This window comes from Actinocrinis puniceicyclus, from assembly GCF_018283645.1.
Lineage (GTDB): Bacteria > Actinomycetota > Actinomycetes > Streptomycetales > Catenulisporaceae > Actinocrinis > Actinocrinis puniceicyclus.
In genome coordinates this window covers 1-57,671 of the sequence record NZ_JAGSXH010000019.1, presented here as the reverse complement: position 1 = coordinate 57,671, position 57,671 = coordinate 1, and the positions used below count along the sequence as shown (strand labels likewise).

The 57,671-nt window shown below is 72.2% G+C and carries 47 protein-coding genes and 1 pseudogene; 23 read left to right on the top strand and 25 right to left on the bottom strand.

All coding sequences use genetic code 11. The features are described 5' to 3' along the window. The first annotated feature begins 209 nt into the window (after positions 1–209). The 3 genes from KGA66_RS08265 to KGA66_RS08255 all read left to right on the top strand — a co-directional run bounded on the left by KGA66_RS08265 (position 210) and on the right by KGA66_RS08255 (position 2,678). Positions 210–662: a DoxX family protein gene (locus KGA66_RS08265; protein WP_211466344.1), complete on the top strand. Its 453-nt coding sequence runs from the start codon at positions 210–212 to the stop codon at positions 660–662. 100 nt (positions 663–762) lie between these two features. Continuing rightward, positions 763–1,629 carry a patatin-like phospholipase family protein gene (locus tag KGA66_RS08260; protein WP_211466342.1) on the top strand — a complete coding sequence of 289 codons (867 nt, stop codon included), beginning with the start codon at positions 763–765 and terminating at the stop codon, positions 1,627–1,629. Beyond that, positions 1,626–2,678: a 1-acyl-sn-glycerol-3-phosphate acyltransferase gene (locus KGA66_RS08255; protein WP_211466340.1), complete on the top strand. Its 1,053-nt coding sequence runs from the start codon at positions 1,626–1,628 to the stop codon at positions 2,676–2,678. The genes KGA66_RS08260 and KGA66_RS08255 overlap by 4 nt, the downstream gene beginning before the upstream one ends. Before the next feature lie 59 nt (positions 2,679–2,737). On the opposite strand, the gene KGA66_RS08250 is transcribed toward KGA66_RS08255, so the two are convergent. The 3 genes from KGA66_RS08250 to KGA66_RS08240 are packed head-to-tail and all read right to left on the bottom strand — an operon-like array spanning position 2,738 to position 5,610. Beyond that, positions 2,738–3,382, bottom strand: a complete 645-nt coding sequence (locus KGA66_RS08250) for a GNAT family N-acetyltransferase (RefSeq protein ID WP_211466338.1) — start codon at positions 3,380–3,382, stop codon at positions 2,738–2,740. Further along, a complete protein-coding gene (locus KGA66_RS08245) occupies positions 3,379–4,905 on the bottom strand; it encodes an APC family permease (protein ID WP_211466336.1) in 1,527 nt (508 codons plus the stop codon). The genes KGA66_RS08250 and KGA66_RS08245 overlap by 4 nt, the downstream gene beginning before the upstream one ends. A 33-nt stretch (positions 4,906–4,938) precedes the next feature. After that, positions 4,939–5,610 (bottom strand): GPP34 family phosphoprotein, encoded by a 672-nt coding sequence (locus KGA66_RS08240; protein ID WP_211466334.1) that lies wholly within the window; start codon positions 5,608–5,610, stop codon positions 4,939–4,941. A gap of 275 nt (positions 5,611–5,885) precedes the next feature. On the opposite strand from KGA66_RS08240, the gene KGA66_RS08235 reads away from it, so the two are divergent. After that, the gene (locus tag KGA66_RS08235; protein WP_211466331.1) at positions 5,886–6,746 is read left to right on the top strand and encodes an alpha/beta fold hydrolase; all 861 of its coding nucleotides are present in this window, start codon (positions 5,886–5,888) and stop codon (positions 6,744–6,746) included. Positions 6,747–7,133: 387 nt separating this feature from the next. Continuing rightward, the gene (locus KGA66_RS08230) at positions 7,134–7,682 is read left to right on the top strand and encodes a hypothetical protein (RefSeq protein WP_211466329.1); all 549 of its coding nucleotides are present in this window, start codon (positions 7,134–7,136) and stop codon (positions 7,680–7,682) included. A 140-nt stretch (positions 7,683–7,822) separates the two neighbouring features. Here the strand turns inward: KGA66_RS08230 and KGA66_RS08225 are convergent, their stop codons facing one another. Continuing rightward, a complete protein-coding gene (locus tag KGA66_RS08225; protein ID WP_211466327.1) occupies positions 7,823–9,322 on the bottom strand; it encodes an aldehyde dehydrogenase family protein in 1,500 nt (499 codons plus the stop codon). A gap of 331 nt (positions 9,323–9,653) precedes the next feature. Here KGA66_RS08225 and KGA66_RS08220 point away from each other — a divergent pair, with 331 nt between their 5' ends. Beyond that, positions 9,654–10,511, top strand: coding sequence for an IclR family transcriptional regulator (locus KGA66_RS08220; RefSeq protein WP_211466325.1), 858 nt, complete (start codon positions 9,654–9,656; stop codon positions 10,509–10,511). Here KGA66_RS08220 and KGA66_RS08215 read toward each other — a convergent pair. Both KGA66_RS08215 and KGA66_RS08210 read right to left on the bottom strand, forming a co-directional pair. Next, positions 10,483–10,908: a PPOX class F420-dependent oxidoreductase gene (locus tag KGA66_RS08215; RefSeq protein WP_211466323.1), complete on the bottom strand. Its 426-nt coding sequence runs from the start codon at positions 10,906–10,908 to the stop codon at positions 10,483–10,485. The genes KGA66_RS08220 and KGA66_RS08215 overlap by 29 nt on opposite strands. A gap of 134 nt (positions 10,909–11,042) precedes the next feature. Next, positions 11,043–11,738 (bottom strand): pyridoxamine 5'-phosphate oxidase family protein, encoded by a 696-nt coding sequence (locus KGA66_RS08210; protein WP_211466321.1) that lies wholly within the window; start codon positions 11,736–11,738, stop codon positions 11,043–11,045. Positions 11,739–11,797: 59 nt separating this feature from the next. On the opposite strand from KGA66_RS08210, the gene KGA66_RS08205 reads away from it, so the two are divergent. After that, positions 11,798–13,114: an aminotransferase class I/II-fold pyridoxal phosphate-dependent enzyme gene (locus KGA66_RS08205; protein WP_369015832.1), complete on the top strand. Its 1,317-nt coding sequence runs from the start codon at positions 11,798–11,800 to the stop codon at positions 13,112–13,114. A gap of 179 nt (positions 13,115–13,293) precedes the next feature. Here KGA66_RS08205 and KGA66_RS08200 read toward each other — a convergent pair whose 3' ends face one another. Further along, a complete protein-coding gene (locus tag KGA66_RS08200) occupies positions 13,294–13,974 on the bottom strand; it encodes a lysophospholipid acyltransferase family protein (protein ID WP_211466317.1) in 681 nt (226 codons plus the stop codon). A 36-nt stretch (positions 13,975–14,010) separates the two neighbouring features. Here KGA66_RS08200 and KGA66_RS08195 point away from each other — a divergent pair, with 36 nt between their 5' ends. Next, positions 14,011–15,147: a class I SAM-dependent methyltransferase gene (locus KGA66_RS08195; RefSeq protein ID WP_211466315.1), complete on the top strand. Its 1,137-nt coding sequence runs from the start codon at positions 14,011–14,013 to the stop codon at positions 15,145–15,147. Between the two features lie 53 nt (positions 15,148–15,200). On the opposite strand, the gene KGA66_RS08190 is transcribed toward KGA66_RS08195, so the two are convergent. The 8 genes from KGA66_RS08190 to clsA form a co-directional block, all read right to left on the bottom strand. Further along, entirely contained in the window at positions 15,201–15,929 is a 729-nt protein-coding gene (locus tag KGA66_RS08190) for a SanA/YdcF family protein (RefSeq protein ID WP_211466313.1), read from the bottom strand. 98 nt (positions 15,930–16,027) lie between these two features. Further along, positions 16,028–16,585: a MerR family transcriptional regulator gene (locus KGA66_RS08185; RefSeq protein WP_211466311.1), complete on the bottom strand. Its 558-nt coding sequence runs from the start codon at positions 16,583–16,585 to the stop codon at positions 16,028–16,030. A gap of 291 nt (positions 16,586–16,876) precedes the next feature. Continuing rightward, positions 16,877–17,341: a bifunctional nuclease family protein gene (locus KGA66_RS08180; protein ID WP_211466309.1), complete on the bottom strand. Its 465-nt coding sequence runs from the start codon at positions 17,339–17,341 to the stop codon at positions 16,877–16,879. A 137-nt stretch (positions 17,342–17,478) separates the two neighbouring features. Further along, entirely contained in the window at positions 17,479–18,549 is a 1,071-nt protein-coding gene (locus KGA66_RS08175) for a MerR family transcriptional regulator (RefSeq protein ID WP_211466307.1), read from the bottom strand. Positions 18,550–18,721: 172 nt separating this feature from the next. Continuing rightward, positions 18,722–19,252, bottom strand: a complete 531-nt coding sequence (locus KGA66_RS30875) for a double zinc ribbon and FHA domain-containing protein (protein ID WP_211466305.1) — start codon at positions 19,250–19,252, stop codon at positions 18,722–18,724. A 219-nt stretch (positions 19,253–19,471) separates the two neighbouring features. Then, positions 19,472–19,864 carry a glycine cleavage system protein GcvH gene (gcvH, locus tag KGA66_RS08165; protein ID WP_211466303.1) on the bottom strand — a complete coding sequence of 131 codons (393 nt, stop codon included), beginning with the start codon at positions 19,862–19,864 and terminating at the stop codon, positions 19,472–19,474. Between the two features lie 205 nt (positions 19,865–20,069). Then, positions 20,070–22,565: a mannose-1-phosphate guanyltransferase gene (locus tag KGA66_RS08160; protein ID WP_211466301.1), complete on the bottom strand. Its 2,496-nt coding sequence runs from the start codon at positions 22,563–22,565 to the stop codon at positions 20,070–20,072. A 91-nt stretch (positions 22,566–22,656) separates the two neighbouring features. Next, positions 22,657–23,247 (bottom strand): cardiolipin synthase ClsA, encoded by a 591-nt coding sequence (clsA, locus tag KGA66_RS08155; RefSeq protein ID WP_211466300.1) that lies wholly within the window; start codon positions 23,245–23,247, stop codon positions 22,657–22,659. A 339-nt stretch (positions 23,248–23,586) separates the two neighbouring features. Here clsA and KGA66_RS08150 point away from each other — a divergent pair, with 339 nt between their 5' ends. The 3 genes from KGA66_RS08150 (at position 23,587) to KGA66_RS08140 (ending at position 28,469) form a co-directional block, all read left to right on the top strand. Further along, positions 23,587–24,603: an aldose 1-epimerase family protein gene (locus KGA66_RS08150; RefSeq protein WP_211466298.1), complete on the top strand. Its 1,017-nt coding sequence runs from the start codon at positions 23,587–23,589 to the stop codon at positions 24,601–24,603. 309 nt (positions 24,604–24,912) lie between these two features. After that, positions 24,913–25,452 (top strand): MarR family winged helix-turn-helix transcriptional regulator, encoded by a 540-nt coding sequence (locus KGA66_RS08145; RefSeq protein WP_211466296.1) that lies wholly within the window; start codon positions 24,913–24,915, stop codon positions 25,450–25,452. A 341-nt stretch (positions 25,453–25,793) separates the two neighbouring features. After that, entirely contained in the window at positions 25,794–28,469 is a 2,676-nt protein-coding gene (locus KGA66_RS08140; protein WP_312886812.1) for a SpoIIE family protein phosphatase, read from the top strand. Here KGA66_RS08140 and KGA66_RS08135 read toward each other — a convergent pair. After that, the gene (locus tag KGA66_RS08135) at positions 28,405–29,895 is read right to left on the bottom strand and encodes an AbeC-like domain-containing protein (RefSeq protein WP_211466292.1); all 1,491 of its coding nucleotides are present in this window, start codon (positions 29,893–29,895) and stop codon (positions 28,405–28,407) included. The two genes, KGA66_RS08140 and KGA66_RS08135, sit on opposite strands and share 65 nt — an antisense overlap. A gap of 305 nt (positions 29,896–30,200) precedes the next feature. On the opposite strand from KGA66_RS08135, the pseudogene KGA66_RS08130 reads away from it, so the two are divergent. Then, positions 30,201–30,527, top strand: a pseudogene (locus KGA66_RS08130) (RNA polymerase-binding protein RbpA); the annotation flags it as partial. A 199-nt stretch (positions 30,528–30,726) separates the two neighbouring features. On the opposite strand, the gene KGA66_RS08125 reads toward KGA66_RS08130, so the two are convergent. The 4 genes from KGA66_RS08125 to KGA66_RS08110 form a co-directional block, all read right to left on the bottom strand. After that, positions 30,727–31,473, bottom strand: a complete 747-nt coding sequence (locus tag KGA66_RS08125; RefSeq protein ID WP_211466288.1) for a polyprenol monophosphomannose synthase — start codon at positions 31,471–31,473, stop codon at positions 30,727–30,729. A gap of 47 nt (positions 31,474–31,520) precedes the next feature. After that, the gene (lnt, locus tag KGA66_RS08120; protein ID WP_211466286.1) at positions 31,521–33,071 is read right to left on the bottom strand and encodes an apolipoprotein N-acyltransferase; all 1,551 of its coding nucleotides are present in this window, start codon (positions 33,069–33,071) and stop codon (positions 31,521–31,523) included. 188 nt (positions 33,072–33,259) lie between these two features. After that, positions 33,260–34,984 (bottom strand): amidohydrolase, encoded by a 1,725-nt coding sequence (locus tag KGA66_RS08115; RefSeq protein ID WP_211466284.1) that lies wholly within the window; start codon positions 34,982–34,984, stop codon positions 33,260–33,262. A gap of 9 nt (positions 34,985–34,993) precedes the next feature. Next, positions 34,994–36,055: an FUSC family protein gene (locus KGA66_RS08110; RefSeq protein WP_211466282.1), complete on the bottom strand. Its 1,062-nt coding sequence runs from the start codon at positions 36,053–36,055 to the stop codon at positions 34,994–34,996. A gap of 168 nt (positions 36,056–36,223) precedes the next feature. Between KGA66_RS08110 and KGA66_RS08105 the strand changes: the two genes are divergently transcribed. Further along, entirely contained in the window at positions 36,224–37,129 is a 906-nt protein-coding gene (locus KGA66_RS08105; RefSeq protein WP_211466280.1) for a LysR family transcriptional regulator, read from the top strand. Between the two features lie 6 nt (positions 37,130–37,135). Here the strand turns inward: KGA66_RS08105 and KGA66_RS08100 are convergent, their stop codons facing one another. Next, positions 37,136–37,588: an Lrp/AsnC family transcriptional regulator gene (locus tag KGA66_RS08100; RefSeq protein WP_211466278.1), complete on the bottom strand. Its 453-nt coding sequence runs from the start codon at positions 37,586–37,588 to the stop codon at positions 37,136–37,138. Between the two features lie 80 nt (positions 37,589–37,668). Here KGA66_RS08100 and KGA66_RS08095 point away from each other — a divergent pair, with 80 nt between their 5' ends. Next, on the top strand, positions 37,669–39,516 hold the full coding sequence (locus tag KGA66_RS08095; protein WP_246507208.1) for an HSP90 family protein: 1,848 nt from the start codon (positions 37,669–37,671) through the stop codon (positions 39,514–39,516). Between the two features lie 11 nt (positions 39,517–39,527). Next, the gene (locus KGA66_RS08090; RefSeq protein ID WP_211466274.1) at positions 39,528–42,287 is read left to right on the top strand and encodes a hypothetical protein; all 2,760 of its coding nucleotides are present in this window, start codon (positions 39,528–39,530) and stop codon (positions 42,285–42,287) included. A gap of 51 nt (positions 42,288–42,338) precedes the next feature. Here KGA66_RS08090 and KGA66_RS08085 read toward each other — a convergent pair whose 3' ends face one another. Beyond that, entirely contained in the window at positions 42,339–43,073 is a 735-nt protein-coding gene (locus KGA66_RS08085) for a hypothetical protein (protein ID WP_211466272.1), read from the bottom strand. 171 nt (positions 43,074–43,244) lie between these two features. Here KGA66_RS08085 and KGA66_RS08080 point away from each other — a divergent pair, with 171 nt between their 5' ends. Further along, complete coding sequence (locus KGA66_RS08080) at positions 43,245–44,225, top strand: site-specific integrase (protein ID WP_211466270.1); 981 nt, start codon at positions 43,245–43,247, stop codon at positions 44,223–44,225. A 91-nt stretch (positions 44,226–44,316) separates the two neighbouring features. On the opposite strand, the gene KGA66_RS08075 is transcribed toward KGA66_RS08080, so the two are convergent. The 3 genes from KGA66_RS08075 to KGA66_RS08065 form a co-directional block, all read right to left on the bottom strand. Continuing rightward, complete coding sequence (locus tag KGA66_RS08075) at positions 44,317–45,483, bottom strand: DUF475 domain-containing protein (protein ID WP_211466268.1); 1,167 nt, start codon at positions 45,481–45,483, stop codon at positions 44,317–44,319. Positions 45,484–45,790: 307 nt separating this feature from the next. Further along, positions 45,791–46,939, bottom strand: coding sequence for an acyl-CoA dehydrogenase family protein (locus KGA66_RS08070; RefSeq protein ID WP_211466266.1), 1,149 nt, complete (start codon positions 46,937–46,939; stop codon positions 45,791–45,793). A gap of 195 nt (positions 46,940–47,134) precedes the next feature. Continuing rightward, on the bottom strand, positions 47,135–48,181 hold the full coding sequence (locus KGA66_RS08065) for a trypsin-like peptidase domain-containing protein (protein ID WP_211466264.1): 1,047 nt from the start codon (positions 48,179–48,181) through the stop codon (positions 47,135–47,137). A gap of 330 nt (positions 48,182–48,511) precedes the next feature. Here KGA66_RS08065 and KGA66_RS08060 point away from each other — a divergent pair, with 330 nt between their 5' ends. The 7 genes from KGA66_RS08060 to ispH form a co-directional block, all read left to right on the top strand. Beyond that, positions 48,512–49,942 (top strand): aspartate aminotransferase family protein, encoded by a 1,431-nt coding sequence (locus KGA66_RS08060; protein ID WP_211466262.1) that lies wholly within the window; start codon positions 48,512–48,514, stop codon positions 49,940–49,942. Beyond that, on the top strand, positions 49,939–50,853 hold the full coding sequence (gene hpnC, locus KGA66_RS08055) for a squalene synthase HpnC (RefSeq protein WP_211466260.1): 915 nt from the start codon (positions 49,939–49,941) through the stop codon (positions 50,851–50,853). Before KGA66_RS08060 ends, hpnC begins: the two co-directional genes overlap by 4 nt. Positions 50,854–50,957: 104 nt before the next feature. After that, a complete protein-coding gene (hpnD, locus tag KGA66_RS08050; RefSeq protein ID WP_438822022.1) occupies positions 50,958–51,860 on the top strand; it encodes a presqualene diphosphate synthase HpnD in 903 nt (300 codons plus the stop codon). Next, on the top strand, positions 51,857–53,227 hold the full coding sequence (gene hpnE / locus KGA66_RS08045; RefSeq protein ID WP_211466258.1) for a hydroxysqualene dehydroxylase HpnE: 1,371 nt from the start codon (positions 51,857–51,859) through the stop codon (positions 53,225–53,227). Before hpnD ends, hpnE begins: the two co-directional genes overlap by 4 nt. A gap of 32 nt (positions 53,228–53,259) precedes the next feature. Continuing rightward, the gene (locus KGA66_RS08040; RefSeq protein WP_211466256.1) at positions 53,260–54,264 is read left to right on the top strand and encodes a polyprenyl synthetase family protein; all 1,005 of its coding nucleotides are present in this window, start codon (positions 53,260–53,262) and stop codon (positions 54,262–54,264) included. 25 nt (positions 54,265–54,289) lie between these two features. Then, on the top strand, positions 54,290–56,257 hold the full coding sequence (shc, locus tag KGA66_RS08035) for a squalene--hopene cyclase (protein ID WP_211466254.1): 1,968 nt from the start codon (positions 54,290–54,292) through the stop codon (positions 56,255–56,257). Then, on the top strand, positions 56,254–57,671 hold a 1,418-nt coding region (gene ispH, locus KGA66_RS31485; protein ID WP_211466252.1), incomplete at its 3' end, for a 4-hydroxy-3-methylbut-2-enyl diphosphate reductase. The genes shc and ispH, both read left to right, overlap by 4 nt.

Below are 57,671 nucleotides of genomic sequence, written 5' to 3'. Positions count from 1 at the left end.
CTTGACAGCCGCGCACCTGCGGTTTCGCAAGGCGCCGGAAACTTTCGCAGTGCTCTGAACTAACTGGGTGCCGCCGTACGTTTACCGCGTGATTCCGGCACACCGCCGGGATCACGTCCCGCGCGGGCGAGTTCGGCTGCCGCACTGCCGCGCGGGCCGGACGCCGTCCGCCTGCCGCACCGGCGGACATACCCGGAGACGGTGATCAGATGCGCACCCCCTCATCACTCACACAGCACCTCACCTCCATCTACCGCATCATCCTCGGCCTGCTGATCTCCTGCCACGGCGCCTCGACTCTGTTCGGCGTGTTCGGCGGGGCGGTAGGCACCGGCAAGACGGTCTCCCCGTTCACGTGGCCCGGCGGCGCTGCGGCGCTGATCCAGTTCGTGTGCGGGCTGGCGATCATGCTCGGGCTGGCCACCCGGCCTGCCGCGGTGCTGCTGTCCGGATCGATGGCCTACGCGTACTTCACGGTCCACCAGAAGCACGCGCTGCTGCCGATCCAGAACGGCGGCGAACCGGCCGCGCTGTTCGCCTGGGGCTTCCTGATGATCGCGTTCCTCGGTTCCGGACCGTGGTCGCTGGACGCCTTGGTGGCGCGGCTGCGGGACAGAGCGCCCGCCGCGAGTTCGGTGCAGGCGGCGACGAGCGAGGCGTGACACGACCGAACCACGCGCTCCGGCCGGCGGCCCACCGCCGGCCGGAGCGTTCACGTTCCGGCCCGCGCGTGCGTTCAAGCGATCGGGGCATACACGAGGCATGCCCGCGTCAAGCCGGTCAGCCCCGGCACCCGACTGCCAGACCACATTCGTCCTGGGCGGCGGCGGACATCTGGGCGCGTACGAGGTCGGCATGCTGCGCGCCCTGCTGGAGGCCGGGATCAAGCCGGACCTGGTACTGGGCACCTCGGTGGGCGCGATCAACGGGGCGGTGCTCGCGGCCGATCCGAGCGCCGCATCGGTCGCCCGGCTGGAACAACTGTGGACCGGTCTGAGCGGCGGCGGCGTCTTCGAGGCCAACCTCTTCACCAGGCTGGGCACCGCGGCGCGCACCCGCACGCACCTGTACTCGAACGCCGTGCTGCGCCGGATGCTCGAATCGGATCTGCCGGTGGCCCTGATCGAGGAACTGGCGGTGCCGTTCCAGTGCGTGGCCGCTTCGATCGAGCGCGCCGCGGAGCACTGGTTCACCGCGGGCCCGATCGCGGACGCCGTGCTCGCGTCGTGCGCGGTGCCTGGGCTGCTGCCCCCGGTCGAGGTCGGCGGCGAGCACTTCCTGGACGGTGGCCTGGTCGACAGCGTCCCGGTGGGACGGGCCGTGGCGCTCGGCGCGCGCACGATCTACGTGCTGCACGTGGGCAGGCTCGAACAGCCGCTTCGGCCGCCGCGCCGGGCCTGGGAGGTGGCGGCGGTCGCGTTCGAGATCGCTCGGCGCCACCGCTTCGCCCGCGACATCACCAACCTGCCCCAAGGCGTCACCGTGCACTTACTGCCGACGGGTGCCGACACGAGTCGCGGCGCGAACTGGTCGCAGTATGTGCGCTATCGGGCATTCGACGAGACACATGCTCGTATCGAACGCGCATACGCCGCGACCGACGCCTATCTGCGTCAGGTCCAGAAATGAGGGCGCTGCTTCTGCGGTATACGGTGCTGCGACGACTCCTGAGCATTCCCGTCCTGCTGCTCATTTTCGCGGTGACCGCCGTGCTCACCCCGGTGGTCGTGCTCTTCGGCGGGCTGTGGGCGCTGCGGCGCGGGGGCCGGGGTCGACCGGTGCGGATCGTGCTGTTCGCATTCTGCTATCTGTGCATGGAATTGGTCGGCCTGTCAGGCGCGGGGTGGCTGTGGTTGCGCGCGGGCTGTGGCTGTCGCATCGGCTCGCCGCGCTGGCAGGATGCGCATTATGCACTGCTGGCGCGGCTGCTGGGGCGGCTTTACCGCATCGGCGGCGCGTTGTTCGACCTGCATATCAACGCGCCGACCACGGTGACGGACGCCGGCTCCTCGCCGGCGCTGCCGCCGGCGTCCGGACGCCCGCTGCTGGTGTTCAGCCGGCACGCCGGGCCGGGCGACTCGTTCCTGCTCGTGCACGCGCTGTCGGCGCTCGCGCGGCGCCGCCCGCGCATCGTGCTGAAGGAGGCGCTGCGGTTCGACCCGATCATCGACGTGATCCTCAGCCGCCTGCCGCACTGTTTCGTCGGCCGCGGGCCGGACGCCGGTGATCGCACCGCCGCGCGGATCGCGCACATCACCGCGTCCATGGGCCCGGCGGACGCGCTGCTGGTCTTCCCGGAGGGCGGCAACTTCACCCCGCACCGCCGGCTGCGCGCGATCGCCAGCCTGCGCCGCAGGGGCCTGACGCACGCCAGCGCCGGCGCGCGCCGGCTGCGCAACGTGCTGCCGCCGCAGCCGGCCGGGGTGTTCGCGGCGATAGACGCGGCGCCGCACGCGGACCTGGTGTTCGTCGCGCACACCGGCCTGGACCACATGCAGTCGTCGCGCCAGGTGTGGCGCGGTATCCCGCTGGTGCGCCCGGTCGAGGTCACCTGGTGGACGATCCCGACCGAGCGCGTTCCCCTCGAGCACGACGCGCGGCTGCGCTGGCTGGACGGGAACTGGGCCGAGGTGGACGCGTGGATCGGGCGGGTGCGGCAGGCCGAACCGCTACCCTGACCGGTTGTGCGCACCCCGCGCACCCCGAGCGTCCGGCGCGTCCGGCGTCAGTGCGCGCGTCAGGGCTCGCCCATCGGCGGTCGCCACATGGGATACATCATCGCGGTCGCCGGGATGCCGTCCGGGAAGGGGATCGGATCGGGAAGGTCCCGGTAGCCGTGCCGGACGTAGAGACGCCGGCTGTCGATGCTCGCGGCTTCCAGATAGGCCGCGGCCGGCGCCGCCCGCCGGCCCAACTCGCGGTGATGCGCGTCGAGCAGCGCACTGCCGATACCGCGCCCTTGCAACTCGGGGCGCACGGCCAACACCGCCAGGTGGTCGTGCGGCTCGCCGCGGGGGTGATGGCGCTCCAGTTGCGCGTCGAACGCGCGGAACCGGTCCACCCGGCCGCCGGTGACGGCCGCGAGCCGGGCGTCGTATTCGGCGGCGTCCTGCTCGACTCCCGCGTGTCCGTGCTCGCCGTACGGGAACCACAGCGCGACCGCGGTGCGATCAGGGGTCGTATACACGGTCCCGGTGGCCAGCGCGAGGTCCACATAGAGGCGGAAGTAGCCGGGGAACAGCGCCTCCCGCGCGTCCTGCTGCCCGACCAGCCAGACCGAGGGCGGCAGGTCCCGAAACGCCGTCGCGACCAGGGCGCTCAGTTCGGCCGCGTCGCCCGGCTCGGCCCTGACCACACTCGCCACGGCGGGCCCGGCACTCATGCCCCCTCCCCGGCGAGCGAGGCCGCGGGCGCGGCCGCCGGCGTCGCGGTGCCGTGTCCGGTGGCCGCGTCGGGCCCCATGCCGATCACCTCGTACACCTGCGGCCGGCGGGAGCGCAGGTACAGCGCCCAGCCCACACCGACCACGGCGGCCAGCGCGAAGAGGGAGGGCAGCACTTTGCCGGGCATGGACGGCTTGGTGTAACCGAGCAGCAGCGAGTAGTTGCTGGTGCACAGGTACACGATGACCAGTAGCACGACCACCGAGATTCCCGGCGCGATCAGCCGCCGCCAGAGGTTCTCCCCGGCGCGCTCGAGCGCGAAGAACCTGACCACCGCGATCGAGGTGAGCGCGAGCAGGATCAGGATGCCGTAGCCGCCGGTGGTGCCCAGCCAGAAGAACAGGTCGTTCTGCGGGTTCCAGCCCCCGGCCGCGTAGGCGAGGATCACGGCCAGGCCGATCGCGCTCTGCACCGCCGAGGCCGTCTTCGGCACGCCGTTGACGCCGGTGCGGCCGAAGGATCCGGGCAGCACGTGCTCGCGGCCGAGCGCGAAGGAGTAGCGCCAGCAGGCGTTGTGGAAGGCGAGGGCGGCCGCGAACAGGGAGGTCATGAACAGCACCTGCCCGGCGTTGTTCAGCACGTTCGAGCCGAGCGCGAACAGCATCCCGGGACCCTGCTGGGCCGCGACCGCCGCGACCTGCGACACGCCGTAGTGCAGGGAGAGCACCCACGAGGCCGCCGCGTAGAGGACGCCGATCACGGCCAGCGAGAAGTACGTGGCGGCCGGGATGGTGCGGCGCGAGTCACGGGCCTCCTCGGCGTAGACCGGGGACTGCTCGAAGCCGGTGTATCCGAGCACTGCGATGGCGAGCACCGCGCCGATGCCGCCCTTGGTCAGTTCGCCGGGGTTCAGCGTGGAGAAGGTCACGTGCCCGCCGGCCGGGTGCATCGCGCCCTCGACGGTCAGCGCGGCGATGACGAGCACTTCGAGCGTCAGCAGCGCGCCGAGCACGCGCCCGCTGATGTCCACCCGGATCAGGCCCAGCACGGTCACCACGGCCCAGGCCGCCAGCGCCCAGATCCACCACTTGACGTCGACGCCGGCCTTCTGCTGCACGTAGCCCTCGACGGCCGGGCCGAGCATCCCGTAGAGGCCGACCTGCAGCAGGTTGTAGGCCAGCAGCGCGATCAGCGCGCCGGCCACGCCCGCCTCGCGTCCGAGGCCGCGGGTGATGAACGCGTAGAAGGCGCCTGCGTTGCTGATGTGCCGGGCCATCGCGACGTAGCCGACGCTGAAGAGGCTCAGCACCACGGCCACCACGATGAACGCGGCCGGCACGCTGGTCAGGCCGGTCACCGCGTAGGCGGTGGTGATCACCCCCGCGGTCACGGTGAGCGGGGCCACTCCGGCCAGCACGAAATAGACCACGGACGGTACGCCGAGCCGGTCGCGGGCCAGAGCCGCGGACACGCTGCCCGGCTGGGCGAGTGATCCTCTTGCCACGGTGGGTCCTCCTGTCATGCGGTAAGGGTGTGGACGTGCGGGGGCCGCCGATCAGAAGCGGCGGGTCGCGATGGCGTTGCCGACCGCGGCCTCGGTCTGGCCGGTCAGTTCGGCCAACGGCGGGCGCAGCAGCGCGAGCGCGCCGTCGATCCGGCGCAGCGCGTGCGGCTCGCTCTGGCGCACCTCCCAGAGCACCGGCTGGTCGAGTCCGGTGGCCCGCAGCAGGCCCAGCAGCAGCAGGGAGCGCTCGTCGAGCCGCTGGCCGCGGATGAGCGCCGTGCACAGCAGCGCGGTGGGCCGGGCGGCCACGCCCGCGGCGGCGGGCACCCAGCGGCCGGCCTGCCACGGTCGCCGGCGCGACGCGCGCACCAGCAGCCCGTCGCCGACCATGCGCAGGCCGACCTCCTCGTGTGCGCTGCCGCCGAAGAACGCCAGCCAGGTGCGCGTGGGATGCTGTTCCTGCTTGAGGAATTCGAGCATCCGGCCGGCCAGTTCGTCGCCGCAGGCGGCGGCGTCGAGCACGGCGACGGTTCCGTCCCTGGGCTCGACGCGGCCGCTCAGGGCCAGTTCTCCGAGCAGCGCGGCGGCAAGGCCCAGCCCGGCGATCCGCTCGGGTAACCGGGGTTTGCCGCTGGTCTCGTCGTGCGCCATGAGGAAGAAGTCGTCGGCCAGCCGTCCGGGGCGGCCGGGAGCCTGAGCCGGGCGCATCGTCACAGCCTCCATCGCTCGGACGGGCGCAGGGGCGTCATCAACACGGAACGCATCGCGCTGGAGACTATCCGCTATGGGTGCCGACATTCCAGAGCCCTGACAACATCACCTTCGAATTCTGTGATTCTGGTTTATGAGCGTTCTGTAACACGGGGCGCGCTCGGCCGGCGGCGGCACGGGATGTAATCGATCCCTGCGACACATGGCCCGCATCCCGCTCGCGCCGTCCGGGCCGGCGCGGCGCGGCGGGGACTCTCCCGGGACGCGACGGCCGTACGCTGTCCGTGATGGACGAGCAGACGCGCTGGACGATGCGCCGGGTCACGACCGCGGCCGACTTGATCCTCGACGTGGCCGAACAGGGTGATCCGGGCGGCCGCGCGGTGCTCCTGCTGCACGGCTTCCCGCAGACGCACCGCTGCTTCGACGCGCTCGCGCAGCGGCTCGCGCCGCACGGCCTGCGCCTGATCGCCCCGGATCAGCGCGGCTACAGCCCCGGCGCGCGACCGGCCGACATCCAGGCGTACGGGTTGGCGCACACGGTCGCGGACGCGCTACGCGTGCTCGACGCCTGCGGGGTCGAGCGCGCCGACGTGGTCGGTCACGACTGGGGTGCGATGGTCGCCTGGGCTCTGGCGGCCGGGCGGCCGGACCGGGTGCGTACGCTGACGGCAGTGTCGGTGCCGCATCCGCGGGCGATGGCAGCCGCTCTGGCGGACGAGCGCAGCGGGCAACGCGAGCGCTCGGCGTACATGCGGCTGTTCCGGCAGCCGGGGAAGGCCGAACAGGTCCTGCTGGAGGACGGCGCGGCCCGGCTGCGCGCGCTCTACCGGCCGCTGCCCGACCGCGCCGCCGAGCCGCATCTGCGTGCGCTGAGCGAGCCGGCGGCTCTGACGGCCTCGCTGAACTGGTATCGGGCCATGCGGCGCGAGGACTCCGCGCTGCCGCCGGTCGACGTGCCGACCACGTATGTCTGGTCGACCGAGGACGTCGCGATCGGGCGCGCGGCCGCCGAGTACTGCGCCGGGCAGGTCACCGGGCCGTTCCGCTTCGTCGAACTACCGGGCGTCAGCCACTGGATTCCGGATGAGGCTCCCGACGCACTCGCCGACGAGGTGCTCCGGCGCATCCGATCGACGGCGGCCTAGTGTCCCGCGCCGGAAATCCGTCGCATGACTCTGCTCGACCTGGCTGCGCACGTCCGGTCATCCGCGCCCGGCTGGCAAGGCGCCGGAACACCCTCGCGGTGCTCAATCAACGCAGTGGGTCGTCTGTGGGCGTTTCGGCAACGCGGCCAGGCGGGATGCGGGGGCCGATTTTCACGGCGGACTTCCGGCGCGGGACACCAGTACCAACGGCGTTCAGTGATGCGCCCTATCAGATCCTCGAACAGGGCGTGCCATCGTTCGGCGTCGATGCTGTGGCCTGCGGCTACCGCTTGATCCTTCGTTGTCTTCACAAACCTCGATGATCACCGGTGGCCGCGCCCGCTCACCCGGGAGGATTAAGAGAGCTGATCACGGGAGGGGTCCGCGATGCTGGAACTGCTCGGCTTCTACGACGAGTTCGCCAAAGACCCCGGCCGGCCGAACGGGTCCGTGCGCGACGCCGTCCGACCCGCCGGCGAGCCGGACGAAACGGACCTGGTGGCCTACCTGGACGCCGGCCACGTGCTGATCGACGTCATGGAATCCTGCCCGGACGCGATCACCGGAGCCGACCACCGCCACTCCCGGGGCTGCTCATCGCCGGTCACCGACGGAGTCTGGCTCTGGCGCCAGGACTTCCCGCACTACGTGGAAACCCATCACGTCCTGCTCCCCGCCGCGTTCCTCGATCATGTACGACGCCTGAACTACCGCATGCCCGCCCTCATCACCGCGCAGTTCGCCCCCCACTACAACGAGACCTTGCCCGTCATCGGATGGGACACGGCCGTCCCCTGGCGATCGACCACACCCGTGCTCGAACCCGAACCGCGCACGGTCGTGAGCAAGGCGCAGTTCGACGCGGCGACACCGGCCCGACAGCGCGACCGACCCGACGGCAAATGGACCAAGCCCCGCAAGCCGAGGAGAACATAAGGCCAGCCAGCACAATCACGATCTACGGCTGGACGCCTGGCCGTGGCCTGGGCGTGGCTGGTCCAGGCCGCGTTCGAGAAGTCGCCTCGGCCCCTGCGATTGTTCTCGAACACGGTCCGGGACCGGCCGCTGGTGTCCCGCTAGAACGGGTACGGGGCGATCTGCGCCCGGACGGTGATCCAGCGGGTCTCGGTGAACGCCTCCACGTTGGCCGCGGCCCCGCCGAAGCGGGCTCCGGTGCCCGACGCGGCCAAGCCGCCGAACGGCGCCACGGCCTCGTCGTTGACCGTCTGGTCGTTGATGTGGACCAGGCCGGTGGGGATCTTCTCGGCCAGCTCGAGGCCGCGCATCACGTCGCGGGTGAGGATGCCCAGCGAGAGCCCGTACTCGGTGTCCGAGGCGAGCTTCGCGGCCTGGTCGAGGGTCGAGAAACGGGTGACCGGCGCCACCGGGCCGAAGACCTCCTGCGCGTATGCCGGGGCGTCCGGGGTGACCTCGGCCAGCACGGTGGGCCGGTAGAAGAGTTCTTCGTACGTGCCGCCGGCCACGAGCCGCGCGCCCGCCTCGACACTCGCGGTGACCAGTGCGTGCACCTTGTCGCGCTGGCGCGCGTCGATCAGCGGGCCGAGGGCGACCGCGCCGCCGGCCGGATCCCCGACCGGCAGGTGCTCGGCCTTCGCGGCGAGCGCGGCGACATAGTCGTCGTATACGGCCTCGTGCACGAGGTGGCGGCCGGTGGTCATGCAGATCTGGCCCTGATGCAGGAAGGAGCCCCAGGCGCCGGCGGAGACCGCGCGCTCCAGATCGGCGTCGTCGAGCACGATCAGGGCACTGTTGCCGCCGAGTTCCAGGTGGGCGCGCTTGAGGTGCTGCGCGGCCAGGGTGCCGACCCGGCGGCCGGCCGCGGTGGAGCCGGTGAACGAGACCACCCGCAGGTTCGGGTCGGTGACCAGCGCCTCACCGGCCTGCGCGCCGCCGGGCAGCACGTGCAGCACTCCGTCGGGCAGCCCGGCCGCCTCGAAGAGGCGGGCCAGCGCGACGCCGCCGCAGACGGCGGTGCGCGGATCCGGTTTGAGCACGACCGCGTTGCCGAGGGCCAGCGCCGGCGCGAGCGAGCGGGCGGCGAGGATGAGCGGGAAGTTGAAGGGGGCGATGACCCCGACGACGCCGACCGGGACGCGACGGGCGAAGCTGAGCCGCGGCTCGCCGCTGGGGATCAGCTCGCCGTAGGGCCGCGAGGGCAGCGCGGCGGCCTCGTGCAACTCGCCGAGCACCAAGCCGATCTCGAACGCCGCGGCGCCCGGGACCTTTCCGCCCTCGCGCACCAGCCAGTGTTCGACCTCGGCCCGGTTCTCCTCCAGCAGAGCGGCGGCGCGGCGCAGCACGGCGGCGCGCTCGTGGTAGGGCGCGGCGGCCCAAGCAGGCTGAGCCGCGGCGGCCAGGGCGCAGGCGCGGGCCACGTCGGCGGGCGCGGCCGAGCCGACACGGGCCAGGTGCGCTCCAGTGGCCGGCTCGATGACCGGCGCGTCCCCGCCGGCCGCCTCGGTCCAACCGCCGAGGAAGACCCGTCCGCTCCAGCGGTCCGGGTCGAGCCACGCCTGGGATCGCGGGAAGGTGCTGGCCGAATCTTGATCTGCCACGGCGTTTCTCCTGCTTGCGCGCGGTTGGGCCGGATTGGCGCACGCACATGCTTGCGGTACGCATGTCGCACGCTCGTGCTGGCAGCGAACATAAGCCCGCACGACTGAGCCGTCAACGGTTTGGCGAGGTGTCGCCGCTTCGCCGCCGGTTTCCGTCCCGCCACCACGTTGACCGGGGGCTTACCCGGCCATACCGTTTCGGTTCACCGGCCGCTCGCGGCACGAAGCGCGGCTCCGGGGCGCGCCACGGGCGTGCCGCGAACCACGGTCCGCCCTGCGAACCCGGGTCCGTCGCGCGACCCGCCGCCGGTGCTCGAGAGAGGGGACGCCGATGCCCGAGCCGTTGTCCGCGCCGAGCCGTGACGGCGCCGGACCTTTCGTGCAGTCGCTGGAGCGCGGCCTGGCGGTCATTCGCGCGTTCGACGCGGAGCATCCGGAGCTGACCCTCTCCGAGGTGGCCCGCACGACCGGGCTCACTCGCGCCGCCGCCCGGCGTTTCCTGCTGACGCTGGTCGAACTGGGCTATGTGCGCACCGACGGCAGGTTGTTCGCGCTGCGGCCCAAGATCCTCGAACTGGGCTACGCGTACCTGTCCAGCCTGAGCCTGCCGGAGATCGCGCTGCCGCACCTGGAACAACTGGTCGAGCGCGTCCACGAGTCCACCTCGGTATCAGTGCTCGATGGCGACGAGGTGGTGTACGTCGCGCGCGTGCCCACCAAGCGGATCATGACGGTGGCGATCAGCGTCGGCACCCGGTTCCCGGCGTACGCCACATCGATGGGCCGGGTCCTGCTGGCGTGGCACTCGGCCGAGTGGCTGGACGGCTATCTGGCGTCGGCGAAGCTGCGCGCCCTGACGTCGCACACCCTGGCCGACTCGGAAGTACTGCGGCAGGAGCTCGCGGCGGTGCGGGAACGCGGCTGGGCGATGGCGGACCAGGAACTGGAGGAGGGGCTGCGTTCGGTCGCCGCACCGATCCGGGACCAGTCGGGGCAGGTGGTCGCCGCGATCAACGTGGCCACGAACGTCTCGCGGACCTCGGCGCAGGACCTGGTCGACCGCATCGTTCCGCACATGCTGGAGACGGCCGCGCTCATCGAGCAGGACTTGGCCCGCTCCACGGTGGCTCAGCGCTCCGGCCTGCGCGCGCAGCGGTCCGTCAGCCGACAACCGGCCCTGAGGCCCTGAGGATCTCGAAGCGCAGCAGCACCCGTCGGTCTCGCAACATCGCCGCGCGATACTCGCCCCAGTCCTCGTGTTCGCCGCTGAGAACGCGGTAGTAGTCGACCAGCGCGTCGATGCGGTCCGGGCCGTCGGCGAACCCGGCCCGCCCCTCGACCTGGACCCAGGGCCCGTAGAAACCCTCGCTGAAGGCGCACAGCGCGACGCGGGGATCGCGCCGGGCGTTCCTGGTCTTGGCCCGGTCCTCGGTGACGCTGATGATGATGCGGCCCGCCGCGTCGACGCCGGGCGTCACCGGAGACATCTGCGCCTGGCCGTCGCGGCGGTAGGTGGTCAGCACACCGCGCGGGTTCGCCGCCACGAACGCGCGTGCCCTCGCGATCCGATCCTGCTCGTCGCTCACCGCGTGTTCCCTCCTGTGCGCCGGCGGCGCGTCGGTTCCTGCGTCGGAGGGAGTCAACCCGATCCGCGCCGCGCCGATTCCCGCGCCGCGCCGGGCCGGATCCGATTTCCCCCGTCGGAGTCGCCTTACGCGGGCTAACCGCGCGTGTACCCGGCCAGATACCCAGGCAGCTGGACGCCGTCAGCCAGCTGCCCGTCCGGCACCGGGACGCCGGCGGTGAGTTCGAGCGGGATGAACCCGGCCCAGTGGGGCAGGTCCACGTCCTCTGGTTCCTCCACGAGGTGGGCGCCGCGGGCCTTGAGCGAGACCTCGGACAGCTCGACCGCGACGATCGCGGTCTTCGCCAGTTCCTTACGCGTCGCGGGCCGGGTGTCCTTCGAGCGGCCCTGAGCCACGTGGTCGATGAGCGCCGCCATCGCGGTGCGCTTCTCTTCCTCGGAGCGGACGACACGCGCGGTGCCGTGAACGACGACGCTGCGGTAGGACGCGGAATGATGCAGCCAGGAGCGGGCCAACACGATCCCGTCGATCAGCGAGATGGTCACGCCGACCGGTTCTGCGTCGAGCAGCGAGAATCGGCCCGCCGACGAGCCGTGGATGTAGAGCGTGTCGCCGATGCGCGCGTGGATGGTCGGCAGGACCACGGGTGCGCCGTCGCGGATGAACCCGACATGGCAGACGAGTGCTTCGTCGATCACGGCGTGCACCGACGCACGGTCGTAGCTCGCGCGCGAGGTGTGGCGGGTCGGCGTGCTGCGCTCGGTCGGTATGTACTCGACCTCAGATGTCTCAGATGTCTCAGATACGTCAGTCCGCACCGTCTCACCCACGCTTGCCTCCGATATTGTCTTAGTACATAATCTGTTTTGTGTTGGAACAAACTGCCTGGGTGGCAGAGTACGAGGTCAGCGGTGCCCGCGCAAGCGACATAGCGGCGAGCATCGAGGCGGCGATCACGCACGGGCGGCTCAGCCCGGGTACGGCGCTGCCTCCGGTACGCGAGCTGGCGGCGCAGTTGGGCGTCAACCCGAACACGGCCGCGAGCGCCTACCGTCTGCTGCGAGACCGCGGGACGGTCGAGACGCGCGGCCGGCACGGTACGCAAGTGCGCGAGCGGCCGGCCACCAGTCCGGCCAGCCGTTCGCTGAAACTGCCTGCGGGGACTGTCGATCTGTCCACCGGCAACCCTGACCCGGCGCTGCTGCCGCACCTGAGCCCCCGGCCGGTGACCCGGCCGCCCGTGTACGGCGACCCGGCGCTCGACCCGGCGCTGCGCCGCCGCGCCGAACGCGTGCTGAGCCGGGACGGCATCGACGCGGAGCACCTGGCCTGCACCTTCGGCACGCTCGACGGCATCGACCGGCTGCTGGCGGCGCGGCTGCGGCCGGGCGACACGGTCGCGGTCGAGGATCCGGCGTGGGCGCAACTGCTCGACCTGCTGGCCGCGGACCGGCTGACCCCGTACCCGGTGCCCGTCGACGACGCGGGACCCGACCCGCAGGGCTTGGCGGCGGCGCTGGCGGCCGGGGCGAAAGCGTTCATCGTGACGACGCGGGCTCAGAACCCTTATGGCGCCGCGGTCGGCGCGGACCGGGCCCGGCGGCTTCGGGCGGTACTGCGCGACCATCCCGACGTGCTGACCGTCGAGGACGATCACGGCGCGGACGTGACCACCGGACCACCGAACACGCTGGCCGAGGCCACCCGGCACTGGGCGTATCTGCGCAGCGCGTCCAAGGCGTACGGTCCGGACCTGCGAATAGCTCTCCTGTCCGCCGATCCGATCACGCACGACCTCGTCGCGGGCCGGCTTCGGCACACCGCGCGCCACGTGAGCCGGATCATCCAGTCCACGTGGTCTGACGCACTGGCCGACCACTCGACCCAGCGCCTCGTCGCGACCGCCGCCGACCTGTACGCCGAGCGCCGGGTCGCGATGATCAGCGCACTGCGGGAGCGGGGAGTGCAGGCGCACGGCAGCAGCGGCCTGAACGTGTGGGTGCCGGTGCCGGACGAGAGCGCCGCGCTCAGCGCGCTGCTGGCCGCCGGCTACGCGGCGGCGCCCGGCGCCTGGTTCCGCATCCGCAGCGGCCCCGGCCTGCGCATCACGACGGCGGCGCTGGACCCGCGCCGCTGCGGCCCCGTCGCGGACGCCCTTGCCGGGGCCGTGCACAGGACACCCGGAGCGGACACCGGCTGGAGTTAGGCGGCGTACGGGACGCCCGGTTCATGGCCGCTGCGCCGCTTCGCGATCACGCGCGCCGAACGCCGCGGCCCTGAGAAGTGAGCCGAGCCCACATCCCGAGCCCACATCCCGAGACGGCCGCCCGCAACCGGCGGCCGCGCAGGGTGGCCGCGCAGGGTACCCCGCAGCTCGGCGGGACGCTACAGCTCGGCGGGGCGCTCGTTGTACACGCCCGCGTACTCCTGCCCGGACAGCTTCTGGATCTGCTCGATCACCGTGTCGGCCACGATGCGCCGGGCGCGCGGGTTCTCCGCCACGGGCTCGCCCGGCAGTTCCAGCTTGGAGGGATCGATCGGCTCTCCGAAGCGGACCGTGACCGGGACCCTCTTCGGGATCTTCGCGCCGACCGGGAGCACGTGCTGCGTGCCCTGTACCGCCAGCGGCACGACCGGGGCCCCGGACTTGAGCGCGAGCCAGCCGACGCCGACCTTGGCCCGGTACAGCCTGCCGTCGAGCGAGCGGGTGCCCTCCGGGTAGATCACGAAGGCACCACCGCTGTTGATCACCGCGAGGGACTGGTCCAGCGAGTCCAACGCCGCCCGATGCTCGCCGCGGCGCACCGGGATCGCGCCGATCGCGGTGAAGAAGCCCTTCATCAGCCAGCCTTTGAGACCCTTGGTCTCGAAGTACTCGGCCTTGGCGATGAAGGCGACGCGGCGCGAGGCGACCATCGGGATGATGATGGAGTCGACGAAGGACAAGTGGTTCGAGGCGAGAATCACCGGCCCGCGAGTGGGCAGGTTCTCGCGGCCCTCCACCTTCGGCCGCCAGATCAGCAGCGTCAAGCGGGTCGTCAGGGCCTTCAGTACCACGTAGAACACGCCACGCCTCTCTCGTCCGCCACGGTGCCGTCGTCCGTGTCTGTAGCCAGCGGGCCGGAATCGAAGGATACGGCCTCGCCTCGTTCGGATGACACTCGACCGACACGGCCGCGGCGCCGGCCGCACACGCCCGCACGGCGCTTGACTGCACGGGTGCCACCATCCATTCCACCGCAGGCGAACAGGCCGATTCCCACTCCCTCCGGCATCGCGCCGCGTTCAGTGCGCCTCTCGTCAACTGTGATTGATACAGTGCCTGTCGTCGATGGCAAGCATTTGATCGACATCGGCGCGGCGCGCGTGCGCCGAACGCTGAGCGAAGCGATTCTCCCGGTCCGCTCGTGCGTTCCGCTCGATCCCGCAAACCCGCGGTTCGCCGGCGCGCTGCCCGAGCCCGCACATCCGTCGCGTCTGCCCCGCGACCGTGCGCCGCTCGGGGCGGACGGCGGTCCGGCGACCCGATGGAGTGATCCGCGTATCGCGACGTCCTACGCGGACCGGGACGATCAAGCGGAACGCGACGGCCTCTGGCCGCTGCTGGCCGAGGCGGTTCGCCCGGTGCGGCCCAGGCGCGTATCCGGGCGCCCGGACGGCACGGTGCTGGAACTGGGTTGCGGCCTCGGCGCGTTCGCGCAGTATCTGGCGGACCATTACTGGCTGCGGGTATACGCGTTCGACATTTCGCCGACGATGCACAGGCTCGGCGCGCAACGGTTCCGCGATGCCTGGATCGTGCGCACCCTGCCCGACGCACACGGCCGCATCCCGCTTCGCCGCGCGCAATGCACCGCCTGCGTCGCTCAGCGCCTGCTGCTTCATCTGGCGCATCCGTGCTACATCGTCGGGTTGTTGAGCGACGCGCGCCGGGTGCTGCGTCCAGGGGCCGTATTGGCGATCGTTGAACGGGACACGCGCGCGAATGCACAGGCGGGCGCCTGTGAAACGGACGACGGCGAGGCAGCCGAGGGAGCCCGAGCCGCCCGCCAGGCGGATGGAACCGCGTACGTCGAACGCTACCGGCTGCGGGACGGCGCAATACTGTCGACCACGGCATGGTGGTACTCCCCCGAGACGATCGCCGAGTGCGTGAAAAGCGCGGGGTTCGATCTGGAGGAGATCCGGGCGCTGCGCCGACCGGCCGGGCTGCTGCTGTACCGGGCACGAGCGCTCTGATCCACCGCACGACGAGGACGTCGCCGCGCCATGTCAGCCGTCCGCGCGCACGCTTATCCCGCGGCGCGCAACGCCTCGGCTATGCCGTTGTCACGCGGGCCGAGGAACGTCGGTGCCGGCGTGAACGTCGCCTGATACACGGCGCTCACGCCGGCCAGGACCTCACGGGCTTCGTCGTTCACGTATTCGTCGGGGCCCAGCGCCGAAGCGGCGGTGCCGTCGCCGACTCCGTACGTTTCGATGCCCGCCACCCTGCAAAGGTAGACCGCACGCGGCACGTGGAAGGACTGGCTCACCACGATCGCGTGGTCCACACCGAAAACGCGCTTGGCCCGGTCGCAGGTCTCCCAGGTGTCGAAGCCCGCGTAGTCGAGCACGATCAACTGCGTGGGAACGCCGTGCGCCACCAGGTAGTCGCGCATCGCCTTCGGCTCGTTGTACGACGGTGTCGAATTGTCCCCGGAGACGAGGAAGACCCTGAACCTGCCCGCGCGCCACAGGGAGAGCGCAGTATCGAGCCTGGAAGCAAGGTAAGGGCTCGGAGTATCCCCGGAGACCGCGGCGCCGAACACGATGCCGACAGGCTCGGCGGGAACGGTGGACACCGAGCGGACATAGGGATCGGCGCTCACGCGCACGAAAGAGACCGGCACGAAGAGCAGTACCGTCGCGACGCAGAGAACTTGGTAGGCCCGCCGCAGGCGGCGACGCCGGACGCCCAGCGCGGGCGCAGTTTCCGTGGAGTCCTGCGGCTGCGGCGTCTCCTGCCCGTCCTGCGTCATCCGTCTCGCCTCCGCCCATGGTCCACGGCCGAGCCACAAGCCCGTCGCCCCTTACCAGGGATGACTGCGCGCGGCGTGAAGCGGTTGCCCGCGGGCCGTCAGACCGCGCGGGAACGGCGGCGCACCGCGAGTTCGTCGACGACGCCGTGGCCGAGTAGAGCGGTGGGCGCGGGCACGGCGGCGCCGTCCACCGGCTCGCCGGGAAGCTGGGTGAGTACGGCCTCGACCTCACGCCACACCGCGCCGACCGAGATGCCGAAGACGCCCTGCCCGGCGTGGACCAGTTCGACGACCTCCTCCGCCGAAGTGCACTCGTACACGGTCGCGCCGTCGCTCATCAGCGTGATGCCTTCGAGTTCGGCACTGCCGCGCGCGTGCACGTGAGCCACGGCCGCACGGATGTTGTGCAACGAGACACCGGTGTCCAGCAGCCGCTTGACGATCTTGAGGATGACGATGTCACGGAAGTTGTAGAGCCGCCCGGCTCCGGAGCCGGGCACCGCGGTCAGCGAGGGGCGCACCAGGTCGGTACGGGCCCAGTAGTCCAGCTGCCGGTATGTGATCCCGGCCGCGGCGCAGGCCACTGTGCCGCGATAGCCGTAGGAGTCGATCGGGTCGGGGGCAGCGCCCCGCGCATCAGTGGCAACCGCGCTCAACGCCGACCTCCGTTCCGTACGCCGTGCTTACCGCGCTTACCGCTTCTCGCGCACCGCTTGCCTATTGCCGTCCACCACGCACCGTATGCCGCCCGGCCGGAAACCGCCCCGTCTTTTCTCTTCCATCGCCGGCCGGCCCGGCAAACCCTCCGATCCGGTGACCACGCCCCACCCGAAGCGCACACGGCTCTCAGCGTCCCGGACAGGCTCTGCCGACCGTACGCAGTCGTCCTCCCGGCGTCAACGACCACCGCGTCCGCCACGCCGGGCGACCGGACACGCGGGAACGGATCAGGCCTCGAAATCCTCCGGCGAGATCTGGTCCAGGAACTCCCGGAACCGCTCGACCTCGTCCTCCTGGTCGTCCGGCAGCAGGATGCCGGCCTCGGCCAGCACCTCCTCGGCCGCGAAGATCTTGGCCCCGCACCGCAGCGCCATCGCGATGCCGTCGGACGGGCGCGCCGAGACCGTGACGCCGCCGTCGAAGACCATCTCGGCGAAGAAAGTGCCGCCGCGCAGTGAGGTGATGCGCAGCGCCGTCAGACGCCGTCCCAGCGCCCTCAGGGTGTCTCGGAACAGGTCATGGGTCAGCGGCCGCGGCGGCGATGCGCCCTCAAGCGCCGCCGCGATCGCGCTCGCTTCGCCCTGGCCGATCCAGATCGGCAGGAACCGCTCCCCCGAGCTCTCCCGGAGCAGCACGATCGGCAGATTGGACGGCAGTTCGACGCGAACGCCGACAACGTCGAGTTCGTTCACGATAGACACCCTAGCGCGCGCCGGAGCGCACAACCGCTCCAGGCGGTTGATTCCAAAGCCCTGCCGGTCGAAAGCCCGATCGGGCGTCGTGGGAGCCCGCCGCGGCGCCGCACGAGCGGCCCAGAAAGCCACCGCGCTCAGCCACGGAGCAGTGCCGCCCGCACCAGCGCGGCGTGCAAACGCACCGCCGCGGCCGCCGCCTCGGCGCTGCGGCCCGAGGTGGTGGGCAGCGCACGCTCCCGGCGGCCGGCCTCACGGCCGGAGGCGGTCGCGGTCGCGATCAGTTCCGCCACCCGGCCCGCCGAGGCGGCCACCGCGCGCAGGTGCCGAGGCTCCACGCCGAACTGGGCCAGTTCCGCCGCGGCACGGGCCACCAGCAGGTCCGCGCCGCCGGCCGGACGGCCGCCCGACAGCAGGCCGTATTCGACCAGGCCGTCCACCCAGGCCCGGTCGGTGCGCGCGGCCGCCGCCAACTGGTCCAGGTCCAGCGCGACCTCGCCGAGATCCGGGGCGAAGAACTCGGCGTCGGGCCAGCGCCGGTCGGCTCGCCGCGAGGAGGACGCGGGACCGGGAGCGGACGCCGCGGCGTCCTCGGCAGGCGGTGCGCCGGCACCGGGTTGCCGCGCTGCCTCCCGGGCGGGCGCGTCCCGGCGGGCCGTGTGCGGGAAGGCGGCGGCACGCGGGCCGTGGCCGGTCACCGGGATGTCGAAGAGCGGGTCTATCGCCGCCGGCCGCAGGCCCTCCTCCGGCGCCGGGCGGGCCGCAGGGACCCGAGAGCCCGGGGCCCGGGCCGCGCGGCCCGCCACCCGCGCGGCGGCGTGGTGGTGTGTAGCGGCGCCGGCGAGTTCGTCCGCGGCCGCCGACTGTCCGGCCGCGGGATGCGCCAGCGCGGACTCGGCGCCGGACAGGTCGGCGGGATCGGCGGCGGCCGGTCGCGCCCCGGGCTGCTGCGAGAGCACGAGCCTGATCAGGTCGAGGTCCGCCTCGGAATATCGGCGGTAGCCCGTGGAACTGCGCGCCGGGGTGAACTTCCCCGCCGCCTCAAGCCGCCGCAGCACCGCGGCCGTTACGCCCGGATAGTCGGCCGACAGCCGCGCGGCCGCCTCGCCGATCGTCAGGGTGCGCCGTGGCGCCCGGCCGTGCGGTGCGCCGCGCCCGACCCGCGTACCGGCTGCGCTCCCGTTCGCCGACCCGCGCACGCCCGCCATGGTGTCTCCCGGTCTCGTGGTGCCAGGTTGGTTCTCGGTGCCTTCACCGTTCCCAGTATGTCGGCCGCCACCGACAGGCTCGGCCGCTGGACGCATCGCCCGTGCTCGCCGGGCGGCGAGGGCGCCTTTACGCCGCCCGCCACCGCCACCGCGGCCGCTTCAGCGGACCCGGCTACCGCGCGCCGACGAGGAAAACCAGCCTGTACTTGCCGATCTGCACCTCGTCGCCGTGGGCGAGCAGGACCTCTTCGATCCGCTCCCGGTTCACGTAGGTGCCGTTGAGCGAACCGACGTCGCGGACGAGGTAGCCCTGCGCGGCGCGAGTGAACTCGGCATGCCGGCGCGAGACGGTCACGTCGTCGAGGAAGATGTCGCTGTCGGGCGCGCGACCAGCCGAGGTCACCTCGGCGTCCAGCAGGAAGCGGCTGCCCGCGTTCGGGCCGCGCTCCACCATGAGCAGCGCGGTGCCCGCGGACAGGCCCTCGGCGACCCCGGCGCGCGGATCGGCGAGTTCGCCCGCGGCCGGCTCGCCGGTGTCGGTCAGGTTGACCGCACCCAGGGCGAGGGTGGAGGTCACCTCGGCGGGCCGCTCACCGCTGCCCCGGTCCGCCGGCATCATGCCGGGCACCAGCGGGTTGCCGCAGTTGGAGCAGAAACGGCTGCCTTCCGAGTTGGCGTGCCCGCAGCGGGCGCACAACGGCATCGATCCGACCTCCCGCCGCGGCTCGGGCGCGGCACCTCGTGACTGGCTGGGCGCGCCGCCGGTAGCGGGAGGCGGCGACGCATCGAAACCTAGGCGCCCGTCCGGGTCCGGGTCAACCGACCCGCCGGACGGCGCCAGGTCCGGGTTACCGCCCCGGCCGCGGCCGAACCGACCGAACAGCGCCACTGGACCTCCCGCAGCCTCTCCCCGTTCGATCGACTATTTCTCGGAGACAGCGCGGTAACCCGCGGCGTCCAGCAACGCGTCCAGCGCCTCCGGGCCCGAGGCCTCGACCTCGAACATCCAGCCCTCGCCGTAAGGGTCCGAGTTCACCAGTTCCGGGTTGGCGTCCAGCGCCCCGTTGACCGCGGTGACAGTGCCGCTGACCGGCGCGTAGACGTCGCTGACCGACTTGGTCGACTCCAGTTCGCCGCACGGCTCGCCGGCCTGGATCTCAGCGCCCGGCTGCGGCAGGGTGACGAAGACGATGTCGCCGAGAGCGTCCTGAGCGAAGTCGGTGATGCCGACCCGCAGCATGGTCTCGGTGTCCGCTCGCACCCATTCATGCTCGGCGGTGTAGTTCAGGTCCTCGGGGATGTCGGCCGTGGCCACTGCATTGCTCCGTTGCTGGATCTGGGCCGCCGGAGCGGTGCCCCGGCGGGTCTCGCCGGTGTGCCCCCTCGCCGTGCGTCCGTGGTTTGTACTGTCAGGTAGCTGGTTGTCGCGACCATACACGGTGGCCCGGCCGCCGACCACACTGACGTGGCCTCGTGCGGTCGGCCGACCCGGTTAACGACTTATGCGCATTGCGGATGCGTTAGGCACCCGCCTGTTCCACGACGGCCGCCCACAGGCCGAGCAGCTCATCCGCCGATTCAGGGTCCGGTCCCTCCGCCCACAGGTGCGTGACCGCCTCCGCAGGATCGGGCAGAACGAGAGTCCACCGGCCGTCGGACTCGACGATGCGTACGCCGTCCGTCGTGTCCAGCAGACGGTCCTGCGCGGCCTCCACGACCGTCCGCATGACCATTCCCTTCGCCGCCCACGGCGTCGGCACGTCCATCCGGCGCACGTAGGCTCTCGGGATGCGCGCATCCGCCTGAGACAGCGTCAGGTGCGTGCGCGCGAGCAGACCGAGCAGCCGCGTGAAGGCGGCGATGCCGTCCAGCGAGGGGTGGAACTCCGGGATGACGAAACCGCCGCGTCCATCACCGCCGAAGACCACGCCCGGCAGCGCGGCGACGCGGGTCAGTTCGTCCGGCGCGGTGGACACCCACTGGATCCCGACCTTGTGGAAGTCGGTGACCCGCTCGGCGACACGGGTAGTGGTCACGGGCAGCGCGATGGTCCCGGCGACCCGCTCCGCGGCGACCAGGTCCATCAGCACCAGCAGCGCGCGCTCGTCGTCAATGCGCGCCCCGGTCTCGTCCACGAGCCAGATCCGCTCGCCGACCGGGTCGAACCGGACGCCGACCGAGGCGCGCGACGAGGAGACCAGCTCGCCGAGCCGGCGCAGCGCGGCCGCCTGTTCAGCGGGCGACTCGGTCGGATGCGCCTCGTCCATGCCGAGGTTGACCGTGAACGCGTCGACGCCGATCCGGCCGAGCAGCGCGGGCAGCACGAGACCCGCCGAGCCGCCGCCGGAGTCGACCACGACCTTCATCCCGGACTCGGCGACGCCGGAGACGTCGACCCGGCTCAGCAGTTCCTGGACGTAACTTTCGAAGATCCGCGACGGGGTGGCCAGATCGCCGATCTCGCCGGGGAACGCGCGGCGGAACTCGGCGCGCGAGTACACGCGGTCGAGTTTGCGCTGAGCCGCCGGCGAGAGGTCCGCGCCGGTGGAGTCGAGGAACTGGATCTCGACCGAGTCCGGCACGCCCGGGGTGGTGCGGATGGCGACGCCGCCGACGGTGCCGCGCGCGGTCTGCAGCCGGGCCACGGGCATCGGGACGCACTCCAGGTCGCGCACATTCAGCGCGCTGGAGGTCAGCGCGGCGATCACGGCGCGCTTGAGCGCCCGCGCGGCACGCGAGCCGTCACGCGCGGCGGTGACCGTCGCACCCTTCTTCAGGGTGGTGGCGTAGGCGCTGGCGAGACGCACCGCGAGTTCGGGCGTGATCTCGACGTTGACCACGCCGGCGACGCCGCGCGGTCCGAACAGCGAGCGCTGGCTGCGCTGCTCCCAGATGACGTCGGTGTTGACCACCGCGCCGGCCTCGACCGTCTTGAACGGGTAGATCCGGACCCCGGCGGCCAGGATCGACTCCTCCTCGACCAGGCACTCGTCGCCGACGACGACGCCGTCCTCGATCCGCGCCGCGCGCATCACGTCGGTGTTCTTGCCGATGACGCACCCGCGCAGGTTGGCCTGCGGGCCGATGTAGACGTTGCCGTGGATGACGGCGCGGTGCAGGAACGCGCCGGCCTTGACCACGACGTTGGAGCCGATGACAGTGTGCTCGCGGATCTCGACCCCGGCCTCGATCTTGGAGTAGTCGCCGATGTAGCACGGGCCTTTGAGCACCGCGTTCGGGTCGACTTCGGCGCCCTCGCCCACCCAGACGCCCGGGGCGGTCTCGAAGCCGTCGATGTCCGCGTCGACTTTTCCGGTGAGCACGTCGGCCTGCGCCTTGATGTACGACTCGTGGGTGCCGACGTCCTCCCAGTAGCCCTCTGCGACGTAGCCGTAGACCGGCTTGCCCTCGGCCAGCAGCCGCGGGAACACGTCCCCGGACCAGTCCACCTGCTCGCCCGGCGCGATATAGCCGAGGACTTCCGGCTCCATCACGTAGATGCCGGTGTTGACGGTGTCGGAGAACACCTGTCCCCAGGTCGGCTTCTCCAGGAACCGCTCGACCCTGCCGTCCTCGGCCGTGATGGTGATGCCGAATTCCAACGGGTCGGGCACGCGGGTGAGGCACACCGTCACCAGCGCGCCCTTCTTGCGGTGATACTCGATCAGAGCACTGAGGTCGATGTCGGTGAGCGCGTCCCCCGAGATGACCAGGAAACTGTCCCCGGCCAGCTGCGCCTCCGCGTTCTTCACCGAGCCGGCGGTGCCCAGCGGGGTGTCCTCGTTCGCGTAGTACAGGTTCATCCCGAGTTCCTCGCCGTCGCCGAAATAGTTGCGCACCAGCGAGGCGAGGAACTGCACGGTGACGACCGTTTCGGTCAGTCCGTGCCGCTTGAGCAGCCGCAGCACGTGCTCCATGATCGGACGGTTCACGACGGGGAGCAGCGGCTTGGGCATCGAGGAGGTCATCGGTCGCAGCCGGGTGCCCTCTCCCCCGGCCATCACGACGGCTTTCATGATCCGCTGGATCCTCTTTCCCGAATTCAAGGCGTGCGCCAGCACGCCGGATCGCCCCCGTCTTGCGTATCCCTCCCCCGTTCGATCTCGGCTAATCAGGACGCGCTGTGAGCTGGCGCACCTGGACCACATACAGCCCGGCCGCGAGCCAGTACAGCGTGGTACCCCAGATGGCGAAGGCCCAGCCCACTTCGCCGGCCAGGTCGTGCAGCCATCCGGTGCCGTCACCGAGCAGGAGCAGCGGGAACGCGTAAAGCAGGTTGAAGGTGGCCGCCTTGCCGAGGAAGTGCACCGGCGGCGGGCCGAATCCGTGCCGCCTGAGCACGGCCAGCGGGACGGCCATCAGCAGGTCGCGCCCGACCAGGACCACCACGAGCCACACCGGGATGATCTGCCGGGCGGCCAGGCCGGCCAATGTGGCCAGGATGTAGAGCCGGTCGGCCGCCGGATCCAGCAGCTGGCCCACCCTGCTGACCTGCCCGAAGGCGCGGGCGATCTTCCCGTCGAGATAGTCGGTGGCGCCGCTGACCGCGAGCAGCAGAATCGCCCAGCCGTCGTAGTGCGGCCCGCCGAACACCGGCCGCAGGATCAGCCACAGGAACGCGGGAACGCCGAGCAGTCGCAGCACGCTGAGTGCGTTGGGAATGGTCCAGACCTGGTCGCTCGGCGTTGGCTCCGTCATGGAACGCAAGTCTAGGCGGCGTGGGGCTTGGCGCAGTTCGGGGGCGCGGTCGCGTCCGAAGCGCGCGCACGGTCCCCGGCCGCTGGTCCCCGGCCGAGCGAATGCCAAGGGCGGGCAAAGCTTGTGCCAAAGCCCGCGCTACAGCCTTCCGGCCCAGCAGCACGGGTCGTAGCGTGGACAGCGAACCGGCCGGCAGATGACACGTCCATCGGCGGTCGCGAGCACAGAGCACAGCCGCCCGCGCGTCCACGCTTCTCCCCCCTTGGCGTGGCCCGCGGGCGGCTGTCGTCCTTTCCGGCTGTCGGTACGCGGGCGCCCGGTATGGGAGAGTATTCGCTCATGGACTCAGCGAGGACGGCGCCCGGGACGCCCGGAGCGGATGCAATTGCGGGGAACGGGACCGGGGCGAATTTCGCCGGGTCCGGTGCGCAGCCGACGGGGCGGCAATTCGCGTTGGAAAGCGGCGGTTATCGCGCGGTGGTCACCGAGGTGGGCGCGGGGCTGCGGGAACTGGAGCACCTCGGCCCGCAGGGTCCTCGCCCACTGATCCACGGCTTCGCGGCCGACCAGGCCGCTCAGGGCGGTGCGGGGCAGTTGCTGGCGCCGTGGCCGAACCGGGTCGCGGGCGGGCGCTACCGTTTCGACGGGCAGGAGCGGCAGCTCGACATCACCGAACCGGCGCGCGGCAACGCCATCCACGGGCTGGTGCGCTGGGCCGGCTGGCGGGTCGAGGAGGAATCACCCGGCCGTGTGGTTCTCAGCCACCGGCTCTACCCGCATCCCGGTTATCCCCACATCCTCGACCTCACGGCCGCTTATTCGCTCTCTGACACAGGGCTCGAAGTCGAGGTGACGGCGCACAATATCGGCCGGGAAGCGGCACCGTACGGTTATGCGGCGCATCCCTACCTGCTTCCGGGCGTGCCGCCGCAGCCCGATGCGGCAGACCAGTGGACGCTGCACGTGCCCGCGCAGAACCGGGTCGAGGTCGACGAGCGGATGAACCCGATCGCCCTTGTCGACGTGGACGGCAGCGGGTACGACTTCCGCACCGCGCGCCAGCTCGGCGGATGCGTGCTCGACACCGCTTTCGGCGGCCTGCAAAGGGAACTCGACGGGATCGCCCGGGTGCGCCTGAGCGAGCCCGGCGGCAATTGCGTCACCCTGTGGATGGACCACGGTTTGGAATGGATTCAGGTGTTCACCGCGGACCCGCTGAGCGGGCCGCGGCACCGGGCCGCCGTGGCGGTCGAGCCGATGTCCTGCCCGCCGGACGCATTCAACAGCGGCACGGACCTGATCCGCCTGGAACCTGGTGTGACGGTTGGCCACCGGTGGGGAATTCACGCGGGTTGAGGTGCATCCGCATATGCACGGCGAGAGCACCTGACGGAGCGTCAGGGTAACAACCCGCAGGCCGTCTCGTCCAGTGCCTTGATCTCATGCTCGCTGATATCAGTGTTTTTTCTGACTATGGTTCCTGGCTGCTCCATTCGGGTTTATCATGACCTGGAGAGTGAGTGACGGCGCTGCCCGTGCTCTCCCCCGGACCGCACGGACGGGGCCTTGGAGCAGCTGGGCGCGCGGGGCGACGGCCGCCTGTCGTCAAAGCTCTGCGACAACGCCGTCCGGAGTAGCGCATCAGGATGCGAAGGGGTCAGTTTTATGAGTACAGCGACGAAGAGAGCCACCCTGTTACCGGCCTCGGGCGGTCGGTCGGCGCGGCGCGCCAAGGCGGTGGCTGAGGCGGAACAGGTCCGCGCCCAGGAGGCGGCCTACCGGCCGGCCAGCGGCTACCTGTCCTGGCTGCTGACGCGGGCGAACCGGGAGCTGGGCCGCCAGATCGACCGGGTGCTCGACGAGGTCGACCTGACCGAGGCCCAGTACGGGGTGTTGCAGGCCCTGATCCACCTCAAGAGCGCCTCCTCGGCGACGCTCGCCCGCTCGGTCCAGGTCACCCCGCAGGCCATGGTCGGGCTGGTCGCGGCGCTGGAGCGCAAGGGCTACATCGCCCGCACGTCGCACCCCGGGGCCGGGCGGGTCATCACCACCACGGTGACCGCGATGGGCCAAGAGGCGTTCGACACGGCCAAGCGCCGGATCCGCAGCCTGGAGCGCAACGTGCGCAGGACGCTGACCGACGAGGAGTACGACCTGGTCGTGCAGAAGCTGGAGAAGCTGAGCACGATCATCTCAGAGGTCTGATCCGCTCTCCGGCGCGGGCCCGCGAAACGACCGGCCGCGCCGCGCATCGTCCGTCCCCCAGTCGAGGCGATGCGCGGCGCGGCCGCCGCATTTGCGGGCAATTGCGGGCAATCGCGTTCACCTTTAAGAACGATCCGGCGAAAGGGCCGCTCGACGCGCGCCGCAGGGGCGATGATGATGGGAGCCGGACCGGCCCGGCGCCGGCCCGCACGGCGGCCCGCGGACGACCGGCCTGCGCAGTGCGCTGCGCGGCCGCACCGGTTGGACCGCCGCGGCCGCGGGAACACTGTCACCGCGTGCTTTACCGGAAAGGGCGGAGGCGAAGCGCTCACTTGGATCCCGTGGCTGGCGCGGTCGGGCTCGGTGTTCACCGCGGTGCGCTCTCGGCCGGTTCCCCCGAGGCCGTGTTCGCCCCCGAGCGGATCGCCGCCCTCACCGCCGCCATCGCCCGCTGCGGCGACCAGTCGGGCTCGATGGAAGGCGCGGCGCGGTGCGCGGTCGCCGCGCTGCGGGATGCCTTCCCGACCGCCGAAGGACAGTCGGCGCTCGTCCTCGTGCGCTTCTTCCAGACCGCGCGCTGGGAATTGCTCACCCCGCAACTGCGCTCGTACGCGCTGGCCCGCATGGCGCCCGGCGCCGGCGGCGAGGGCACCCGGTGCCTGGCGCTGCTGGCCACCCTCGGAGACCAGCCGGCCTGGTGCGACCGGCACGCCTCGCGCGACCACCAGGCGCTGCCGCTTGCCGGAGCGGAAGTCGTGCGCCGCATGCCGCTGGCGCTGACCGTACTCGACCACCTCGTCGGCGCGGACGCGCAGCGCGGCGGGCACCCTCCCCATACGCCGGCGTACGAGCCGCGGCCCACGCGGGTCGCCGTCCACCTCGTCTCCCAGGTGGCCGGCTCGCCGCTGGTGCCGGCGCAGTGGCTCGCCGACGGCTACGGCGTGGCCTCGGCGCTGGGCCTGGGCGGGATCCTGCCCAGCGGCGAGGTCTTCAGCGCGGTGATCTTCTCGCGGGTGCCGATCGACGCCCCGACGGCGCAGCGCTTCGGCGCGGTGACCGAGGCGCTGTGCGCGGCGCTCTCACCGTTCGCGCACCTGCCGCTGTTCGACCCGGCGCGGCCGGTCGGCCGGGTGGTCCCGCACGCCGACGGCGCCCCGGCCTACGACGAGCGGCACAACACCAGCCCGATACTGCCGCCGGCCTCGCTGGACTCCTCGGCGGGCTGGTCGGTGCAGCCGCGCCCGTCCGTCGAGGCCGCCCTGCGTGATCAGCGCGAGCGGCTGGCGCAGGAGTCGCGGATCGTCGAGACGCTCTACTCGGTCGGGCAGTCACTGGCCCGGCAGCTGGACCTGGGCAAACTCGTGCAGCAGGCGATCGAGGCGGCCACCAGCGTGGTCGGGGCCCGTTTCGGGGCGTTTCTCTACACGACCCGCGACGCGGAGCACACGGCGCGGCGGCGCTTCGCGCTGGCCGGCGCGCCGCCGGAAAGCTTCGCGCGGCTGGGGGAACCGCACGGCACCGCCCTGTTCGCGACGGATCCGCCGAACCGCGCCACGGTGCGCTGCGTCGATGTCACGCGCGACGCGCGGTATGGGGGCAGCGCGCCGCACCACGGCATGCCGGCCGGCCATCCGCCGGTGCGCTCGTACCTCTCCGTTCCGGTGGTCGCGGCCAACGGGGAGTTGCTCGGGTCGTTCTACTTCGGCCACCCGGAGCCCGGCGTCTTCACGGAGCGGGACGAGCAGTTGGCGCAGGGCATCGCGGCGCAGGCGGCCAGCGCCATGGAGAATTCGCGGCTCTACCGGCACGAGCGCGCCACCGCGATGCGTTTGCAGCGCTCACTGCTGCCGGCCGCGCCGTCGCGGGTGGGCGACCTGGACGTGGCGACGGCGTATCTCCCCGGGGAGCAGGGCGCACGCGTCGGAGGCGACTGGTTCGACGTGATCGCGCTGTCCGCGGACCGGGTGGCGCTGGTGATCGGCGACGTGATGGGGCGCGGGATAGGCGCGGCCGCGGTGATGGGGCAGCTGCGCGCGGCGATCCAGGCGTACGCCGTGATGGATCTGCCGCCGGCGCAGGTGCTCGACCAGCTCAACAACCTGGTGTGCCGGCTGCCGCGCGAGCAGATCGCCACCTGCGTGTACGCCGTATACGACCCCTGCGACGGAACGGTGCGCTGGGCGAACGCGGGGCATCTGCCGCCCGCGCTGGTCGGCCCGGACGGCACGGTCACCCTGCTGGAGGCCGATCTCGGCATGCCGCTCGGCGTGGACACGGCCGTCTTCGCGGACGCGTCCCGGCCGCTTCCGCAGGGCGCCAGGCTGCTGCTCTACACCGACGGGCTGGTCGAATGCCGCGATCAGCCGCTGCACGACCGCCTGGCCAAGCTGCGCGCGGCGCTCGGCGCGCTGTGCCGGCCCGAAGCGCCGGTCAACGTCCAGGAAGGCGCGGCGCGGCTGGCGGAAGCGATGCTGACCGGCACGGAGCACGACGACGTGGCAGTGCTCTACGTCGCCGCGCAGCCCGGAGCGACCCGGAAGGCGTCGGTGACGCTCTCCCCCACCCTCGAGGCCGCTCGGGCGGCGCGCCGCTTCGCCCGCAAGACCACCGCGGACTGGGGCCTGGACGAGCTGACCGACTCCGTCCTGCAGATCGTCAGCGAGCTGGTGACCAACGCGGTGGAGCACGCGGGCACGCCGATGGAGCTGCGGCTGCGCCAGCGCCACGGGGCGCTGCTCATCGAGGTCGCGGACGGCGACGGGCGCCCGGCCCGGCAGACGCCGACGGACCGCGGCGACGAGCGGCACCGCGGCCTGATGATCGTGCAGACCCTCTCGGAGCGCTGGGGCGTGCGCCAGACCGTCACCGGCAAGGTGGTGTGGGCGCAGCTGGCCGGCCCTGAGCGGGACGAGCCCGGCGCGCCCGGCCAGGCGGAGACGCCGACGCCGGCGATCAGAAGTCGGCCCGGCCGACGGGCAGCAGCGGTCGCAGTTCCTCACGCACCCGCCGCTCGATGACCGCCAGGTAGAGGTTGGCGTCCTCGTCGGCGAAACGGTCGGCACCCGGCTCGGCGGCCGCGGCCTCGCGCAGGTCGTAGCGCGCCCCGGCGGTCACGGTCAGTCCGCAGGCGGCCGCGCGGGCGAGCATCGCGCGGTTCCGGCGGCGGCACGCCGGTTCGGCCGCGGTGCTCAACAACCCGCGCGGCGCCTTGAACACAGTGGCCGGCAGTCTGCGCGCCGCGCGCTGCGCGCACGCCAGGGCGCTAACCGCGTCGAACGGCGCGGTACGGTCCGGAACGCGGTAACGCTGGGCGACAGGCCCGAGGACGTGGCCGTACAGCTCCACTTGGAGCAGCCCGGCACCGGCGGTCGCGTTGATATAGCCGGTCACGGTGAGGCCGGCCGGATCGTCGCCGATCCGGATCCTGCGGAACACGCGCGGCCCGGCTCCGCGCAGCGAGGCGTCGGGAACGTCCGGCAGCAGCCGTACCTCGTCGTCGCCGAGCCCGGTGGCCAGCGCGGGCACCGTGGAGACAGCGAAGTCGTCGACGACGACGGTCCCGCTCTTCTGTGCCGGATCGGCCGGATCGAGCGAGCCGAGTCCCTCGGTGAGCCGCTCGCAGACGCGGTCGAGCAGGTCGGCCACGTCGAAGGGGGCGCCGCGCGAGGCGGCAGGTCCCAGTTCGATCAGCCAGCGGCGGCGCAGCCGCTGCGCACCGGAGCCGAGGAAGGGATTGGCGGGATCGGCCACCGGGTGCTGTTCGAGCCGGCCGTCGGCCAGGCGCCGGCCGAGAACGCCCAGCGCGTGCTGCGCCCAGGCGGGTTCGGCGGACAGCCAGCGGCCGGGGGTGAAGCGGTCGCGCCGCAGCCGTTCGGCGACGGTGACGTAGGCGGCGATCTCCTCTGCGAGCACAGTCAGCCAGCAGCACAGCGCTGCCGCGGCGGGGGCGCCGAGGCGCAGGGCGATGTCTGTGTCGCTCGGCGGGTGCAGGTGCCAGGCGGTACGCAGCCCGAACGGGTCGCTGTCGGTGACGGTCAAGGTGAGCAGTACGGCCCCGGCGAAGGCCCACAGCAGGGCGGCCAGCAGCCCGAGGTTGCGGACGAGGGGTGCGGCCGGGCGGCGGCCGGCGCGCAGGATCAGCCAGAGTCCGGCGAGCGCCACGTACCAGGCGGCGAGGCTCCAGCCGGCGGTGACGGCCGCCAGCGCGAGGACGACGACGATCGCCGCGTCCCGGTAGAGCCTGCGGGAGCGCGCGGCGATGCAGTGGCGCAGCACCGTCGGCAGGTCAATCTCCGGTTGCGCGACTGGAAGGCGGTGCTCGGCGACGAGCAGTTCGCGCACCGCGTCGCGGGCGAACTCGGGATCGACGTGGGCCGCCGCGCACAGGTAGCGGGTCGCGTCCTGGTCCGCAGGCCGCCGCGGCTCCACGGAGGGGCCGCTCATCGGCTCGCCCTTCTACTCCTGGAAAGCTCCCCTATTGTCACCGGTGGGCACCCGGCCTGCGGCGTTTCTCGGCGCTTTTGACCAACAGTTTGCCACGCAGACGCCGTACCGTGTCCGCGGGCGACCGGGATTCGAATACTTATGTCCGGGTATGGCGTACCTGTCGATGGTTCGCTGCGCGTTGCGGCACCTGCGGGGGAACAAGACGGCGCGCCCCGACGTTTTGCATACACGTACACAGGGATGCGGAGAGCGCTGTGGGGCGCACCGCGGGCGGCAGCGCCGCAGTCAGGAGGAACACGACGATGAGCGAGCGAGCGCTCCGGGGCACGCGGCTCGGCGCGACCAGCTACGAGACCGACAGCGGAATAGATCTGGCACCCCGCCAGGACGTCGCGTACAGCTGTCCGAACGGCCACCTCTTCGAGATGCCGTTCTCGCTGGAGGCGGACGTCCCGGCGGCTTGGGAGTGCCGGGTATGCGGTGCTCAGGCGCTGCGCGTGGACGGTGAGGCGCCGCAGGAGAAGCCGGGCAAGCCGTCGCGTACGCACTGGGACATGCTGTTGGAGCGACGCAGCGTAGCCGACCTGGAGGAAGTGTTGGCCGAGCGCCTGGAGGTGCTTCGCACCGGTGGGACGATGTACGCCCCGCCGATTCCGCCGAGCGCGCCCAAGAGCACCGGCAGGGTGGCGCCCACGAAGAAGAGTGCGAGCGCGGCGCCGGCGTCGAAGGCCCCTGCCGCGAAGTCTCCGGCACGCCCGGCGAAGAAGGCCCCGGTCAAGAAGTAACCGGGGCCGCTGTGTGGCAGTGCGCGCCGCGGCGGCCGACCGGCTACCGCTTCGCGCCGCGGCGGGTCAGCTTCGCCGTGCGGTCCTGAAAGCCCCAGACGGTGCTTCGCCACAGCGCCTCGGTGACGATGTTCCCGGACATCTTCGAGACGCCGAACTCGCGCTCGACGAAGGTGATGGGGACCTCCACGACGTGGAACCCGGCGCGTAGCGCCCGGCGGGCCATGTCCACCTGGAAGCAGTACCCGGCCGATTCGACTCCGTCGAGCCCGAGCCCTTCGAGGGTGGTGCGGCGGAAGACGCGGAAGCCGCCGGTCGCGTCCCGCAGTCGCATCCCCGTGGCCAGGCGGACGTAGAGGTTGCCGCCGCGGGAGAGGAACTCGCGGGTCTTGGGCCAGTTCACCACGCGGCCGCCCTTGACCCAGCGCGAGCCGAGCACCAGGTCGGCCTGCCGCTCGTCCAGCGCGGCGAGGAGCCTGGGCAGGTCCTCGGGCCGGTGCGAGCCGTCGGCGTCCATCTCGACCAGCACCTGGTAACCGGCGTCGAGACCCCAGCGGAAGCCGGCCAGGTAGGCCGCGCCGAGGCCCTCCTTGCCCTTGCGGTGCAGCACCTGGATCCGGTCGTCCGCGGCGGCCAGTTTGTCCGCGATCTCCCCCGTGCCGTCGGGGCTGTTGTCGTCGGCTACCAGGACGTGCACGTCCGGGTTGTGCTCGTGCAGTCGGGCGACGATCCGCTCCAAATTCTCCGACTCGTTGTACGTCGGGATGATCACGAGCGTCGGGGCGGTCACGTGCAGACCTTGCCTTTCCAAGCGGGGCGGGTCACCAGGTGGACAGATTATCGGAGCTCTTTCTCACGCCGCAGCAGGGCCAGCGCCCAGGCGGCCAGCGCCGCCGCGGCCATCACCGCCTCCGGCCACGCCCCGACCTGGTCCGCCAGGGTCGAACCCGTGCGCGGGGTCACCTCGGCGGCGATGACAGCGGAGGTGAACTGCCTGGTCTCCTGGTGAACGTTGCCGTCCGGGGTGATGTACGCGGAGATACCGCTGGTGGCGGCGATCATCACCGGACGCCGGTGTTCCACGGCGCGCAACTGGGTGATGGCCAGTTGCTGCTCAGGCTGGCCGCTCCAGCCATAGGTGGCGTTGTTGGTCTGTACGACGAGCACCCCGGTGCCGGGCTCCACGGAGGAGCGCACGGTGCCGTCGTAGGCGATCTCGAAGCAGATCACGTCCGCGATATGCACTCCGCCCACGGTGAGCACGCCCGGCCTGTCGCCCGGTATGTCGTCACGCGGCACGCGGGAGAGTTCGGAGATGTACCGGGTCAACAGCGAGCGGTATGGGATGTACTCGCCGAACGGGACGAGGTGGCGCTTGACGTAGACTGCGCCGGGGCCGGTGACGGGATCCCAGACGATTGCCTCATTACGCGCCTGTCCGGGGCCGGCCGCCACGACGGTGCCGACGAGGATCTGAGTGTGCACGGACGCGGCAGCCCTTGTCAGTGCGGCGGACGCGACCGGGTTCTGGAACGGATCGACGTCGTCCGCGTCCTCGGGCCAGAAGACGGCGGCGGGCCGCGGCGCCAGGCCGGCGGTGACCTTCGCCGCGTACTGCTCGGTGACTGCGAGGTGGTTGCCCAGCACAGCCGAGGCCTGACCGTAAGCGTCGAGGCCGGTGCGCGGAACGTTGCCCTGGACCGCGACCAGTTGCACAGGCTTCGCGGCGACCGTCTGAAGCGGCGTCAGAATGCCGGCCGCCGGCACGGCGGCGGCGAGCAGCACCCATCCGGTGGCGGCGAGCGCACTGCGCGGCGAAGCGGAGGTTCGCGGCCGGGCGGCCCGATACACCGTCAGCAGCACGGCGGCGACCGCGCTGCCCGCCAACGCGGTCGCGAAGCTGACCAGCGGCGCACCGCCGAGCGCGGCCAGCGGGGTGAACGGCGTGTGGCTCTGGCTGAACGCCAGCCGGCCCCAGGAGAACCCCTGCAACGGCCAGCGATCGCGCAGCGCCTCTTCGGCGACCCACAGCAGCGCCTGCCACAGCGGCGCGCCGCGCAGCCGGCCGACGGCCGCGGTGGCCGCGCCGAGCGGCACGAAGTACACGGCCTCGACGATGCTGAGCACGATCCAGGCATCGGTGCCCACGGTCGTTACCCACTGGAAGGACAGGAAACAGAAGGCGAGGCCGAACCAGAGCCCGCACCAGGCCGCCGCGGCGTTGGGGCGGCGCAGGCCGCGGCGGGCGCGCAGCCCCGCGGCGCTCCGCGCGCACAGTGCGAATCCGGCGACGCACACGGGGGCCAGCCACCACCAGCCGACCGGCGGGAAAGCGGCGACGAGCAGGAACCCGAAGCCGATCGCGGCCGCCTGCGGCAACCAGTGCACACCGGGACGGGGACGACGCAGCCTGGGACGACGCAGCCTGGGGCGGTGTGGGCGAGGCAGGGAGAGGCGGCGGCGACTACGAGGGCGAGCCTGTTCGCTCGCGCTCACGTTCTCTGTCGAGGTTGGCACCGTGTCCACCTTGCCGAACTATACAGCCGCCTCCTGAGGCTCTTGCCGCGGCGGCGGGCTCAGGCTGCGAGCAGGTGGTCGTGGATCGGCCGACCGCGCACCGCGGTGCGCAGGCAGCGTGGCAGGTCCACGCCCGGAGCCAGGTCCGGCAGCGCGGGGGCCGCCGCGCGTTGGTCCCTGGACCGGCCGGTGGCGCGCTGGTCCGGGGCCTGGGCGACCAGGCCTCCGGTCTCCCAGACCGCATACGTAGCCGGGGCGCCGGGGGCGAGCACGCCTGTCTCGTCCCGGGGCACGCCAGCCGCCGCCGGATTGAGCGCACGCCAGCCGCCGCGGGTGTGCGCCTCGAAGGCGGCACGTGCGGTCAGCCGCGAGGCGGGCGTGTGGTGGAAGACGGCGGCGCGCACCGCCTCCCACGGTCCGAGCGGGATGACCGGCGAATCGGAGCCGAAGGCCAGGACGACACCGGCCGCGCTGAGCGCGGCGAACGGGTTCATGCCGAGGGCGCGGCCCGGACCGAGCCGCCGGACGTACATGCCGTCGGCGCCTCCCCAGGCGGCGTCGAAGCCGGGTTGCGCCGAGACCACCACGCCGTGGTGCGCGAACTTCTTGATGTGCTCGCTGTCCGGCATCTCGGCGTGTTCGGCGCGCACCCGAACCGCGCGCAGCCGCTTTTCCCCGACCAGGTCGTGCGCGAGATCGAGGCCGGCGACGAGCAGGTCGAGCCCGTAGTCGCCGATGACGTGGAAACCCGGCTGGACGCCGGCCTCCACGCACGAGACGAGGAAGCCGCCGATCTGTTCCGCCGTCAGGTACGCCGCGCCGGCGTAACCGGCACCGCTCGCCGCGCCGAGCCCGGTCTCGGCGGCGTCGGCGTACGGTTCGCGCAGGCAGGCGGTGTGCGAGCCGATGGCGCCGTCGATGAACACGTCTCCGCCCGCGCCGACTCCACCGAGTTCGAAGGCTTTGACCGGGTCGGTCAGTTCGCCCCAATACCCGAAGACGTAAGGCGCGGCGTTGGCCGGATCGGCGGCGAGCGCGATGAGCGCGGTGAAGTCCTCCTCGCCGGAGATCTGCGGGCCACCGCACTCGTGTACGGCCGCGATCCCGCACTCGGCGGCCCGGCGCAGCGCGGCGCGCTGTGCATCGGCACGTTGGGAGGCGGTGATGGACGCGAGAGCCGCGGCGCGGACCTCATGGTGCGCGGCGCGCGACAGGGGGCCGTCCTCCTGATAACCGGCGCACGCGCGGGCCTGCGGCGCAGCGTCGAGCAGGGAACTGGAGACGACGGCGCTGTGCACGTCTACGCGCGCGAGATAGGTGCGCCGCCCACCGGCCGCGCGGTCCAGTTCCGCCCTGGTCGGCGGCTGTCGCCCGTCCGGCGCGGTGCGATCCCAGGCGGTCTCGTCCCAGCCGGTGCCGAGCACGGCCGCGTCATCCGGCAACGCGGCGGCGTAGACGGCGATCCGATCCAGCGCCTCGGCGCGGGAAGCGCAACCCGACAGGTCCAGTCCGGTGAGCGCGAGGCCGGTGGACGTGGCGTGTACGTGTGCGTCGACGAAGGCGGGAGTCACCAGCGCGCCGCGCAGGTCGATGACCTCACGCACGGAGTCCGCATGGGCGTCGGCCGCGCCTTCGGACCCGACCCAGGCGACCATGCCGTCCTCGACGACCATCGCGGTGGCCAGCGGGTCGGCCGGATTGTGGATCGTGCCGTTGCGCAGCAGCGTGGTCGACCGCGCCTCGGCGGGTTCCTTCTGGTCCACTGCCCTCTGGTCAGCCGTCATGCCCTCAGCTTAAGAGCGGCGCACGTGGGAGGCGACCAGTGCGATGACACCGCCGAGCAGCGTGGCTGTCAGGCGCGGCAGCAGTGTCCCGCCTGCGCCGAAGCCGAGCAGGTCCAGCAACACGACGACGAATCCGGTCAGGAACACCGTGTACAGGAAATAGCTGGCCGGGAAGACGGCGTAGGCCAGCGTCATCGCCAGGGCGGCGCCGGGCAGCAGCGCGGCGGGGCCCAGGTGGGCGGGCGCGACGAGCAGCGGGCCGAGCAGGATGCCGACCGCGGTTCCGCCGATCCGGTCGAGGCTGCGCCGCACGGTGAGTACGTGGTCTGCCTTCAGCACCAGGACCGCGGTCAGCGCGGCCCAGTACGGGTGGGCCAGCCCCAGCAGAAGTGCGGCGCTCTGCGCCGCGGCGGCGGTGACGGCGAGACGCAGCGCGTGCCGGCCCTGGTTCGTCTTGATGCCGACGTGGATCCGGAAGGTGCCGGTCAGGTGCCGGGCGAACGCGCGCGAACCGCGGCGGTCGGACGTCGGCGCCGCGTCAGCCGGCTCGGCGTGCAACGCGACGGCGAGCGCGACCAGGGCGGCCTGTCCGAGTCCCCCGGCCAGGACCAGTCCGGCGTGCACGGCGGCTTGGCGCGCCGTCTGCGGGACCGATGTCGCGATCAGCAGGGCCGCTGGCCATTGCAGCGCGGCGATGGCGACGCGGTCGCCGAAAGCGCCCGCGATTCCGGCGAGGTATGCGAAGGCTGCGATGAAGAACACGAGCAGCGCCGCAGTTCCCGCGGCGAGTGCCCCGACGAAGGCTCCGGCGGCCATGCCTACTGCGGCGAGCGCGACTGCGGTCGGCTTCTTGCTGCGTGTTCCTGTCATCGCGGCGAACCCCGATGGTAGGGCGCCGAGCGCTGCGTATACGCCGTATGCGTACCGTCCGGTGCACACGCCGATCGTGAGCGGCACCATGACGCCCAACGCCAGGCGCACGCCGCGGCCGGGCACCAGTTCGGCGGTGGATGCGTAGGCGATGCGGCCCGGCGACCGCAGCTCTCTGACAGTCTCGCTGTAGGTGGACACGGCGGCTCCCCCCGACGCAACGGACAGGCGACGCGTCTTCGGGCCGTCCCCGCCGCGTCCAGGAGTGGACGCGGTCGAGGCGCTTCCATGGTTATCCAAGCAGTGGTGATGCGTCCAATAACCAGTGCACACCGAACCAATGCACCTCGGGCATGTAAGAATTCAGGTATGCAGATCGAGGAGTTGCACTGGTTCGCCGTCTTGTGCGAGACGGGCAACGTGGGACGAGCGGCGGCGGAACTCGGCCTGTCGCAGCCGGGTTTGTCGCGCGCACTGGCCAGACTGGAGCGGGAACTGGGCTCGCCGCTGTTCGACCGCAAGGGACGGGTGCTCGCGCTCAACCGTTACGGCGAGGCCTTCCTCGTCTACGCGCGGCGGGTGCTGCGCGAACTGGAGGCGGGGCGGCGGGCGGTGGCGGAACTGGCCAGTCCCGAGTCCGGGACCGTGGCGATGGCGTTCCTGCACACGGTCGGCCCATGGCTGGTGCCGCGGCTGTTGCTCTCCTTCCGCGCGCACTACCCCGGGGTGCGGTTCCAGCTGATCCAGGGTGGTTCCGCCTCGATCCTCGGCGCTCTGGAACGCGGAGAGGTGGACCTGGTGATCACCTCGCCGCGCCCGGACGGCGCCGCGCTGGCGTGGCGCCCGCTGCGCCGGGAGCGGCTGTACCTGGCGGTCCCGGGCGGCCACCGTTTCGCCGGGCGGCAGCGGGTGCGGCTGGCCGAGGCGGCGGCCGAGACCTTCGTGGCGAACAAGCCGGGCACCGGCCTGCGGGAATCGACCGAGGAACTGTGGCGCGAGGCCGGAATCGCGCCGGCGGTGGCGTTCGAGGGCGACGACGTGGCCACGCTGCGCGGGATGGTCGCGGTGGGTCTCGGCGTGGCGGTGCTGCCGCGGGCGCGCACCTACGACGGCGGGATCGACCAGGCCGGCGACCCTTGGCTGCGGTACATCCCGCTGGCGGGCACCGGCGGCTCACGTGTGCTCGGCCTGGTGTGGCGGGAGGAGCGCTGGGCGTCCCCGGCCGTCTCGGCCTTCCGCGACTCGGTGCTTTCGCTCGCCCCCGAGCTGCCCTGACGCTCGTCAGCCGGCCGCGGGCGGATCCGGCAGCCGGCCGTCGAAGGAGGTGGACAGCACGATCGTGGTGCGCGTCGAGACATTCGCGGCCGACCTGATGTGGGCGAGCAGCCCTTCCAGTGCGCCGGGCGTGGCTACGTGCACCTTGAGGATGTAGTTCTCGTCCCCGGCGACCGAGTGGCACGACTCGATCTCGCTGAGCCCGGCCAGCCGTTCCGGGACGTCGTCCGGCGCGGCCGGGTCGAAGGGCTTGACGGAGATGAACGCGGTCAGCGGCAGACCGACGGCCTCGGGGTCGATCACGGCCCGGTAGCCCTTGATCACGCCGCGCTGTTCCAGCCTGCGCACCCGCTGGTGTGCCGCGGACGTGGACAGGCCGGTGGCCTTGCCAAGGTCGGTGTAGCTCATCCGCCCGTCGGCCAGCAGCAACCGGACGATCTGCCGATCGATCTCCTCCATCCCCCAACGGTAACGGGTTCGCGCGGCGAGATTCGAAACAGGGCCGCACGATGTCCGAAGCCTCCCCTACGATCGGCGGCATGCCGCACTACCCTCAGCCCGACCGACCGCTGGCCGACGCGCACGCGTTCCAGGTCGACCTTCGTGGGCTGGTCGACCTGCTCTCGCACCATCTGTACTCCTCGCCGCGCGTTTACATCCGCGAACTGCTGCAGAACGCGGTGGACGCGGTCACGGCCAGGCTCGGCGCGGACCCGGCGGCGCCTACCGGCATCCGGCTGACCGCGGACGGGGAGACGGTCCTTATCGCGGACCCGGGGATCGGGCTGACCGAGGCGGACGTGCACCGCTTCCTGGCCACCATCGGCCGCTCCTCCAAGCGCGACGACCTGGCCGGGGCGCGCCGGGAGTTCCTGGGGCAGTTCGGCATCGGCCTGCTGGCCTGTTTCACCGTGGCCGACACCATCCGGGTGACCACCCGGTCCGCCGCGGACCCGGCGGCCGCGCCGGTGGAGTGGCTGGCCGGCTCGGACGGCCGCTACTCGATCCGGACGCTCGACCCGGCGCAGTTCCCCGAGCCGGGCACCCGGGTGCTGCTGACACCCCGGCCGGGCGCACAGCGATGGTTCGCGCCGGAGCGGGTCGCGCAGCTCGCCCGCGAATTCGGCGCGCTGCTGCCTTACGAGGTCGTCGTCGCGACGCCCGACGGTCTCGTGCGCACCACGGACAGCCCGCCGGTGTGGGACCGCGCGCACCCCTCCCCCGCGGCGCGGCGGCTGGCCCTGTTCGAGTACGGCGAGCGGACCCTGGGTTTCGCCGCGCTCGACGTGATCGAACTGGACGTTCCGCTGGCCGGTGTGCGCGGGGCGGCGTACGTGCTGCCTTCCGCCGCGAACCCCGCCGACGCGGGACGGCACCGCGTGCATCTCAAGGGCATGCTGTTGTCCGACGCGACGACCGGGCTGCTGCCGGACTGGGCGTTCTTCGTCCGCTGCGTCATCGACACGGACACGCTGCGGCCGACCGCTTCCCGGGAGGGGTTGTACGAGGACGAGACCCTGTCCGCGGTGCGCGAGGCGCTGGGGGTGCGGATACGCGACTGGCTCACCGATCTGGCCGCGCAGGATCCGGCGCGGCTGGCCGCGTTCCTCGCCGTGCACGCCCTCGGCGTCAAGGCCCTGGCACGGCATGATCGGGAGCTGATGCGGATCATGCTTCCGTTCCTCGAGTTCGAGACCACGGACGGACGGGTGCCGCTGACCGAGTTCGCACGCAACCACCCCACCGTGTACCTGGCCCGGACCGTGGACGAGTTCCGGCAGGTTGCCCCGATCGCGGCGGCCCAGGGTATCGGCGTGGTCAACGGCGGTTACACCTACGATGCGGACCTGGTCGAGCAGTTGCCGCAGGTCATACCCGGCACGGTGGTCGGCGAGCTGGGCGCGGACGTGGTCACCGCGCACCTGGACCTGGTGAACCCGGCCGAGGAGCTGGCGCTGGCGGGATTCCTCGCCGCCGCACGCGCCACCCTCGACCCGCTGGACTGCGACGTGGTGCTGCGCGCGTTCGCACCGGTTTCGGTTCCGGCGCTGCACCTGGACAACCGGGACGCGCGCCACGAGCGCGCCCGCGCCGAGACCATGGCGGCTGCGGACGAGCTGTGGGCGGAGATCCTCGGCGCGCTCAAGTCCTCGGCTCCGCGCGCGCAGCTGGTGCTCAACCATCACAGCCCCGTGGTACGGCGGCTGAGCGGTATCACCGACCGCGCGCTGCTGACCACGGCCGTGGAGGCGCTGTACGGGCAGGCGCTGCTGATGACGCACCGTCCGCTGCGCCCGGCCGACACCGCGCTGCTCAACCGGGCCTTCGGAGACTTGCTGGCGTGGGCCTCGCTGGCCGCGCGGGCCGGGGACGGGGACGGGGTCTGACGATGCCCGCGATGACGGTGGAGGAGGTCTGGTCGGCGCTTGCCGAGAACGCCCAAACGCCGAACGGTCCGGTGAAGGTGGCGCGGGCCGAGTATCTGACCGACGCGGCACAGGCGGCCGGTCATTCGCCGCTGTACGCTCAGGCGCTGCTGGACCTGATCAACGCGTACGAATACGGCGCGGAACAGTCGAAGCTGCTCGTGCCGTTCGCGCGGCTGCTGGGGCTGTGGGACGAGGACGCGGGGGCCTTCGACGCGCGGCGCAGACACAGCCTGTTCTGGTATTTCAAGTGGGCCACCGGCGGGATGCTGCGGGTGCCGGAGGTTCCGCTGGCGTCGGTCGAAAGCTGGCTCGAACAGATGCAGTCGCGTTATCGGCAGGCCGGCCACTCGCCGCGAGCGGTCCACATGGGCCGGCACCGGCTGGCGCGCGCCACCGGTGACACCGCGGCCGCCACCCGCGAATTCGAAGCCTGGCTTGACGCGCCGCGCGACGCGATGGCGGACTGCCACGCCTGCGAGGCCGGTGATCAGGGCTCGTGGCACGCGCACAGCGGGCGCGACGAGCAGGCGTTGACGCTGTGGGAGCCGGTGCTCGGCGGCCAGCTGGTGTGCGCCGAGGAACCGCACCGGGTGCTCTCGTACAGTCTGCTGCCGCTGTTGCGCGCGGGAAGCGTCGAGCAGGCGCGGGCCAATCATCTGCGCGGTTACCGGATGGCCAGGGGCGTGCCGAATCTGCGCTCGACGATCGGCAGGCACATCGAGTTCTGCGCGCTGACCGGCAACGAGGCGCGCGGCCTGGAGATACTGACCGAGCACGCGGGTCTGCTCGCGCAGGGCGCGGAGGACGCGACCTCCCGCCTGGAATTCCTCATCGGCGCGCTCGTGCTGCTGCGCCGGCTCGTCGCGCTCGACCTGTCCGCGCTGCCGCTCACCGCCGCGGATCCGGACCTCGCGACGGTCGGGCTCGCGGCGGTGACGCTGCGGCGGCAGGTCGACACGCTGTGCGCCCGTTTCGACGCGCGCAACGGAAGCTGCACGGTTTCCGGCAGCGCCGCCGCGCGCTTGGCCGCCGAGCCGCTGCTCGCGTCCCTGCCCCTCGGCGGCAGCGTCCGCTTTCCCGCCCGGGTCGCCGGGCCGGCTCCCGCCGCGGCCGGCAGCCCGCGGGGAACGGGCCCGTCGCTCGACGCCCTCGTCGATCACGCCCAGCGGCTGAGCGACGCACGCCATCCGCACGCCCGGCGCGCTTGGGAGCGCGTCGCGGCCAGCGGCCAGGAACTGCCGCCCGCGGTCTCGGCCCGGGTCGACCGCTCGCGCGCGCGGGACCTCATGGAACGCGACCCGGCGGCGGCGCGCGCCGCGTTCACCGCGATCGCGGAGCGTTTCGCGCAGTTGGACGAACAGGCTGAGGCGCGCGAGACCCGGGCGAGCGCCGCGTTCGCGGCCTTCCTCGCCGGCGATCGGGATACGGCGCAGGCCGAGGCGGTGGTGCTCGGAGCCGAAGCGGAGGCGGCGTACGCGGCGGGCGCGCTGACGCCGCGCCAGTATCTCAATGCCCGCGGTCTCGCGGTCTATCTCGCGTTCAACTCGCTGGTTGCGCGGCCCGACGGCCCGAACCCGCCGGATCCGGCCGGCGCGGGCTCGGGCACTGCGGGCTCGGGCACTGTGGGCTCAGGCACTGTGGGCTCAGGCACTGCGGACTCAGCCGCCGTGGCAGACCTGATCCGCGCCGAAATCACCATCACGCGAGAGCTCGGCGATCCGGGGCGCGCCGCCGTCTATCACCGCATGCTCGCGCAGCTGGCCTTCCCCACCGACCAGGCGGAGACCCGCGCGCGGCTCGAAGCGGCCCGCGACGGCTCGCTCGCCGCGGACCAGCCGTGGGACGCGGCCGAGCCGGAAGAACTCCTGGCGCAGCTCGCGCTGCGCGAAGGCGACCCTGCGGCCGCGCAGCACCACACGCAGCAGGCGCTCGCGTACGGCGGCGACCTACTCGACGGCAGGCAGCGCGCTCGGCTGTATTCGCTGCTGACGGAGGCGCTGTGGCAGCAGCCGGACCGCCGGCTCGACGTCGTGGACGTCGCGCTGCGCGCCGGTGAACTCTGGGACGGGCTGAGCGAACCGGACACCCTGCACAGCCGGTTCACCGCCGCCCGCGCTTACGCGGGGCTCAGGCGGTACGGCGAGGCCGCGGCGCTTTTCGACGAGCTGATGCCGCGCGTGCACGTGCCCTACGACGAGGCGGGCATCGCGATGACGCGCGAGCAGTACGCCGACTGCTTGACGCAGCTGGGCGAACACCGGCGCGCTGCCGAGCAGTACCTCGCCGCGGCGAAACTGGTCCAGGACGATCCGCGCAACCGGCTCCCGCATGCCCGGCTGGCCTGGTCCGCGGCGCAGGCGCTGCAAAGCGCCGGGCTGGCCTCCGATGCGCTGTCGGCTTACCGGCGCGCGGCACAGTTGTGGGGCGAGCTGGGCAACCTTCCGGCCCGGGTGCGCTGCCTGCGTTCCGCCGCGTGGCTGCTCGGCTGGGCCGAGGAGACCCGGGAAGCGGACGTGGACGCGCCGCAGCGCTGGCAGGCGGCGCTGACCGCGATGCAGGCGGTGCTCGACGAACTGCACGCGGTGCCCGCCGCGGAGCGCTCCGAACAGGTCAGCGCGGAGATCGGGCACACGACCGATCAACTGGACCAGGTCCGCGGCTGCCTGAGCGAGGCGCAGCAGCAGGCCGGCCGCGAGGATGGCCCCGGAGTCGAACCGGGTAAGCGCTGAAGACCCGTCACGGCCGCCGGCCGAAGACTGGATCGAAGACCCAGGAGCGGCTTACGGCCGCCGGGCGTCGAGGGCGGCGTCGACCTGATGCCGAGTGAGCCCGATCCGCCGCAGATCGCAGAGTTCGAGCAGACCGCGCTTGGCGTTGTAGAACTCGGTCGTGGGCGCTTGGTAGACGAACCGCGAACCCGCCGGGACGCGTGCCACGAGCCAGGTAGCCGACCGAGCGGTTTCCGTACGGATGTCCGTGACGTCGCGCCACGGCAGCGAGACACGCTTGCCCTTCACCGTGAAGACCAGGACACCTTCGCCGGAGACGATGACACCCGGGCGGGTCCGCGCCACCCACCATGCCATGAGCGACCAGAGCACCGCCAGGACCGTGACGACCGCGCCGTCCAGTGACCAGCGTTCCACGAGGGTCACCCGCGACGGCAGATGCCGGGTGACGACCAGGAGGTCCAGCAGGATCATCTCGATCGCCGTGAGATACAGCAGGGCGAGGCGTCCGATTTCCTTCTCCCAGCTGCGTCGAAGCACGATGCGGTCCGTGCCGCGGACGGGCACCGGGCCGGTCGGCCCGGACTGCTTGGCCCGCGGACCGCCGTGGCGGACGTCCCGCAGATAGTCCACCGACGCGGTGAGCAGGCACAGCAGGGCGAAAAGCCCGACCGGCGCGAGGTAGTACCGCTTCGAGATCGTGAACTGATTCGCGATGACGCTGATCGCGACTTCGCTGGCGATGCCTAACGCCGCGCTGAGCGCGTACCACCAGAGCCGACGCATCGACAAGTCCCCACCCGTCCGCCGCAGCCGCGTGCCCGCTTGTTCCGCACCCCTGCGAGCGTATTACCCGCCGAATGACGCGAGCGTACAAATTCTGATTCTGGTTGTCGGAGCCGCGGAGTATGTTGATCTCTTGTGACGGAGCGTCAACGCGAGGGTACCGAGCCGCAGATGACACGCGACGCGGTCGCGCAGGTCGAGGCCGCGGTCGAGCGGATGTGCTCGCGCCAGGATGTGAGCGCGGCGCGGGCGCGCCAGCTGCGCTGGGTCGCGAAGGAGCTGCGGCTGGTCGGCGCGCACCCCGAGTTCCGGCCCGGGACCGAGGTGCGCGCGGCGGCGGACCTGCTCGGCGCGCAAGCGCTGACCTCCTATCTGCGCCTCGCGCGGGACGGGCAGTTGCGGCAGCGGCCGACCAGCAGCGGGGACGGCACGTCCAGCACGTCCTCGATGCGTATCCGCGAGGACTGCCTGAGGCTGATCTGCCGCGAACTGTCGCTGCCCCTGGTGTTGTCCGAGCGGGCGCCGCTGCCCGAGCCGCGCGAGGTCGTCAACGGCCCGACCCGTTCGCAACTGCGCGCGTACCTCGCCGAGAAGGCCAAGAGCCCGCCGACCAGGCCCGGGCGGATCAGGCTGCTGGCGATCATCGGCACGGTGCTGGACACGGCCGCGCGCGTGGGCGAACTGTGCGCCCTGCGCGTCACCGACCTGGACCTTTCCGGAAGCGAACCGGTCCTGACCATCGTGCGCCACCCGCAGGCGCGTTCCGTGTCCGAGCCGGTCACCGAGCGGATCGTGCTGTCCCCCGGCACCGCCGTCGCGCTGCGGCACTGGCTGGCCACCCGGGAGCAGATCCTCGTGCCGCTGCAGATCGGGGTGAAATCGCTGTGGGTCTCGGTCGCCGGCAACCACGCCGGCCTGCCCGCGGCCGACGGCCACTCGATCAAGCGGCCCGCCGGGATGCCGCTGCGCCCCAGGGGCCTGCAACGCGCGTACACGCGGACCGTCGTGGAACTGAACACCGAACTCGCCGGGTCACCGGGCTGGCGGCCGCTGCCGTACCGTCTGGAGCAACTGCGCCGCGCCGTCGAGGTCACCCCCGATCGGCTGGTCGGCTCCGATCAGGATCCCTTGCCGGCGCGGGAGGGTGACTAGGCGGTGTTGGGGAATGCCTCAAGGGGCGAATCCGGCAAAGCGGCGGTCGAATCGTTGCCTTGATACATTCCCCAACACCGCCTAGTGCTGGTCAGGCGGCGGGGTGTTCTCCTTTGCGGGCGTGCTCGCGCTCCCGCTGCGGCCGGTGCCCGGGCCCGGCGTGGATCGCCGCGTCGGGCATGCCGCTACCGGCCTCCTTGCGCTCGGCGCGCTCCTGGCGCCTGCGCGCGGCCAGCGAGGAGGCCACCGCCGCGATGATCATCGCCGCGCCGACGCCCGCGGTCAGCACGTCCGGCACGTCGTGCCAGACCTCCACCATCAGCAGGACCGCGAGAATCCCTATCGCGTAATAGGCGCCGTGCTCCAGGTACCGGTACTCGTCCAGGGTGCCGCGGCGCACCACGTACACCGTCAGCGCCCTGATGTACGCGGCGCCGATCGCCAGGCCGATCGTGATCAGCGCGATGTCCAGAGTGACCGAGAAGGCGCCCATCACCGAGTCGAAGGAGAAGGTGGCGTCCAGCAACTCCAGGTAGCAGAACAGGAAGAAGGCGGCACGGCCGGTCACGGTGGCCCGGGGCCGCGACGCCCCGTCCGCGTCCGCCTGCTCGGCGATCAGCTCGCCGGCTCCGTTCACCAGCAGATACGAGCCGAGCCCGGCGACGACGCCGACCACCACCTTCAGCGCCTCGCCCTCGCGCACGGAGCCGGCCGCGACCAGCGCGAAGGCCAGCACCAGCACCTCGGCGATCCGGGGTAGCCGGCCCAGCCGGCGCAGCGGCCGCTCGATCCAGCCGATCCAGGTCTCCTGCCGCTCCTCGAAGACGAAGCCGAAGAAGATCATCAGCAGGAACGCCCCGCCGAAGGCCGCGATGCCGGGTTGCGCCGCGATCAGCACGTCCCGGTAACGCAGCGGATCGGAGTACGCCAGCCTGACCGCGGAATCCGGGCTGAGCCGGGCACCCACGGACACGATCGCCAGCGGCACGAGCAGCCGCATGCCGATCGCGGCGATCACGATGCCCACGGTGAAGAACATCCGCTGCCAGAACTGGCCCATCCGGGCGAGCACCGTGGCGTTGACGATCGCGTTGTCGAAGGACACTGCGACCTCAAGCACGCCGAGCAGCGCCGCGACCGTCAGGCCGTGCAGCCCGTCGACGAGGTACGCTCCGACGAGGCAGCTGATCGCGACGAGGTGCGCGACGCCGAAGAGCCGCAGGCCCCCGCGCCAGGAGTGGTCGGCCCGATCCGCCATGGCCAGTGCGCCTGCCTCTCGTTCGACGATCCCGCTCTCTCCCAAACGCCCCCAAACCCGCCGGAACCGCACTGTCCGCAAACTCTTCGCGCGCGGACCGTGGCGGCCCCGCCCGAAGAACCCTCAACGCACCGTGCCGGCCCCCCCACGAGCCCTGCTTCGGTCTCCATCACTAAGAGTTCCGACAAGAAACCTACCCAACCACGCGCGGGTGTGGGGCGTGAAACCGGCCACGTTCCGGTGAAGTGCAGCACGCGGCAGCGCAGGGACGGCACCATGCGCCGGTGACTGGTGTGGTTCGCGGGGTTTACCGGACGAGAGCGCGGGCGATGACCCGCCGCTGGATCTGGTTCGTGCCCTCGACGATCTGCAGCACCTTGGCTTCCCTCAGGTAGCGCTCGACCGGGAAATCCGTGGTGTAGCCGTAGCCGCCGAAAACCTGCACCGCGTCGATCGCCGTCTGCATCGCGGCGTCGGTGCAGTACAGCTTCGCCGCCGCCGCCTGGCGGGTGAACGGCAGGCCGAGATCGCGCAGCCGGGCGGCCGCGAGGTAGCCGGCCCGGCCCACCTCCAACCGGGTGGCCATGTCGGCGAGCAGGAAGCCGACGCCGTCGTGCTCGATGATCGGCTTGCCGAACTGCACGCGGTCGCGCGCGTAGGAGACCGCGGCGTCGAACGCGGCCTGCGCGAGCCCGACCGCGCACGCGGCGATGCCGAGGCGGCCCGCGTCCAGCGCGTCCATCGCGATGGCGAAACCCTGGCCTTCGGCCCCCAGCCTGCGTTCGGCCGCGATGCGCGCGCCCTCCAGGCGCACCTGAGCGGTCGTCGAGGACCGCAGGCCCATCTTGCGTTCCGGCGGCGCGGCACTCAGCCCGGGAGTCTGCGCGTCGGCGAGCAGTGCCGTGATACCGCGCGCGCCGTGCTCGCCGGTACGCACCAACACGGTGTAGAAGTCCGCCTCGCCACCGTGTGTGATCCACGCCTTCGTGCCGTCGACCACGTATTCGTCGCCGTCGAGCACCGCACGCGTTCCCAGATGCGCCGCGTCGGAGCCGTGGGCGGGTTCGGACAGGCAGTATGCGCCGAGCAGTTCGCCGCCGACCATGTCGGGCAGCCAGCGCTCTTTCTGCCGCTCGTCGCCGTAGTGCGCCAGCGCGTGACAGGAAAGGGTGTGCACCGAGACGCCCATGCCGACGGCCAGCCAGTGGCGGGACAACTCCTCGACGACCTGAAGGTAGACCTCGTACGGCTGCGCGCCCCCGCCGTACTGTTCGGGGTAGGGCAGGCCGAGCAGTCCGGAACGCCCGAGGACGCGGAACAGCTCGCGCGGGAAGCGATGTGCCTCCTCGTACTCGCTCACGCGCGGCGCGAGTTCCTTCTCGGCGAGCTCGGTGGTCAGGTCGAGGAGCGCGACGGCTTCCTCGGTCGGCAACAGCGCGCGGCGCGCGGCATCCATGGCGGCCTCCGGGGGTGAGGGAGGTCGGTGGCGCTCGGTGTGATCTCGTGAACCTGCTCCGGACGCGCCACCGGCGTGCCGGGACGGTTTCCGGCACGCCGGTCACTGTAGCGCCGCGCGACGATCACCGACACGCCGGATTCCAGGAGGGCGCCTCTCCCACGTGTGTCGCTGCCGGGCCGGCGGGCCGCCGGGTCAGGAGACTGCCGAGCCGGCGGCGTCGCCGCCGCCGTTCTCGATCTTGGCCACGTCCGCGGTGACCGTGTTCGAGGGAATGGCGAAGCCGAGGCCCACCGATCCGGAACTGGATGACGCGCCGGCCGAGGAGTAGATGGCCGAGTTCATGCCGATCACCCGGCCGGAGGAGTCGAGCAGCGGTCCGCCGGAGTTGCCGGGGTTGATCGAGGCGTCGGTCTGGATCGCGTTGTAGCTCACCGTCGTGGTCGAGCCGAAGCCGCGCCAGCCGAAGCCGGGGAAACCGCCGCCGTTGTCGGTGGACTCGGTGATGGACACCTTGCGGTTGACCGCGGAGACGATGCCGCTGGTGACCGTGTTCTGCAGCTGGTCGGGCGAGCCGATGGCGATGGCCTCGTCGCCGACCTGGACCCTGGCCGAGTCGGCGAAGGCGACCGGGGTCAGACTGGAGACGCCCTCTGCCTGGAGCACCGCGATGTCGTCGGCGGCGATGTACCCGATCACCTTGGCGCTGTAGGTCTTGCCGTTATACAGGGTGACGGTCAGCTGTCCGCCGTTGGCAACGTAGTCGGCGATGACGTGGTCGTTGGTGACGATCTTCCCGTCGGAGGAGATGATCATTCCGGAGCCGACCCCCGAGGCGGCGGCGGTGGTCTCGTCGACCTGCACGACGCCGGGCAGGACCGCCGCGGCGACCTTCCCGATCGGGGTGGCCGCGGTCGCGGTGCCGGCCCCGGTGATCGAGGTGACCACGCTGGAGGAGGCGGCGCGCGCGGAGCCGAAGTACGAGCCGGCCACGCCGCCGATCCCGGCGGAGACGACGACGAAGGCGGCGACCGCGCCGAGACCGAACTTCACCGGGGAGCGCCGGCGCGGTTCGGGCGCGTACGCCGGGCCGGGTTGGGGCCCGGCTGCGGGACCGGACGGCCCGGGCGGGTAGACCTGCGGCGCCTGAGGCTGACCGGCGCTGTGCCAGGCGTACTCCCCTTGGCTGGCCTGATAGGGGTGCGGCTGGACGGGAGGCTGGGTGTGCTGCGTCTCGGTCATACCGAGAGCGTGCCCGCGCTCCTTGAAAGGCGTCTGAGACTAGGTTCAGACCATCTCAAGAATGTCGGCCGGATCCGGCGGCGGCGCCCGGGCCGGCGACGGGTGCCGCCCTCCCGCCGGGCGCGCCCAGCCAACCGTCCGGCGCACGATATCCACAGTTCCGGGAAAGCCGCCTGGCGCGGCGGCGCCGAGAAGTGATCGTCACCGTAGTATCAGCCCGGACAGGCAGGGCGTTTCGGGGTGAGCGCCATTGCCCGGGAACGGTTCCAGCGCTCCCGGCGCGGGTAGGCGGCCCCGGCGAGGCGGCGGCCGGAAGGGCGGTAATCGTCGATGGACAGTGTGATCGACAGCGCGGATCACAGCGGGCAGGCACCCGGCGCGGGCGGCCTGGATCTGCCCGGGCTCATCCGCGCGCGCACCGGCGAGGCCCACGGCCTGCAGGCCAGGATGGTCAACCCGCAGCTGCCGCGGATGCTGCACGCGATCGGCTTCGACCGGACCTACGTCCGGGCGCAGGGTGCGTACTTCTACGACGAGCAGGGCAACGAATACCTCGACTTCCTCTCCGGCTTCGGGGTGTTCGCCGCCGGCCGCAACCACCCGGCGATCCGCGCCGCGCTGCACCAGGTGCTCGACGCGCAACTGGCCGACCTGGTGCAGTTCGACTCGCCGCTGCTGGCCGGGCTGCTCGCGGAGAAACTGCTGGCCTACGCGCCGCACCTGGACCGGGTGTACTTCGGCAACAGCGGCACCGAGGCGGTCGAGGCGGCGCTCAAGTTCGCGCGCTACGCGACGGGGCGCAGCCGGATCCTCTACTGCGACCACGCGTTCCACGGCCTGACCACCGGCTCGCTGTCGGTCAACGGCGCCGAGGAGTTCCGCCGCGGCTTCGACCCGCTGCTGCCGGACACGGCCGTGCCGCTCGGCGACCTGGATGCGCTGGAGCGGGAACTGGCCCGCGGCGACGTGGCCGCGCTGCTGATCGAGCCGATCCAGGGAAAGGGCGTCAACATCCCGCCGCCCGGCTTCCTGAGGTCCGCCCAGGAACGGCTGCGCGCCCACGGCGCGCTGCTGATCTGCGACGAGGTGCAGACGGGGATAGGGCGCACCGGGAAGTTCTTCGCCTACGAGCACGAGCAGGGCGTCGAGCCGGACATCGTGGCCGTCGCCAAGGCGCTGTCCGGTGGATTCATCCCGGTGGGAGCGACCCTGGCCAAGGACTGGATCTTCGAGAAGGTCTACTCCTCGATGGACCGGGTGCTGGTGCACGATTCGACCTTCGGGTCCAACGCCATGGCGATGGCCGCGGGCCTGGCCGCGCTCCAGGTGGTCGAGGACGAGAAGCTGGTGGAGAACTCGGCGCGGATTGGCGCGCTGCTGCAATCCCGGCTGGCCGAGCGGATGGAACGCTACGAACTGCTCTGCGACGTACGCGGACGCGGCCTGATGATCGGGTTCGAGTTCGGCAAGCCCTCCTCGCTCAAGCTCAAGGCCGGGTGGAACACCCTGCAGGCGGCCAGGACGGGCCTGTTCGCGCAGATGGTGGTGGTCCCGCTCTTCCAGCGGCACCGGATCCTGACCCAGGTGGCGGGAGACCACATGGACGTCATCAAGCTGCTGCCGCCGCTGAACATCACCGAGACCGAGGTGGACCGCTTCGTCGACGCGTTCGACGACGTGATGCGGGACGCGCACCGGGGCACCGGCCTGATGTGGGACTTCGGCCGCACCCTGGTCAAGCAGGCGATGCAGCGGCGGTGAGCGAGGAGACGAGGGCCGCCGGCGGCGGCGAGGTGACCGGCGAGGGGACCGGGCGGTCCGGCATGCCGGACCAGGTGGTCAGTCCCGACCGGGACGCGATCGCGCGGAAGGAACAGGCGGAGAACTTCCCGGTCGCGCTGCGGCTGCTGCCCCGGCAGGCGCGCGCGGACCTGGCCGCGTTCTACACCTTCGCCCGGTACGTGGACGACCTGGGCGACGAATACGGCGGCGACAGGATCGCCGCGCTCAACGAGGTGGACGCGGACCTCGCCAGGCTGTCCTCGGGCGCGACGCCGCTGCTGGAGCCGGTGCGCGGGCTGCTGCGGATCACCGGGGACGGGCGCGTTCCCATCGAGCCCTTCCACGACCTGGTGGCGGCGAACCTGATGGACCAGCACAAGCTGCGCTACGCCACGTTCGCGGAACTGGTGCAGTACTGCAAGCTGTCGGCCGACCCGGTGGGCAGGGTGGTGCTGTACCTCGCCGGCCAGGCCGACGAGCAGAACATCGCCGACTCCGACGCGGTGTGCACCGGCCTGCAGGTCATCGAGCACCTGCAGGATGTCGGCGAAGACCTTCGCGCCGGGCGCATCTACCTGCCGCGCGAGGACCTGACCGCGTTCGGCGTGTCCGAGCCCGACCTGGCCCGGGGACACGCCGACGAGGATGTCAGGGCATTACTTCGCTGGGAGGCGGGGCGGGCCGCGGTGCTGCTGAGCCGGGGCGTGCCGCTGGCCCGGCGGCTGCGCGGCTGGGCCAGGCCCGCGGTGACCGGTTACGTGGCCGGCGGCCGGGCGACCCTGACCGCGCTGCGCCGCGCCGACTACGACGTATTGGCCGCCACGCCCAAACCCACGACCGGCGCGACCCTGCGCGCGGCGGCCGGGGTGTTCCTGGGCCGCCGACGCTGAACCAGGGTTAGGTGATTCACGTGCAGACCAGCGACGAGAACCGGCGCCCGGCGGCCCCGATCCACCAGCCGCCCGACACCCTCTCCCCGGACCCGGCCGCCGCCGTGCGGCCCGGGTCGAGTTCGAGGACCCCGGATGTGGCGGCCGCTTACGCGCAGTGCGAGCGCATCGTCGGCGCCGAGGCGCGCAACTTCGCCTATGGGATCCGGCTGCTGCCGCTTCCCAAGCGGCAGGCGCTTTCCGCCGTCTACGCCTTCGCCCGCCGAGTGGACGACATCGGCGACGGGGACCTGCCCGCGGCGGCGAAGAACGCCGCGCTGGACGAAGCGCGCAAGCAGGTCGCCGCGCCGGGCGACTTCCCGGACGACCCTGTGCTGCTCGCGCTCGCGGACTCGGCCGCGCGCTATCCGCTCGACCTCGGCGCGTTCGGCGAGCTGATCGACGGCTGTGAGATGGACCAGCTCGGCACCTCCTACCGCACGTGGGAGGAGCTGGCCGTTTACTGCCGGTGCGTGGCCGGTTCGATCGGGCGGCTGTCGCTCGGCGTCTTCGACCCGCCGGCGCTGCGCACGGAGCCCTCCGTGGCCAACGCGCTGGCCGACACGCTCGGTCTCGCGCTCCAGCTCACCAACATCCTGCGCGACGTGCGCGAGGACCTGACCAACGGCCGCGTCTACCTGCCGCAGGAGGATCTGGACGCGCACGGCTGCGTCCTGCGGCTGAACGCGGAAGGGAATCTGGACCCGCAAGACGGGCGGCTGCTCCCGCTGATCCGCGCCGAGGCGCAGCGAGCGGAGCAGCTCTACGCCGAGGGCCTGCGCCTGTTGCCGCTGCTGGACCGCCGCTCACGCGCCTGCTGCGGCGCGCTTTCCGGGATCTATCGCGCGCTGCTGCACCGGATCGAGGCGAAGCCGGAGGCGGTGCTCTCCACCCGCGTGTCGGTGCCGGCGGCGCGGAAGCTTTCCGTCGCGCTCGGCGCGCTGATCCTGCCGGCGCCGCGATCATGAGCCCGGGCTTACGGGAGCGGCGCGCGGTCGTGGTCGGCGGCGGCCTGGCCGGGATCACCGCGGCGCTGGTGCTGGCCGAGCGCGGCTGGGCGGTGACGGTGGTGGAGGCCCGGCCGCGGCTGGGCGGGCGGGCCACCTCGTACCGGCGCGGCGGGCTGACCGTGGACAACGGCCAGCACGTGTTCCTGCGCTGCTGCACCGCGTACCGCGGCCTGCTCGACCGTCTGGGAGCGGGACCGGACAGCGGCCTGACGCACCTTCAGGACCGGCTGGACATCCCGCTGAAATCAGCCTCGGACGCGAGCACGGCCCGTTTGCGGCGCACGCGTCTGCCCGCGCCCCTGCATCTCGCGTTCGCGCTCGGCGGTTACGGCCTGCTGCCGTTGCGGGACCGGGTCCGGCTCGGCGGCCCGGCCTTCGCGCTGCGCCGCACCGATCCGGGCAGCGAGCGGGCGGATGCGCGCGGCTTCGGGCAGTTCCTGCGCGAGCACGGCCAGTCCCAGGCCGCTATCGACCGGCTGTGGTCGGTGATCTCCACGGCGACGCTGAACATCGCGCCTGACGACGCCTCACTCGCGTTGGCGGCCAAGGTGTTCCGCACCGGGCTGCTGGAGACCAACGACGGCGCGGATCTCGGATACGCCACGGTGCCGCTCGGCCGGATCCACGACGAGTCGGCGGGCAAGGCGCTGGACGCCGCCGGCGTGCGGGTGCTCAGGGCGACCAAGGCCGAGCCGCTGACCGGCGAACGGGAGCAGCGCGCGGTCACGGTGGTGGACCGCTCGGGCCTGCGCAGCGACCTGGCCGCCGACGCGATCGTGCTGGCGGTGCCGCACGACGTGGCCGCCACGCTGCTGCCGCAGCCGCACCACCCCACCGCCTTCGGCAAGCTGGGCCACAGCCCGATCCTCAACATCCACCTGCGCTACGACCGGCCCGTGCTGGACGGCCCGTTCCTGGCCGCGGTGGACAGCCCGGCGCAGTGGATCTTCGACCGGACCGCGGCCAGCGGCCTGGACGGCCCGCCGGGGCGGTACCTGGCGGTCACCGTCTCGGCCGCGGACGAGTTCGCCGACACGCCGACGCGCGAGCTGGCCGCGTTGTTCGAGGCCGAACTGGCGCGGCTGCTGCCGCAGGCTGCCGACGCCGGGCTGGAGGAGGTGTTCGTGACCCGCGAGCGGCACGCGACGTTCCGTCAGGAGCGCGGCAGCGCTTCGCTGCGGCCGGGACCGGCGACCGGAATGTCAGGGGTCTACCTCGCCGGGGCGTGGACCGCCACCGGCTGGCCGGACACGATGGAAAGCGCGGTGCGCAGCGGAATCAACGCTGCGAGACTGGTTGTTGACCAGACGACGGGAGAAGGCTGATGGACCGACAGGCACCGCATATTCTCGCCGTGATGAAAGAACTCGTAGACCCGGTGCTGCAGCGCCACGTGGACGGGCTGCACCCGCTCCTGCGCGAGATCGCGCGGTTCCACTTCGGCTGGGACGTGGAGGGCGGCTCCGGCAAGTCGCTGCGTCCGGCCCTTGCCGTTCTGGGCGCGCGGGCGGCCGGCGCGGCCGGAGACGAACCCGAGGTGCTCGACGCGGCCTGCGCGGTCGAGCTGATCCACAACTTCTCCCTGCTGCACGACGACATCATGGACGAGGACCGCACCCGCCATCACCGGCCGACCGCGTGGACCGTCTTCGGGGCGAACCAGTCGCTGCTGGCCGGGTGCGCGCTGCACACGCTCGCCTTCGAGGTGCTGGCCCGGCGCGGCGCGATGGGCGCGCAGCAGGCGCTGACCGCGTCGGTGCAGGTCCTGATCGCGGGTCAGTGCGATGACCTGCATCTGGCGCAGCGTCAGGACGCCACGCTGGAGCAGTGCCTGCGGATGGAGGCGGGCAAGACCGCCTCGCTGCTGTCCGTCTCCGCCTCGCTCGGCGCGATCGCCTGGTACGGCGTGCGCGGCGACCTGCCGCCCGGGGATGCGCAGGACGGCGAGGCGGCCGCGAACGCCCGGTTGCTGGCCGAGTACGGACACCACGTGGGCATGGCCTTCCAGCTGGTCGACGACATGCTCGGGATCTGGGGCGACGAGAAGCGCACCGGCAAGCCGGTGGCCGCGGATCTGCGTGCCCGCAAGCGTTCGGCCCCGGTCGTGGCCGCGCTCGCCTCCGGCAGCCGCGCGGGCGAACGGCTCGCCGCGCTGCTGGCCTCGCCCGGCGAGCTGTCCGAGGAGGACGTGACCCTCGCGGCCAAGCTCGTGGAGGAGGCCGGCGGCCGCGCGTGGTGCGAGCAGCGCGCCGACCTGCACACCAACGAGGCGTTGGCGCGGCTGGACCGCTTGGCGGCGCAGCCGGCGGCCCTCGGCGATCTCACCGAGGTGACCAGGTTTCTGCTGCGGCGAGCGTGGTAGGGGCGGGCACGAGGAGGACCTGGAGATGACGGCAATCGCGGATCGGCCGGTGGCGGCGGGCACCGAGCCCGGGCCGCTGGAGGCGGCGCGGCGCGCCGCCGAGCGCGCGCGGGATCACCTGCTGGCGCTGCAGGACCCCGCGGGCTGGTGGAAGGGCGAACTGGCGACCAACGTCACCATGGACGCGGAGGACCTGCTTCTGCGCGAGTTCCTGGGCATCCGCTCGGCGCGGGAGACCGAGGCCGCGGCCCGGTGGATCCGGTCGCAGCAACGCCAGGACGGCACCTGGGCGACCTTCCACGGCGGGCCGGCGGAGCTGTCCACCACCGTCGAGGCCTACATCGCGCTCAAGCTGGCCGGAGACGCACCCGACGCACCGCACATGAAGCTCGCGGTGGAGTGGATCCAGGCTCAGGGCGGCGTCGAGCGCACCCGGGTGTTCACCCGCATCTGGCTGGCGCTGTTCGGCCTGTGGGACTGGGAGCGGCTGCCGGTGATGCCGCCGGAGCTGATCTTCCTGCCGCCGCAGGTCCCGCTGAACATCTACGACTGGGGTTGCTGGGCCCGCCAGACCGTGGTGCCGCTGACCGTGGTCTCGCACTTCCGGCCGAGCCGCCCGCTGCCCTTCGGGATCGACGAGCTGCGTACCGGCGCGGGTGAGCCGCCGCTCTCCCCGGCCGCGACGACGGCAGGCTTCTTCCAGCGCGCGGACAGGCTGCTGCACCGCTACGAACTGCTGCGCCGCAAGCCGATGCGGAAGGCGGCGCTCAAGCGCGCGGCCGAGTGGATCGTGGCCCGGCAGGAGGCGGACGGGGGCTGGGGCGGGATCCAGCCGCCCTGGGTGTACTCGATCATGGCGCTGCATCTGATGGGCTTTTCGCTCGACCATCCGGTCATCCGGGCGGGTCTCGAAGGGCTTGAAGGCTTCCTGGTCCGCGAGCAGACCCCGGACGGGCCGGTGCGCCGGCTGGAAGCCTGCCAGTCCCCGGTGTGGGACACCGCGCTGGCCGTGGTGGCGCTGACCGACGCGGGAGTCGCCGGGGGCGACCCGGCGATCGTGAAGGCGGCGGACTGGCTGCTGGACGAGGAGATCACGGTGCGCGGTGACTGGGCCGTGCGCCGTCCCGGCCTGGCCCCGGGCGGCTGGGCCTTCGAGTTCGCCAACGACGGCTACCCGGACACCGACGACACCGCCGAGGTGATCATCGCGCTGCACCGCGCGGCCCAGGGCGCCGACGAGGGCCGGGCGGCCGCCCTGGACGGCGCGATCGAGCGCGGTATGCGCTGGATGGCCGGAATGCAGAGCAGGGACGGCGGCTGGGGCGCCTTCGACGCGGACAACACCCGCGAGCTTGTCAACAAGCTGCCGTTCTGCGACTTCGGAGCGGTGATCGACCCGCCCTCGGCGGACGTGACCGCCCACATCGTCGAGGCGCTGGCCATCCGCGGCCGGGCGCGCGACCCGCGGGTCCGGCGCGGCGTGCGCTGGCTGCTGGAGCATCAGGAGGCGGACGGCTCCTGGTTCGGCCGCTGGGGCGCCAACCACGTGTACGGCACCGGGGCCGCGGTCCCGGCGCTGATCGAGGCGGGGGTCGCCCGCGATCACCCGGCGGTGCGCCGGGCCGCGGCCTGGCTGATCGGGCATCAGAACCCCGACGGCGGCTGGGGCGAGGACCTTCGCTCGTACGTCGAGCGCGCGTGGATCGGGCGCGGCGAGTCGACCGCGTCGCAGACCGCGTGGGCGCTGCTCGCGCTGCTGGCGGCGCAGGAACCGGGCGAGCACCCGCGGTCGGCCGCGGCGCGCGCCGCGGCCGACCGCGGGATCGAGTATCTGGCGCGTACCCAGCGCGAGGACGGGACCTGGGACGAGGACCTGTTCACCGGCACCGGTTTCCCCGGCGACTTCTACATCAACTACCACCTGTACCGGCTTGTCTTCCCGCTGACCGCGCTCGGGCGCTATCTGGCCGAACGTCTCGTGGAGTCCCCGTGAACGTCGTATCCGATCCGACCGGGCGCCCGCCGAAGCTCACCATCGCGGCCGCGCTCGCCATCGAGGCCCGCGCCCTGGAGCGCGGCCTGACCGGGACCAGAGACACCCGCGTCGTGCGGGTGGGCCAGCGTGCCCGCAACGCCGTACGGGTCCTGCCTCGCGACGACGACGGGCTGATCGTCGCCGGGGTGGCCGGCGGTGTCGCGCCGCACGTGCGGGCCGGGGACATCGTGGTCGCCAGCGAGGTGCGCGGCCCGGAGGGCTCGGTCGTGCGCAGCCCGGCCGCCCCGCTGCTGGCCGCGGCGATCCGGGCGCTCGGCCTGAAGTCCGGCGCGCCCGGCTCGGCGCCGGTCCGGGTGCACCTCGGGCCGATCGCGACCACCGACCGGCTGGCCCTCGGTTCGCGCCGCCGCGTGCTGGCCGCGGAGGGCGCGGCCGCGGTGGACCTGGAGTCCTCGTGGCTCGGCACGCTGACCAACCAGCCGTTCGCCGTGGTGCGGGTGATCGTGGACGACGCGGAGACCAGTCTGTACCACCCGGCCACGGTGCCGCGGGGCCGGGCCGCGCTGCAGTTGCTGACCCGGGTGGTTCCGGCGCTGGAGCGGTGGAGCGACGCGCTCAGCCCGCACCGGCGCGTCGTGCTGGCTTCGCCGCGCTCCTTCTGCGCGGGTGTGGAACGCGCCATCGAGATCGTGGAGGAGGCGCTGGAGCGCTACGGCGCCCCGGTGTACGTGCGGCGGCAGATCGTGCACAACGCCTACGTGGTGGCGGACCTGGAGCGGCGCGGCGCCGTGTTCGTCGAGGAGATCGACGAGGTGCCCGATGACGCGCCGGTCGTGCTGTCCGCGCACGGGGTCGCGCCCTCGGTGCGGGACGACGCGGCGCTGCGCGGGCTGGCGGTCGTGGACGCGACCTGCCCGCTGGTGGCCAAGGTGCACACCGAGGCGCGCCGCGCGCTGCGCGACGGCAACACGGTGGTGTTCATCGGGCACGCCAACCACGACGAGTCCGAGGGGCTCCTGGGCGAGGATCCGGACCCGCGGAACCCGCGCATCCGGCTGGTGGAGAACGCCAGGCAGGCCAAGGAACTGGACGTGGAGGATCCCGCGCGGCTGGCCTATCTGACGCAGACCACGCTGGCGGAGGACGAGGCGGAGGACATCGTGGCCGCGCTGCGCGCCACCTTCCCGGCCATCGTCGAGCCGCCGTCGTCAGACATCTGCTACGCGACCACCAACCGGCAGCGGGCCATCCGGGACATCGCCGCCGAGGTGGACGTGGTGCTGGTGGTCGGATCGCAGAACTCGTCCAACTCCAAGCGGCTGGTCGAGGTGGCCGAACGGGCCGGGGCCGCGGCCTACCTGATCGACGGGGCCGACGAGATCGACCCGGCGTGGCTGGCGGGGGCGCGGTC

Bases quoted from the DNA above. Each gene is read 5' to 3' on its own strand.
- KGA66_RS08240 (WP_211466334.1), bottom strand. From the start codon at position 5,610: ATGGAGGCTGTGACGATGCGCCCGGCTCAGGCTCCCGGCCGCCCCGGA.
- KGA66_RS08250 (WP_211466338.1), bottom strand. From the start codon at position 3,382: ATGAGTGCCGGGCCCGCCGTGGCGAGTGTGGTCAGGGCCGAGCCGGGC.
- KGA66_RS08065 (WP_211466264.1), bottom strand. From the start codon at position 48,181: ATGACCGAGACGCAGCACACCCAGCCTCCCGTCCAGCCGCACCCCTAT.
- KGA66_RS08090 (WP_211466274.1), top strand. From the start codon at position 39,528: ATGACGGTGGAGGAGGTCTGGTCGGCGCTTGCCGAGAACGCCCAAACG.
- clsA (WP_211466300.1), bottom strand. From the start codon at position 23,247: ATGACGGAGCCAACGCCGAGCGACCAGGTCTGGACCATTCCCAACGCA.
- KGA66_RS08105 (WP_211466280.1), top strand. From the start codon at position 36,224: ATGCAGATCGAGGAGTTGCACTGGTTCGCCGTCTTGTGCGAGACGGGC.
- KGA66_RS08230 (WP_211466329.1), top strand. From the start codon at position 7,134: ATGCTGGAACTGCTCGGCTTCTACGACGAGTTCGCCAAAGACCCCGGC.
- KGA66_RS08235 (WP_211466331.1), top strand. From the start codon at position 5,886: ATGGACGAGCAGACGCGCTGGACGATGCGCCGGGTCACGACCGCGGCC.
- KGA66_RS08160 (WP_211466301.1), bottom strand. From the start codon at position 22,565: ATGAAAGCCGTCGTGATGGCCGGGGGAGAGGGCACCCGGCTGCGACCG.
- KGA66_RS08175 (WP_211466307.1), bottom strand. From the start codon at position 18,549: ATGGCGGGCGTGCGCGGGTCGGCGAACGGGAGCGCAGCCGGTACGCGG.
- KGA66_RS08080 (WP_211466270.1), top strand. From the start codon at position 43,245: ATGACACGCGACGCGGTCGCGCAGGTCGAGGCCGCGGTCGAGCGGATG.
- KGA66_RS08260 (WP_211466342.1), top strand. From the start codon at position 763: ATGCCCGCGTCAAGCCGGTCAGCCCCGGCACCCGACTGCCAGACCACA.
- KGA66_RS08115 (WP_211466284.1), bottom strand. From the start codon at position 34,984: ATGACGGCTGACCAGAGGGCAGTGGACCAGAAGGAACCCGCCGAGGCG.
- KGA66_RS08220 (WP_211466325.1), top strand. From the start codon at position 9,654: ATGCCCGAGCCGTTGTCCGCGCCGAGCCGTGACGGCGCCGGACCTTTC.
- KGA66_RS08060 (WP_211466262.1), top strand. From the start codon at position 48,512: ATGGACAGTGTGATCGACAGCGCGGATCACAGCGGGCAGGCACCCGGC.
- KGA66_RS08265 (WP_211466344.1), top strand. From the start codon at position 210: ATGCGCACCCCCTCATCACTCACACAGCACCTCACCTCCATCTACCGC.
- KGA66_RS08040 (WP_211466256.1), top strand. From the start codon at position 53,260: ATGAAAGAACTCGTAGACCCGGTGCTGCAGCGCCACGTGGACGGGCTG.
- KGA66_RS08135 (WP_211466292.1), bottom strand. From the start codon at position 29,895: ATGAGCGGCCCCTCCGTGGAGCCGCGGCGGCCTGCGGACCAGGACGCG.
- KGA66_RS30875 (WP_211466305.1), bottom strand. From the start codon at position 19,252: ATGCCGTTGTGCGCCCGCTGCGGGCACGCCAACTCGGAAGGCAGCCGT.
- hpnE (WP_211466258.1), top strand. From the start codon at position 51,857: ATGAGCCCGGGCTTACGGGAGCGGCGCGCGGTCGTGGTCGGCGGCGGC.
- KGA66_RS08145 (WP_211466296.1), top strand. From the start codon at position 24,913: ATGAGTACAGCGACGAAGAGAGCCACCCTGTTACCGGCCTCGGGCGGT.
- KGA66_RS08075 (WP_211466268.1), bottom strand. From the start codon at position 45,483: ATGGCGGATCGGGCCGACCACTCCTGGCGCGGGGGCCTGCGGCTCTTC.
- KGA66_RS08070 (WP_211466266.1), bottom strand. From the start codon at position 46,939: ATGGATGCCGCGCGCCGCGCGCTGTTGCCGACCGAGGAAGCCGTCGCG.
- KGA66_RS08085 (WP_211466272.1), bottom strand. From the start codon at position 43,073: ATGCGTCGGCTCTGGTGGTACGCGCTCAGCGCGGCGTTAGGCATCGCC.
- KGA66_RS08255 (WP_211466340.1), top strand. From the start codon at position 1,626: ATGAGGGCGCTGCTTCTGCGGTATACGGTGCTGCGACGACTCCTGAGC.
- KGA66_RS08095 (WP_246507208.1), top strand. From the start codon at position 37,669: ATGCCGCACTACCCTCAGCCCGACCGACCGCTGGCCGACGCGCACGCG.
- KGA66_RS08100 (WP_211466278.1), bottom strand. From the start codon at position 37,588: ATGGAGGAGATCGATCGGCAGATCGTCCGGTTGCTGCTGGCCGACGGG.
- KGA66_RS08190 (WP_211466313.1), bottom strand. From the start codon at position 15,929: ATGACGCAGGACGGGCAGGAGACGCCGCAGCCGCAGGACTCCACGGAA.
- KGA66_RS08245 (WP_211466336.1), bottom strand. From the start codon at position 4,905: ATGACAGGAGGACCCACCGTGGCAAGAGGATCACTCGCCCAGCCGGGC.
- KGA66_RS08150 (WP_211466298.1), top strand. From the start codon at position 23,587: ATGGACTCAGCGAGGACGGCGCCCGGGACGCCCGGAGCGGATGCAATT.
- shc (WP_211466254.1), top strand. From the start codon at position 54,290: ATGACGGCAATCGCGGATCGGCCGGTGGCGGCGGGCACCGAGCCCGGG.